53 protein-coding genes (1 of these 53 running past the window's edge) are annotated in these 56291 nt (G+C 72.5%); 17 read left to right on the forward strand and 36 right to left on the reverse strand.

Going from position 1 to position 56291, the window contains the following annotated elements; all coding sequences use genetic code 11:
* Positions 1-84: 84 nt before the first annotated feature.
* Complete coding sequence (locus ACIGDI_RS23720; protein WP_399899885.1) at positions 85-708, reverse strand: GTP-binding protein; 624 nt, start codon at positions 706-708, stop codon at positions 85-87.
* Between the two features lie 129 nt (positions 709-837).
* A complete protein-coding gene (locus tag ACIGDI_RS23725; protein ID WP_399899887.1) occupies positions 838-1989 on the reverse strand; it encodes a DUF5685 family protein in 1152 nt (383 codons plus the stop codon).
* 300 nt (positions 1990-2289) lie between these two features.
* On the opposite strand from ACIGDI_RS23725, the gene ACIGDI_RS23730 reads away from it, so the two are divergent.
* A complete protein-coding gene (locus tag ACIGDI_RS23730; protein WP_200699766.1) occupies positions 2290-2730 on the forward strand; it encodes a cell division protein SepF in 441 nt (146 codons plus the stop codon).
* Between the two features lie 37 nt (positions 2731-2767).
* Here ACIGDI_RS23730 and ACIGDI_RS23735 read toward each other — a convergent pair whose 3' ends face one another.
* Both ACIGDI_RS23735 and ACIGDI_RS23740 read right to left on the reverse strand, forming a co-directional pair.
* On the reverse strand, positions 2768-3958 hold the full coding sequence (locus ACIGDI_RS23735) for an acyl-CoA dehydrogenase family protein (protein ID WP_399899890.1): 1191 nt from the start codon (positions 3956-3958) through the stop codon (positions 2768-2770).
* Between the two features lie 167 nt (positions 3959-4125).
* A complete protein-coding gene (locus ACIGDI_RS23740) occupies positions 4126-5733 on the reverse strand; it encodes an MFS transporter (protein ID WP_399899893.1) in 1608 nt (535 codons plus the stop codon).
* Positions 5734-5994: 261 nt separating this feature from the next.
* On the opposite strand from ACIGDI_RS23740, the gene ACIGDI_RS23745 reads away from it, so the two are divergent.
* Positions 5995-7254, forward strand: coding sequence for a glycosyltransferase family 39 protein (locus ACIGDI_RS23745; protein WP_399899896.1), 1260 nt, complete (start codon positions 5995-5997; stop codon positions 7252-7254).
* Between the two features lie 238 nt (positions 7255-7492).
* Entirely contained in the window at positions 7493-8521 is a 1029-nt protein-coding gene (locus tag ACIGDI_RS23750; protein ID WP_399899899.1) for a phosphatase PAP2 family protein, read from the forward strand.
* A gap of 90 nt (positions 8522-8611) precedes the next feature.
* On the opposite strand, the gene ACIGDI_RS23755 is transcribed toward ACIGDI_RS23750, so the two are convergent.
* The 4 genes from ACIGDI_RS23755 to ACIGDI_RS23770 form a co-directional block, all read right to left on the reverse strand.
* On the reverse strand, positions 8612-8827 hold the full coding sequence (locus ACIGDI_RS23755) for an I78 family peptidase inhibitor (protein ID WP_399899902.1): 216 nt from the start codon (positions 8825-8827) through the stop codon (positions 8612-8614).
* A 387-nt stretch (positions 8828-9214) separates the two neighbouring features.
* Positions 9215-10240 carry a helix-turn-helix transcriptional regulator gene (locus tag ACIGDI_RS23760; protein ID WP_399899904.1) on the reverse strand — a complete coding sequence of 342 codons (1026 nt, stop codon included), beginning with the start codon at positions 10238-10240 and terminating at the stop codon, positions 9215-9217.
* 14 nt (positions 10241-10254) lie between these two features.
* Positions 10255-11550, reverse strand: coding sequence for an ABC transporter substrate-binding protein (locus tag ACIGDI_RS23765; protein WP_399899907.1), 1296 nt, complete (start codon positions 11548-11550; stop codon positions 10255-10257).
* A complete protein-coding gene (locus ACIGDI_RS23770; protein WP_390628097.1) occupies positions 11519-12094 on the reverse strand; it encodes a hypothetical protein in 576 nt (191 codons plus the stop codon). The genes ACIGDI_RS23765 and ACIGDI_RS23770 overlap by 32 nt, the downstream gene beginning before the upstream one ends.
* A gap of 134 nt (positions 12095-12228) precedes the next feature.
* Between ACIGDI_RS23770 and ACIGDI_RS23775 the strand changes: the two genes are divergently transcribed.
* The 3 genes from ACIGDI_RS23775 to ACIGDI_RS23785 are packed head-to-tail and all read left to right on the forward strand — an operon-like array spanning position 12229 to position 16825.
* Entirely contained in the window at positions 12229-12702 is a 474-nt protein-coding gene (locus ACIGDI_RS23775; protein ID WP_200699757.1) for a hypothetical protein, read from the forward strand.
* Positions 12702-16136 carry a branched-chain amino acid ABC transporter permease/ATP-binding protein gene (locus ACIGDI_RS23780; RefSeq protein ID WP_399899911.1) on the forward strand — a complete coding sequence of 1145 codons (3435 nt, stop codon included), beginning with the start codon at positions 12702-12704 and terminating at the stop codon, positions 16134-16136. Before ACIGDI_RS23775 ends, ACIGDI_RS23780 begins: the two co-directional genes overlap by 1 nt.
* Positions 16133-16825 carry an ATP-binding cassette domain-containing protein gene (locus tag ACIGDI_RS23785; RefSeq protein ID WP_399899914.1) on the forward strand — a complete coding sequence of 231 codons (693 nt, stop codon included), beginning with the start codon at positions 16133-16135 and terminating at the stop codon, positions 16823-16825. Before ACIGDI_RS23780 ends, ACIGDI_RS23785 begins: the two co-directional genes overlap by 4 nt.
* Before the next feature lie 59 nt (positions 16826-16884).
* Here the strand turns inward: ACIGDI_RS23785 and ACIGDI_RS23790 are convergent, their stop codons facing one another.
* Positions 16885-17535, reverse strand: coding sequence for a transglycosylase family protein (locus ACIGDI_RS23790; RefSeq protein WP_399899917.1), 651 nt, complete (start codon positions 17533-17535; stop codon positions 16885-16887).
* A 511-nt stretch (positions 17536-18046) separates the two neighbouring features.
* Between ACIGDI_RS23790 and ACIGDI_RS23795 the strand changes: the two genes are divergently transcribed.
* Positions 18047-18829: a hypothetical protein gene (locus tag ACIGDI_RS23795; protein WP_200702023.1), complete on the forward strand. Its 783-nt coding sequence runs from the start codon at positions 18047-18049 to the stop codon at positions 18827-18829.
* A 55-nt stretch (positions 18830-18884) separates the two neighbouring features.
* The gene (locus tag ACIGDI_RS23800; protein ID WP_399899920.1) at positions 18885-19277 is read left to right on the forward strand and encodes a hypothetical protein; all 393 of its coding nucleotides are present in this window, start codon (positions 18885-18887) and stop codon (positions 19275-19277) included.
* Between the two features lie 56 nt (positions 19278-19333).
* On the opposite strand, the gene der is transcribed toward ACIGDI_RS23800, so the two are convergent.
* The 5 genes from der to aroH all read right to left on the reverse strand — a co-directional run bounded on the left by der (position 19334) and on the right by aroH (position 23897).
* The gene (gene der, locus ACIGDI_RS23805; protein ID WP_200702025.1) at positions 19334-20815 is read right to left on the reverse strand and encodes a ribosome biogenesis GTPase Der; all 1482 of its coding nucleotides are present in this window, start codon (positions 20813-20815) and stop codon (positions 19334-19336) included.
* Positions 20816-20999: 184 nt separating this feature from the next.
* Positions 21000-21653: a lysophospholipid acyltransferase family protein gene (locus ACIGDI_RS23810; protein ID WP_399899923.1), complete on the reverse strand. Its 654-nt coding sequence runs from the start codon at positions 21651-21653 to the stop codon at positions 21000-21002.
* On the reverse strand, positions 21650-22336 hold the full coding sequence (gene cmk, locus ACIGDI_RS23815) for a (d)CMP kinase (protein WP_200702027.1): 687 nt from the start codon (positions 22334-22336) through the stop codon (positions 21650-21652). Before cmk ends, ACIGDI_RS23810 begins: the two co-directional genes overlap by 4 nt.
* A gap of 110 nt (positions 22337-22446) precedes the next feature.
* A complete protein-coding gene (locus ACIGDI_RS23820) occupies positions 22447-23532 on the reverse strand; it encodes a prephenate dehydrogenase (RefSeq protein WP_399899927.1) in 1086 nt (361 codons plus the stop codon).
* Positions 23529-23897, reverse strand: coding sequence for a chorismate mutase (gene aroH / locus ACIGDI_RS23825; protein ID WP_399899930.1), 369 nt, complete (start codon positions 23895-23897; stop codon positions 23529-23531). The genes ACIGDI_RS23820 and aroH overlap by 4 nt, the downstream gene beginning before the upstream one ends.
* A 226-nt stretch (positions 23898-24123) precedes the next feature.
* Between aroH and ACIGDI_RS23830 the strand changes: the two genes are divergently transcribed.
* From ACIGDI_RS23830 to ACIGDI_RS23845, 4 genes are read left to right on the forward strand one after another with little or no spacing between them, the layout of a single operon-like run.
* Positions 24124-24780 (forward strand): hypothetical protein, encoded by a 657-nt coding sequence (locus ACIGDI_RS23830; RefSeq protein ID WP_399899933.1) that lies wholly within the window; start codon positions 24124-24126, stop codon positions 24778-24780.
* A 34-nt stretch (positions 24781-24814) separates the two neighbouring features.
* Positions 24815-25399, forward strand: coding sequence for a DUF6529 family protein (locus ACIGDI_RS23835; RefSeq protein ID WP_200702031.1), 585 nt, complete (start codon positions 24815-24817; stop codon positions 25397-25399).
* Entirely contained in the window at positions 25396-25806 is a 411-nt protein-coding gene (locus ACIGDI_RS23840; protein WP_399899936.1) for a Rieske (2Fe-2S) protein, read from the forward strand. Before ACIGDI_RS23835 ends, ACIGDI_RS23840 begins: the two co-directional genes overlap by 4 nt.
* Positions 25807-25828: 22 nt before the next feature.
* Positions 25829-26566, forward strand: a complete 738-nt coding sequence (locus ACIGDI_RS23845; protein ID WP_399899939.1) for a DNA polymerase beta superfamily protein — start codon at positions 25829-25831, stop codon at positions 26564-26566.
* Here ACIGDI_RS23845 and ACIGDI_RS23850 read toward each other — a convergent pair.
* From ACIGDI_RS23850 to ACIGDI_RS23860, 3 genes are read right to left on the reverse strand one after another with little or no spacing between them, the layout of a single operon-like run.
* Positions 26498-27247, reverse strand: coding sequence for a DNA polymerase beta superfamily protein (locus ACIGDI_RS23850; RefSeq protein ID WP_399899942.1), 750 nt, complete (start codon positions 27245-27247; stop codon positions 26498-26500). The two genes, ACIGDI_RS23845 and ACIGDI_RS23850, sit on opposite strands and share 69 nt — an antisense overlap.
* Before the next feature lie 3 nt (positions 27248-27250).
* Positions 27251-28273, reverse strand: a complete 1023-nt coding sequence (locus tag ACIGDI_RS23855; RefSeq protein WP_399899945.1) for an ADP-ribosylglycohydrolase family protein — start codon at positions 28271-28273, stop codon at positions 27251-27253.
* Entirely contained in the window at positions 28270-28986 is a 717-nt protein-coding gene (locus ACIGDI_RS23860) for an NUDIX hydrolase (RefSeq protein ID WP_399899948.1), read from the reverse strand. The genes ACIGDI_RS23855 and ACIGDI_RS23860 overlap by 4 nt, the downstream gene beginning before the upstream one ends.
* Positions 28987-29068: 82 nt before the next feature.
* Here ACIGDI_RS23860 and ACIGDI_RS23865 point away from each other — a divergent pair, with 82 nt between their 5' ends.
* A complete protein-coding gene (locus tag ACIGDI_RS23865) occupies positions 29069-29944 on the forward strand; it encodes a DUF72 domain-containing protein (RefSeq protein WP_399899951.1) in 876 nt (291 codons plus the stop codon).
* Here the strand turns inward: ACIGDI_RS23865 and ACIGDI_RS23870 are convergent, their stop codons facing one another.
* The 10 genes from ACIGDI_RS23870 to ACIGDI_RS23915 form a co-directional block, all read right to left on the reverse strand.
* Positions 29945-30502 carry a TIGR03086 family metal-binding protein gene (locus ACIGDI_RS23870; RefSeq protein WP_399899954.1) on the reverse strand — a complete coding sequence of 186 codons (558 nt, stop codon included), beginning with the start codon at positions 30500-30502 and terminating at the stop codon, positions 29945-29947. It lies immediately after the preceding gene.
* A 96-nt stretch (positions 30503-30598) separates the two neighbouring features.
* On the reverse strand, positions 30599-31723 hold the full coding sequence (locus ACIGDI_RS23875; protein WP_200702039.1) for a pseudouridine synthase: 1125 nt from the start codon (positions 31721-31723) through the stop codon (positions 30599-30601).
* A complete protein-coding gene (gene scpB, locus ACIGDI_RS23880; protein ID WP_399899958.1) occupies positions 31723-32376 on the reverse strand; it encodes an SMC-Scp complex subunit ScpB in 654 nt (217 codons plus the stop codon). The genes ACIGDI_RS23875 and scpB overlap by 1 nt, the downstream gene beginning before the upstream one ends.
* The gene (locus ACIGDI_RS23885; protein WP_399899961.1) at positions 32373-33458 is read right to left on the reverse strand and encodes a segregation and condensation protein A; all 1086 of its coding nucleotides are present in this window, start codon (positions 33456-33458) and stop codon (positions 32373-32375) included. Before ACIGDI_RS23885 ends, scpB begins: the two co-directional genes overlap by 4 nt.
* Positions 33459-33477: 19 nt before the next feature.
* Entirely contained in the window at positions 33478-34044 is a 567-nt protein-coding gene (locus tag ACIGDI_RS23890; protein WP_399899964.1) for a hypothetical protein, read from the reverse strand.
* Entirely contained in the window at positions 34029-35204 is a 1176-nt protein-coding gene (locus ACIGDI_RS23895) for a ParA family protein (protein ID WP_399899967.1), read from the reverse strand. The genes ACIGDI_RS23890 and ACIGDI_RS23895 overlap by 16 nt, the downstream gene beginning before the upstream one ends.
* Before the next feature lie 381 nt (positions 35205-35585).
* The gene (gene ald, locus ACIGDI_RS23900) at positions 35586-36701 is read right to left on the reverse strand and encodes an alanine dehydrogenase (RefSeq protein WP_200702049.1); all 1116 of its coding nucleotides are present in this window, start codon (positions 36699-36701) and stop codon (positions 35586-35588) included.
* 144 nt (positions 36702-36845) lie between these two features.
* Entirely contained in the window at positions 36846-38909 is a 2064-nt protein-coding gene (locus ACIGDI_RS23905; protein ID WP_399899969.1) for a tetratricopeptide repeat protein, read from the reverse strand.
* A gap of 169 nt (positions 38910-39078) precedes the next feature.
* A complete protein-coding gene (locus ACIGDI_RS23910) occupies positions 39079-39705 on the reverse strand; it encodes an NUDIX hydrolase (RefSeq protein WP_200702045.1) in 627 nt (208 codons plus the stop codon).
* A gap of 87 nt (positions 39706-39792) precedes the next feature.
* On the reverse strand, positions 39793-41463 hold the full coding sequence (locus ACIGDI_RS23915) for a CTP synthase (protein WP_200702046.1): 1671 nt from the start codon (positions 41461-41463) through the stop codon (positions 39793-39795).
* Between the two features lie 463 nt (positions 41464-41926).
* Between ACIGDI_RS23915 and ACIGDI_RS23920 the strand changes: the two genes are divergently transcribed.
* Together ACIGDI_RS23920 and ACIGDI_RS23925 are read left to right on the forward strand one after the other, a co-directional pair.
* On the forward strand, positions 41927-43729 hold the full coding sequence (locus ACIGDI_RS23920) for a glycoside hydrolase family 15 protein (protein ID WP_200702050.1): 1803 nt from the start codon (positions 41927-41929) through the stop codon (positions 43727-43729).
* A gap of 98 nt (positions 43730-43827) precedes the next feature.
* On the forward strand, positions 43828-45471 hold the full coding sequence (locus tag ACIGDI_RS23925; RefSeq protein WP_399899974.1) for a PucR family transcriptional regulator: 1644 nt from the start codon (positions 43828-43830) through the stop codon (positions 45469-45471).
* A gap of 21 nt (positions 45472-45492) precedes the next feature.
* Here the strand turns inward: ACIGDI_RS23925 and ACIGDI_RS23930 are convergent, their stop codons facing one another.
* The 5 genes from ACIGDI_RS23930 to ACIGDI_RS23950 all read right to left on the reverse strand — a co-directional run bounded on the left by ACIGDI_RS23930 (position 45493) and on the right by ACIGDI_RS23950 (position 50803).
* Complete coding sequence (locus tag ACIGDI_RS23930) at positions 45493-46629, reverse strand: glycosyltransferase family 4 protein (protein WP_399899977.1); 1137 nt, start codon at positions 46627-46629, stop codon at positions 45493-45495.
* A gap of 263 nt (positions 46630-46892) precedes the next feature.
* Positions 46893-48611: a DNA repair protein RecN gene (gene recN / locus ACIGDI_RS23935; RefSeq protein ID WP_272175912.1), complete on the reverse strand. Its 1719-nt coding sequence runs from the start codon at positions 48609-48611 to the stop codon at positions 46893-46895.
* Positions 48612-48766: 155 nt separating this feature from the next.
* Positions 48767-49672 carry an NAD kinase gene (locus tag ACIGDI_RS23940; protein WP_058926191.1) on the reverse strand — a complete coding sequence of 302 codons (906 nt, stop codon included), beginning with the start codon at positions 49670-49672 and terminating at the stop codon, positions 48767-48769.
* Positions 49669-50484, reverse strand: a complete 816-nt coding sequence (locus tag ACIGDI_RS23945) for a TlyA family RNA methyltransferase (RefSeq protein ID WP_200705977.1) — start codon at positions 50482-50484, stop codon at positions 49669-49671. The genes ACIGDI_RS23940 and ACIGDI_RS23945 overlap by 4 nt, the downstream gene beginning before the upstream one ends.
* 7 nt (positions 50485-50491) lie before the next feature.
* Positions 50492-50803, reverse strand: coding sequence for a hypothetical protein (locus ACIGDI_RS23950; RefSeq protein WP_399899982.1), 312 nt, complete (start codon positions 50801-50803; stop codon positions 50492-50494).
* Between the two features lie 42 nt (positions 50804-50845).
* Between ACIGDI_RS23950 and ACIGDI_RS23955 the strand changes: the two genes are divergently transcribed.
* Positions 50846-51193: an SCP2 sterol-binding domain-containing protein gene (locus ACIGDI_RS23955; RefSeq protein WP_399899985.1), complete on the forward strand. Its 348-nt coding sequence runs from the start codon at positions 50846-50848 to the stop codon at positions 51191-51193.
* Here ACIGDI_RS23955 and ACIGDI_RS23960 read toward each other — a convergent pair.
* Genes ACIGDI_RS23960 through ACIGDI_RS23975 form a run of 4 tightly spaced genes read right to left on the reverse strand, consistent with a single transcriptional unit; the run spans position 51177 to position 55177 of the window.
* A complete protein-coding gene (locus ACIGDI_RS23960; RefSeq protein WP_399899988.1) occupies positions 51177-52028 on the reverse strand; it encodes an ABC transporter ATP-binding protein in 852 nt (283 codons plus the stop codon). The two genes, ACIGDI_RS23955 and ACIGDI_RS23960, sit on opposite strands and share 17 nt — an antisense overlap.
* Complete coding sequence (locus ACIGDI_RS23965) at positions 52025-53062, reverse strand: FecCD family ABC transporter permease (protein WP_399899991.1); 1038 nt, start codon at positions 53060-53062, stop codon at positions 52025-52027. The genes ACIGDI_RS23960 and ACIGDI_RS23965 overlap by 4 nt, the downstream gene beginning before the upstream one ends.
* Positions 53059-54102, reverse strand: coding sequence for a FecCD family ABC transporter permease (locus ACIGDI_RS23970; protein ID WP_399899993.1), 1044 nt, complete (start codon positions 54100-54102; stop codon positions 53059-53061). Before ACIGDI_RS23970 ends, ACIGDI_RS23965 begins: the two co-directional genes overlap by 4 nt.
* Before the next feature lie 46 nt (positions 54103-54148).
* Positions 54149-55177: an HAD-IIA family hydrolase gene (locus ACIGDI_RS23975; protein WP_399899996.1), complete on the reverse strand. Its 1029-nt coding sequence runs from the start codon at positions 55175-55177 to the stop codon at positions 54149-54151.
* Between the two features lie 72 nt (positions 55178-55249).
* Between ACIGDI_RS23975 and ACIGDI_RS23980 the strand changes: the two genes are divergently transcribed.
* Positions 55250-56291, forward strand: partial view of a DUF1015 domain-containing protein gene (locus ACIGDI_RS23980; protein ID WP_399899999.1) — the 5' portion only. The gene runs 251 nt beyond the window's last position; only the first 1042 of its 1293 coding nucleotides appear in the window; its start codon is at positions 55250-55252; its stop codon lies off the right edge, out of view.

A 56291-nucleotide genomic window follows, 5' to 3' on the forward strand; every position in this document is an offset into this window, starting at 1 on the left:
GGCACGTCGGCGCCGTGGGCGGTCCAGGCACCCGAGGATGTCCGGAATTCGCCCGTCCGGATCCGCTTTCCGGTTCGCCGCGTCTCACCCGGCCGTCACGGCACGCGGTCCGCCCCGCGTGGCCGTCCGCCGTCCGGAAGTCGCGGCCCGGTCGCCGACCACCTCGTCCATCAACGCCCCGAGCACATTGCGCACCGACGCTCGTTCCCGCGCGTCGCACTCGAGGACCGGAACCTCGACGTGCAGGCCCAGCGCCTCCCGTACGTCCTCCAGTTCGAACCGCTCGGCGCCGTCGAAGCGGTTCACCGCCAGCACGAAGGGCGTGCCGTGGGTCTCGAAGTAATCGACCGCCGGGAAGCTCTCCTCGATCCGGCGGGGGTCGGCGAGGACGACGGTCCCGAGCGCGCCCTCCACCAGGTCGTCCCACAGGAAGGAGAACCGGCCCTGCCCGGGCGTCCCGAACAGATACAGCGCGATGGTCGGATCGAGGGTGATGCGGCCGAAGTCCAGGGCGACGGTCGTGGTGGTCTTGGACTCGACCCCGTCGAGGGAGTCGACGCCCACCGAGACCTCGGTGATCGCCGCCTCCGAGTCCACCGTCTCAAGCTCCGAGATCGCCCCGATGAACGTGGACTTCCCGGCCCCGAGCCCTCCGCTGACCACGATCTTCACGGCAAGCGGCACGACCCTGTCACAGCGCCCGGACATGATCCCTGATCCTCCATGTGCCGCCGTTCGAGCGTCAGCGTCGCCCCGCCTACGACGAGTTGTACGTCCGCAGGCGCGCCGCCGTTCACCGCGGACGTACAGGACTCGGCGGTCTCGTCCGTCGAGGACTCAGCAGTCGCAGCCGCAGTCGCAGCAGTCGCACCCGTCGCAGCAGTCGCAGTCGCAGCAGTCACAACAGTCGCCGCAGTCGGTGCCGTTGCACAGACCGTCCTTGCGCTCGCGGCTCCACGGGTCCTCGTACTGGCCGCAGCACAACTGGCACGTGCAGGCCAGGCCCGCCCACACCGCGCACCCGGCGAGCAGCCCGCGCCGGTCACGCCGGGGCGGCCCGGACGGCGGCCCGCCCGGATGACCGGGCGGCGCGTACGGTCCGGCGAGCGAGGGTGCCGCGCCGTGTGCGCAGGAGGTGGTCCCGAAGGCCCGGTCGACGGAGGCGCGCAGTTCGTGCACGAGCAGCCGGTGTGCCAGCCTGCCGTCGGTGAACTCCGCCTCCCGCAGGGCGAGCCTTATCCCGTGCAGCGCGTCGTCGGCCAGCCGCCGGGCCTCGGTGAGCGGGGTCCCCGTCGCGGTGAGCGGGTTCCAGGCACCTGACGCGGCGTCGGCCTCCCGGTCCTCCACGGCGTCCAGCAGATGCGCGAGCCGTCCGAAGAGCCGTCCGGCCTCGGCGAGCGGCACGGCGTTCACCGGGCGCCCGGCCAGCACCGCCGTGTGCGCGAAGGCGGCGGCGGTCGCGGTCTCGGTCGGCTCGGTGACCGTCAGGACCGGCGTTCCGGGCCCGGCGAGGGCCTCGATGCCCGCCTGCCGGTCCACGGCATCGGTCAGCACCGTCGTGTCGAAGCCGACGCCGGATCCGCTGCGGATCCCCGCGGCATCCCAGTTCGCGGCCACCCGGCGCGCGGCGAACGCCACCGGCCCGCGGGCCAGCAGCCCGTCGCCGTCGGCGACATGGTCACGCACCTTGGCCGAGGCGAGCACCAGCGAGACGGCGGCCGCGAGCCGCGCGCCCTCACCCTGAGCGACGGAGGCGGTGCGCATTCCGCGCAACGGACAGGGTCCCGCAGTCCGCCGCCGATTGCCCATCCGCTCGGCCTGAGCTTCCGTCAGAACCGATATCAGCAGCCCGTCGTAGTTCGTCACGAGCCGCGCGAACTGTCCGTGATCCTTGCGCAGGGCGAGACACAGCCCGCACAAATGCGCTGTCCACTGGGTTTTGAGGCTCTCCCCGAGCCGATGGATACAGGGCCTGACGATTCCGAACACGACGTTCCCCCCGTGGCGCGTGTGCCATCCGATATGCGGTGAGCTGCCGCATCGTATCGGCCGCTCGTTCACCCGTACGCACCGCTCATCACCCGTACGCCGCGAAGAATCATATTTCACTCACAGTCAGCAGCCGTTTACCGCAGGACCCTTGGGGCACCCGGGCTCTCGACGTATTCGCTGTGCACCAGTACCGTCACAAACCCCCCGCGCGGCGTCTATCCACTTGGCGCGGCATCCGCATCATGGATGACGATAGGGATGCGGAAGCAAGAAAGACCGCTGTGAGAGGAGGCGTCCATGGGATCGGTACGCAAGGCGAGCGCCTGGCTTGGCCTCGTCGACGACAACGATGACGAGCGTTACTACGACGACGACTACTCCGAGGGGACCGAGCAGCCCGGGGATGCCTGGGTCACCGACCCGCGGGTCAAGGTGGCCTCGGACGTCGCCGAGGAGAAGGGCCGCCGCATCGGCACGGTGACCCCGGACAGCTTCCGGGACGCGCGCGCCATCGGCGAGCTGTTCCGTGAGGGCGTGCCGGTCATCGTGAACCTCACGGCCATGGAGGCCGCCGACGCCAAGCGCGTGGTGGACTTCGCGGCCGGGCTGACCTTCGGCCTGCGCGGCACCATCGAGCGGGTCGCGACCCGTGTGTTCCTGCTGACCCCTGCCAACACCGAGATCGTCAGCGGTGAGCCGGCCGGGCGCCGCGAGGACGGTTTCTTCAACCAGAGCTGAGGCAGGGCCGCTCACCGGCCCTGCCCCCGCGCAGGGTTCACCGGAAGGCGTCGAGCCCGGTGAGCGCCTTGCCCAGCACGAGCTGGTGCATCTCGACGGTCCCCTCGTACGTCAGCACCGACTCGAGGTTGGTCGCGTGCCGCATGACGGGGTATTCGAGGGAGATCCCGTTGGCCCCGAGGATCGTCCGGGCCGTCCGGCAGATCTCGATGGCCTCCCGTACGTTGTTGAGCTTGCCGAAGCTGACCTGCTCGGGACGCAGGCGGCCGGCGTCCATGCGCCGCCCCAGGTGGTGGGCGAGCAGAATCCCCTTGTGCAGTTCGACGGCCATGTCGGCGAGCTTGGCCTGGGTGAGCTGGAAGCCGCCGATGGGCCGGCCGAACTGCTCGCGTGCCTTCGCGTAGTCGACGGCGGTCTCGAAACAGGACCGGGCGGCTCCCATCGCCCCCCACACGATGCCGTAGCGCGCGTGGGAAAGGCAGCTCAGCGGCCCCTTGAGCCCCACGACCTCCGGCAGCACGGCGTCGGCGGGCAACCGTACGTCGTCGAGCACGAGTTCACTGGTCACGCTCGCCCGCAGGGACCACTTGTGCTTGATCTCGGGGGCGGAGAACCCGGGAGTGTCCGTGGGCACCACGAACCCCCGGACGCCCTCCTCGGTCTGCGCCCACACCACGGCGACCCCGGCGACGGAGCCGTTGGTGATCCACATCTTGCGCCCGTCGAGCACCCAGTCGGAGCCGTCGCGCTTGGCGTAGGTCCGCATGGAGGCGGGGTCGGAGCCGTGGTCGGGCTCGGTCAGGCCGAAGCATCCGATGACCTCACCGGCGGCCATCCGGGGAAGCCACGTCTGCTTCTGCTCCTCGCTGCCGAACCGGTGGATCGCGTACATGGCGAGGGAGCCCTGCACGGACACCAGGGACCGGATCCCGGAGTCGGCGGCCTCCAGCTCCAGGCAGGCGAGCCCGTACTGCACGGCGCTCGCGCCCGCGCAGCCGTACCCGTCGAGCGACATCCCGAGCGCTCCGATCCCCCCGAGCTCCTTGGCCAGCTCGCGGATGACCGGCAGTTCGCCCTTCTCGTACCAGTCGGCGACATGGGGCAGCACACGGTCCGCGGCCCAGGCCCGCACGGTGTCCCGTACGGCCAGGTCCTCCGGTTCCAGCAGGTCGTCGATGCCGAGGGGATCGGCGGGATCGAACGGGGGCAACTTCGAGGACGCGGACATCAGAACACCCTCCGGCACACGAAAAACTAGCAGCGCTAGTCACGACTCTGGGGCCGACGTTACGACGCAGTGTCCCGCACGTCCAGTGACCCGGGGCCCGTCGTACGGATCGCCTCGGCGTCGCGGGCCTAGTGCCCGTCGTTTGGATCGGCTCGGCGTCGCGGGCCCTAGGCCGAGACCCGGGACTCGGCGACCTCCCGTGGCGCGGGCAGCTCCACCGGTGCCGCGAGCTCCGCGCACTGCATGGTCCGCGGCAGCCGCAGCGCCATCAGCGCGCCCAGCAGCAGCAGGCCCGCGCTGACCAGCAGGGTCACGTGGAGTCCGTGCACGAAGGAGTTCATGGCCGCCCGGCGCAGGGCCACGCCGACGGGCCCGCCCAGCCGCCCGGCGACGTCGTACGCCTCGCCCAGCGAGTGGGCCGCCGAGGCGGACGCCGACGCCGGTACACCGGGGACGGACGACAGCCCGGGCGCGTAGGCCGCGTTCATGACGCTGCCGAGGAGCGCGATGCCGATCCCCGCGCCCAGCTGGTACGACGTCTCCCCGATGGCCGCCGCCCCGCCGGCCTGCGCCGGCGGAGCCTCGCTGAGCATCGACTCGTAGGCGCCGAAGAGCGTGGTCTCCAGACCGAAGCCCAGCAGCAGGAACCCGGACACCAGCAGCCCCGCGTTGTCCGTCCCGCCCATCAGCGTCAGCAGCAGCACCGCGCCGGCCGTCAGGCAGAACCCGAAGGACACCATGCGGCGCGGCCCGAAGCGGCGCAGCATGCGGGCGCCCGCGAGTCCCGCCGCCATCGCCGCGAAGGTCAGCGGCAGCAGCCGCAGGCCCGTCTCCAGCGGGGACAGCCCCAGCACCAGCTGCAGATACTGGGCCGCGATCAGTTCGAGGCCCACCAGCGCGAGCATCGCCAGCACGATGCAGCCGACCGAGGTGCTGAACGCGGGCCGGGCGAACATGCCGAGGTCCACCAGCGGATGCGTACGCCGCCGCTGCCGCCGTACGAAGAGGACCATCAGCACCGCGCCGACCGCCAGCGGCAGCAGCGTGAAGACGCTGAGCGGCGGCTCCCCGCCGCCCAGGCGCTTGACGCCCAGCACCACACCGAACAGCCCGGCCGCCGCCATCAGCGCGCCGACCACGTCCCAGGGGCCGTCGGCCGCGCCCCGCGACTCGGGCAGGAGCAGCCGGCCGACCGGCAGGCTGATCAGCATCAGCGGGATGTTGACGAGGAAGACCGAGCCCCACCAGAAGTGCTCCAGCAGGAAGCCGCCCAGCAGGGGCCCCACCGCGGCGCCGACCGCGGCGACGGCGCTCCAGACGCCGATGGCGAGGGCCCTCTCCCGCCGGTCCGGGAAGACCTGGCGCAGGATCGACAGCGTGGCGGGCATGATCATCGCGCCGCCGACGCCGAGCAGGGCGCGGGCGAGGATCAGGACCTGCGGGTCGTGGGCGAGGGCCGCCACGCCGGAGGCGAGGCCGAAAAGGGCGTAGCCGAGGAGCAGGATCCGTCTGCGGCCGACGCGGTCGCCCAGCGTGCCGAAGAGGATCAGCAGCGAGGCGCAGACGAGGGGGTAGACGTCGACGATCCAGAGCAGTTCTATCGCGCCGGGCCTGAGGTCCTCGGTGACGGCGGGGACCGCCACGTGCAGCACGGTCGCGTCGAGCGCGACCAGCAGCAGGCTCATGCAGAGGACGAAGAGGACGACCCAGCGGTTGGCACCGGCCCCGGTCGCCCGACGGCGCAGCGCGAGGGCGGCCGTGGTCGTCCCGGACATGTACGTACCTCCCAGATGCTTCCTCGCGTTCGGCGGGCACATGGGGTGGGGACTCCCCATGATCTCGGCCGGAGAGGAGCGGCTGTCTCCGGCCCGCGCAAACGAAGGCGAGTGACTCGTCAGCGTACGCGAGTTCGCGCCACGGTCACGTGGCGGACATCTCAGACGCGCGAAAACTCGTGTGGCGTGCGCCACTCTCCCTCCCGGGCGATCACGCGCCGCCCGCCCGCCCGGTTGCGGTGGCCGTCGATAATCGAGCCCGTGACCGACCTAGTGACGCGCGTTGCGCCGCCCCGTGCCCCGGCCCTGCGCCGTGCGGCCCCCGCCCTGCTCGGGTACGTGGCCGTGCGCGCCCTGGGCCTGGTGGTCCTGGCGGTGTGGACCGCCGCGCGCGGCAAGAGCGCGTACACACTGCTGACGGCCCGCTGGGACGCGCTGTGGTACACGAGGGTGGCCGAGCTGGGATACGGCTACGAGGTGCGGCTGCCGAACGGCGACGTCCACTCCAACCTGGCGTTCTTCCCGCTGCTGCCCTGGCTCGAGCGGCTGCTGCACGCGGTCACGCCGCTGTCGTACGCGGGCGCGGGCTTCGGTGTGAGTCTCGTCGCCTCGCTCGCCGCGGCCTGGGGGATCTTCGCGGTCGCGGAGCGGGTGTACGGCCGCGGGACGGCGGTGTACGCCGTGCTGCTGTGGGCCGTGCTGCCCGTCGGGATCGTGCAGTCCATGGCGTACAGCGAGTCTCTGTTCACCGCGCTCGCCGCCTGGGCGCTGTACGCGGTGCTGACCGGCCGCTGGCCGGCGGCGGGGGCGCTGGCCGCGCTGGCGGGGCTGACCCGGCCGGTGGGGATCGCGGTCGTCGCCGCCGTGTGGGTGGCCGGGATCATCTCTTTCGTGCGCAGGCGAAGCTCGCCGGACCCGCACGGCGCCCGTGCGGGCGAACACGCCCCCGCGCCGGCCCGGGACGCCCGCGCGCAGCGCGTCGGGGCACCCGACGGCGCACCGGACACGCCCCGCGCCCCCGCGGTCCTCCCGGTCGCCCTGGGGATGTTCCTCGCCCCGCTGGGCGCCGCCGGCTACGTCCTGTGGGTGGGCCGGCGCACCGGCAAGGGCCCCCTGGGCTATCTCGACGTCCAGGCGGGCTGGCGCAACGGTTTCGACGGCGGCGCCGCCTTCGCCCGCTTCGTCGCCGACAGGTTCCAGTCGGTTCCGGGGGCCTTCGCGGGCGCCGCGATCATCGCCGGGGTCGCGCTGGTGCTCTGGCTGTACGCGGTCTGTGTCCGACAGCGTCAGCCGCTTCCGCTCCTGGTGTACGCCGGTGTCGTCACCGCGCTCGCCCTGTGCGCCTCGAGCTACTTCGGCTCGAAACCGCGTTTGCTGCTGCCGGCGTTCCCGCTGCTGCTGCCGCTCGCCCGGGCGCTCGCCCGCTCGCGGACGTCCAGAACGGTGCTGGTGGTGGCCGGTGTCGCCGTGCTGTCGGCCGCTTACGGAGCGTTCTGGCTGAACGGCACCGGGCCGCCATGATCGACTCGCGGGACCCGGTGAGCCCCAGGACAAATCCGGCCCAGCATTCGGTGAACGAATTCAAAAGTGCAACAAAACTGGTTCGCAGAATGATCAATGGAATTGAAGGAGGTGACCGGTCGGCATTGCGGATTCCTCGGAATTCAGGCCCCTCCTGAGAGGAATCCCACATCACATCGTCATCACAAAGACGCGGTATCGAGGGAGAACCGACCTCACTCGCTGTAACGTCGATTGGGTGCGTACCGAACGAAAGCTCACCCGTCTGGACCGGGTGTTCGCCAGACTCGACAGGGAGCCGGAACGACCGGCCCACCTCGATGTGCCCAGGATGAGCCGGCACCGGGTGGCGCTGCTCACCGGCACCCTGGCGTTCTATCTGGCGATCGTGTGGGCCGTGGTGACCACCTCGTGGCTGGTCCGGCTGGACTGGCAGGTCATGTTCTTCCGCCCGTACCAGCAGTGGTCGGGCATCCACTGGTTCGTCGACTACTACGTCGTTCTGGGCCAGCGCGGCCCGACCGCGGTGATGGTCGCCGCCTGGCTGGGCTGGCGCTCCTGGCGGCAGCACACGCTGCGCCCGCTGCTGACGCTGGGCGTCGCGCTGCTGCTGCTGAACATCACGGTCGGCGCCGCCAAGTACGGCATGGGCCGTCTCGGGCCGCACTACGCCACCACCATCGGCTCTAACGAAATGGGCCTGGGCGGCGATATATTCCCCAGCGGCCACACCGCCAATGCCGTCGTGACCTGGGGAATCCTGGCCTATCTGGCCTCCACCCCGAGAGCCCGCCGCTGGCTGTCGGCGCTGTCCGCGGTGACCTCGCTGGGCGTGGGCATGGCCACCGTCTACCTCGGTACGCACTGGCTGAGCGACGTCCTGCTCGGCTGGGCCGCAGGTCTGCTGATCCTGCTGGCCCTGCCCTGGTGCGAGCCGCTGATCGCCCGGGCCGAGGCCCGCATCCTCGATCTGCGCGACCGCCGACGCGCCCGTGGCGGCGTCCCGGCGCCCGCACCCGCGCCCGCGCCCGCCCCCGTCGGGTCACCGGTACTGCTCAATCCGCGCGCGAGCGCCCAGGAGGAGGCCGCGGCGCGCGAGCCCGCGGCCCGTTCCCCGCGGGCGGCGCCCGCCTACCTGGCTCCCGGCCCGCACACGGTCCGCTCGGAGCGCACGCCGGTCACCCCGATCGGCAGCCGCCGGCCACCGCACTCCGACCGCGTCCCGCGCGGCACGCCGACACCGGCCCGCCCCCTGACGGGTGGCTGACCGGCAGAGGACATCGGGGTCCGGTACGCACAGCCGACCCCGCACGACGAAGGCCCCGGTTCCCCGCGGAACCGGGGCCTTCGTGCCGTGTCAGCCCTTCCAGGCCCGTGCCACGCGGCCGTCCCGCACCTCGAAGTTCAGCCGGCCCGCCCGGTACTCCATGGTGATGATCGCCCCCGGCGGCAGCGGGCGCACCGTGGTCCACCCGCGCTCGCGCGCGCGCCGCTCGGCGTCCGCCGCGTCGAGGCCGACGTACGCATCCGGACTGTCCTGGGGCTCCGCCTGCGGAGCGGGATTCGGTGCCATACGGCCACGCTAGGCGCTGCCCCCCGGCCGGGGAAGGCCGGGCCGGTCCCAGGAGTCACAGATCCCCCCGCGGTCACACTTCTGTCACAGGATCACGACACGCGTTTCGACCGCGCTGCGTCACACGTACGAGCGGTTCCCCACGTCTTGCGCAGGCATTCGACCGTAATTCCCGCATGTCACGAGGCCTTGTCGAATAGCCCCGCGGAAAGCGCCGGGAGAACCGTCCCCGGACGCCCCGGCATTCGAATCCGGCCCGATTCCGGACCCCGGCCGCGGAAGCCGACACCGCATGGGAAATGCATGGATCCGACACAGAACCCCCGCACACCCCCTGCCCTGGGCACGCCGTGGCGGACCCGGGCCGCGCGGTCCCGTGGCGCAGCGTCACGAACCCGTCGTGGACCTCTCGGCCCCGCGGAGAAGCGCGCGGGACAGCCGGTCCCGAGCGGTCCTGATCGACTCGGTCAGCTCGGCCGGCTCCAGCACCTCGAACTCGAAGCCCGTCATCATCACGTGGATGACCATGACGTCGAGGCTCGCGGCCCCGGTGCGCAGGACGCAGGCGTCGGGGCCGTCCGCCTCCAGTCGCCCGGCACTCGGCGAGATCCGCTCGGCGGCCTCCTCGACGGGCACCAGCAGCCGTACGGCGGCGTGCGCGGCGTACGCGCGCGTGGAGACGCCCTCCGACACGTACGCGGCGAGGTCGTCGGCCGGCGGGGTGCGCGGGGCGAAGCGCGGCCCGTGCGGCGGCTTCGGGGTGACGCGGTCGACGCGGAACGTACGCCAGTCCTCGCGGTCCACATCCCAGGCGACCAGGTACCAACGGCGCTCGCTGCACACCAGACGGTGGGGTTCGACGGTACGGCGGGAGGCGGAGCCGATGGGGGTCCCCCCGCTCGAGCTTGTTCGAGAGTGGGGGCGGTCGCTGTACTCGAAGCGCAGGCGCTCCGAGTCTCGGCAGAGGTTGGCCAGTTCGGTGAGGACGGCCGGGTCCACGGCACCCGGCTGCGGGCCCCGGAGCATCGGCACGGTGAAGGCGTTCAGGGCGCCCACCCGGCGGCGGAGCCTGCTCGGCAGCACCTGCTCCAGCTTGGCGAGCGCCCGCACGGACGTCTCGCCGATGCCTTCGATGCCCTGCCCGGCGGCCGTGCGCAGGCCGACGGCCACGGCGACCGCCTCGTCGTCGTCCAGCAGCAGCGGCGGAAGCTCGGCGCCCGCGCCCAGCTGGTAACCGCCGCCGGTCCCGGGGCTGGCGTTGACGGGGTAGCCCAGCTCGCGCAGCCGGTCCACGTCCCGGCGCACGGTGCGCGAAGTGACGCCGAGCCGGTCGGCGAGCTCGGCGCCGGACCATGCGCGGTGCGCCTGGAGCAGCGAGAGCAGGCGCAGGAGTCGAGCCGAGGTCTCCAGCATGGGCACAGTCTGTATCAGGGTTCGTAGGGCAGTTGCGGCACCTCGAAACACGTGCTGTTCATGTCTCCTTGGGCCACCCATCCCCTGCCGTCCTGCCAGCGCGCCACCGACAGGCAGGTTCTGCGCGTCTTAGACGGCTTCGGCAGGGGCTCGAAGGAGACGGGGAGGAGGAGGCCGTCGGCGGTGTAGTCCCGGCTGCGGTCCACGAAGGCGTCGACGCACGCACGCGTGATGCCCGAGCGGGCACAGGACCTGGCGGCGTCGGTGAACCACATGGCCGCCGCCCAGCCCTCCAACTGCCACTGGGAGTGCGTCTTCAGGGCTTTGGTGGCGTCCCGGAACTCCCGTACCGCCGCGTTGCGGGTGTCGTCGTAGTCGCGGCTGGAGCCGGTCGCCCACAGGGCGTTGCGGCAGCGCGGGGAGTCCTTGTAGTCCTCGGGGACGGTGGACGTCCAGTTCTGCACGTTGGTCACCTTGGCGACGACCTTCGCGCCGACCTCGTCCATCGCCCTGCACAGCTGGGCGTTGCCGTGGCCGTCGATGGCGTCGAAGACCAGGTCGGCGCCCTGCTCCTTCAGATCGGCCGCGGCGGCGCGGAAGTTGGGCAGCGCGAAGTCGACCTGTTCGGTGACCACCTTGTAGCCCTCGGCCCGCAGGCCGCGTTGCACGAGCCGTGCGTAGGCGGCGGAGGCGGCCTGGTTGTAGGAGACGACCGCGGCCGTACGGGCGCCCTTGACGCGCTCGAAGTAGCGGTAGACCTCCGTGCCGCCGTACAGCTTCCCGTCCCAGCCGGGGGTGCCGTTGCGGGGCGCCGAGCTGCCGTAGATGCCGTACAGGTGCGGCCAGGTGTCGTAGGCGGCGCCGATGGGCTGGCCGCCGATGTCGGGCACGCGCGCGTGGGAGACGCGGGGGGCGCCCGCGTAGTCCAGGGCGGTGGTGGCGACGAGGGCGACCACCTTGTCCTCGTCGATCAGTCTGTGCACGCACGTGTTGTCGCCGACACCGCTGCCGCCGTCGTCGCACTCGTGCACCTCGACGCGGCGGCCGTCGATGCCGCCGCGCGCGTTGAGGCGGTCGAAATACGCCTTGGCTCCCTGGCCCGGCCCCGTGAAGGTGTCGCCGCCGACGGGGCTGGTGGCGCTGGTGACCATGCCGACGGGGATCGGCGCGCCGCCGCGGGGGGCGGGGGTGCGGGAACCGTGTTCGAAGTCGCTCTCGGGCAGCCGGCTGCCGCAGGCGGTGGCGACGACGAGCAGGAGCGCCGCGGCGGCCGCGCGCTCAGCAGCCCGGCGCCGGCGAGCCGGACGCATCGCCGCTCAGCTTGACCAGCGCGCACAGCGTGTTGACGGACACCTTCCAGGTGCCGCCCTGCAGGACGGCCGTACCGGAGGCGTTCGGCAGGGCGGTGGCGCCGTTCAGGGTCAGCGCGTACGTCACCGTCGCCCCGCTGGGCGACGTGAACTCGATCTTCTGCACCTTGGCCTGCACCTGGCCACCGCGCTTGTCACCGCTGAAGGCCTTCAGCACCGGGGCCATCCTGGTGCCGTTCTCCAGGACCTTCTGCTTCTCGGCCAGGGAGGTCTTGGGGTCGAAGAACTTCTGCCAGTTGGCGCTGATCCGCTGCTTGGCCGCGGCGGGGTCGGCCGGCGCGGTGGCCGGCGCGCTCGTCGTCCTCTGCACGGACGGCGTGGGGGGCGGGCTGGAGCTGCCTCCGCCGCTCTTGTCGCTGCACGCCGCGAGGACCGGGGCGAAGATGAGAACGAGGGCGGCGAGCGCCGCCGTACCCCGTCCCGCCGCCCGTGGGCCGTGCCCTCTCGCCGCGTTCCCCCGCCTGAGGTCGCTCCCGAGAACCATCTGGCTCACCACCGGGTGTCCATCCGGGCAAGGTGCGCCCGGTGCTTTCAGGGTCAGCTTCCAGAAGGCATAGTGCAAGCCATTGGCTGACATGGACAGACACACGACGTGTGTGAACGGACGAGGAGCCAAAGATGCGGACAGCGCGACTGCGGACCGTGCACCCCGTCCTGTGGGCCGGCTGGGCCGCGCTGGCGGCGGGCGCGGTGCTGTGCGTCATCGGCTGGTACGGCGTCTCCGGCGAGCGGTACGCCGAACGGCAACTCCCCTACCTGGCCTCCTGCACGATCCCCGGCGCCGCGCTGATCGTCGCCGGGGCGGTGCTGCTCGCCCACGGGCGGGGCGCCCTCGCCGCCGCGCGCGTGGAGGAGCTCTACGGCCTCCTCGTCACCGAGCCCGTCGAGGAGGGCGGGTCCGGGCAGGCGGTCACCGCGCCGCTCGCGGTCAGCGGGGAGCTGCTGATGGTGCCGGGCGGCACGCTGTGGCACCGCGCCGACTGCCCGCTGGTCGCCGGGAAGGCGGAGGCGGTCCCGGTGGACGCCAAGGTCCTGGCGGGCGGCGAGCTGGGCCCGTGTCCCATCTGTGAGCCGTCCGAAGAAACAGACTGATGTCCTCGCTCACGTACGACCTGACGCTGGCCGGACTGTCGGTCGGCAGCGCCGCCGCGCTCACCGGGATCGGCCTGATCGTGACGTACCGGGCGACCGGTGTGCTCAACTTCGCGCACGGGGCGATCGCCATGGTGTGCGCCTACGTGCTGCGGCAGTGCGTGGTCGAGTGGGGCTGGCCGCTGTGGCCGGCGGCGGCGCTGACACTCGTCTTCCTGGCCCCCGCGATCGGTGTGGCGCTGGAGCGCTTCGTCTTCCGTCCGCTCGCCGTCCTGGGCGGCGACCCGGCGCAGACCCTCGTCGCGTCCATCGGGGTGTTCGTGCTGCTGGTCGGCGGGGCGGCGCTGCTGTGGGGGCAGGGGGCGCGGGACGACGCCCCGGAGCTGGTGTCGGCCGACCCGTGGGGGCAGCTGGCGGTCGTGCTGGTCCTGGCCGCGGGGGTCGGCGCGGTGATCCGCTGGACGCGGTTCGGGCGGGAGCTGCGGGCCGTCGTGGACGACCGGCGGCTGGCGGTGCTGGGCGGGATCGACGCGGACCGGGTGGCGGCGGCCGGGTGGGCGTTCGGGGCCTTCACGGCGGGCCTGACCGGCGTGCTGCTCGCGCCTTACGTCCGGCTCGACCCGTACGGTCTGCCGCTGCTGGTCATGGAGGTCGTGGCGGTGGCGGTCGCGGCACGCATGCGCAGTCTGCCGGTCGCGGTGCTGGTCGCGCTGGGCGCCGGGGTCGCGCAGAGTCAGCTGACGCGGCTGCATCCCGCGGGCTGGGGCGGGCCGTTGCTGCAGACCGCGGGCGCGAACCTGTTCGTGGTGGCGCTGCTGGTCGCGGCCCTGGCGCTGCCGCGCGTGGGCACGCGCGACGCCCTGCCGCGCACGGCCACCGCGCGCGTGCCGACGCCGCCGGGCGCGTGGATCGTGGCGGTCGTCCTGTTCCTGCTGCCGCTGGGCTTCGCGGGCTCGGACCTGCACACGTCGGTGCAGGTGCCGGCGCTGGGCGTGGTCCTGCTGTCCCTGGTGGTGGTCACCGGCCGGGGCGGCCAGATCTCCCTCGGCCAGGCGGCGTACGCGGGCCTGGGCGCCCTGTTCACCGCCCTGCTGGCGGCGGGCCGCTTCCCCGGCCTGCCCCGCCTGCCGGAACTGGCCGCACTCGCCGTCTCGGTCGTCCTGGTCGCTCCCCTGGGCCTGCTGACCGGCTGGCCGGCGATCAGCCGCAGGGGGCTCGCCCTGGCGCTGGCGACCTTCGCGGTGGGCGTCGGGGTGAGCCGCTTCGTCTTCGCCCAGCCGTACGCCACCTCGGACCTGGGCCTGGGCCGCCCGGCGGGCTTCGACGGCGACCGCGCCTACTACGTCCTCGAACTCGTCCTGCTGTTCGCCGCGTTGCTGGCGACCCGGGCGCTGCGCGGCGGCCGCACGGGCCGTGCCCTGGCCGCCATGCGCGACCACGAGGCCGGGGCGTCGGCGGCGGGCGTGCCGGTCCCGTCCCTGAAGCTCCAGGCCTTCGTCGCGGGCGCCGCGCTGGCCGCGCTCGGCGGCGGCATGCTCGGCATGGGCCTGCGCGCGTTCGACCCCGGCGCCTACGACCCCGTACGCGGCCTGCTGTGGTTCGCCGCGGTGGTCGTCCTCGGCGCGGACAGCACCCTGGGCGCCCTGGCCGCGGCAGCCCTGCTGGTGGGCCTGGACGCAGGCGCCCGGGGCGGCGTCGCGGCAGCCCTGATCGGCGTCCTGGCCGTACTGATCGGCCGCTTCCCCGGAGGCCCCTACGAGGCCTGGCGAACAGCCACCCGGCGCCTACGTCCGCGTCACGCGACGCAACTGACCCAGACGGGGGCAGCGGTACGGACGAGGCTACGACCAGCACTGACGCCGACGGCCCGTCGCGTGATGCCGATGGGCCCGACGCCGACGACACCCGGGCCCGGCACGGGGCAGGGGGCCACGGCGGGCGGGCGTACGGCACCGGCCGAGGGGGACGCTGCGGCGTCGGTTGCGGGGGTTGATGCGGCGGCGGTTGCGGGGGATGCTGCGGCCCGGGTCGCGAGGGCTGACGCGGCACCGGTTGCAGGGGACGCTGCGGCCCCGGTCGCGGGAGATGCTGCGGCGTCCGTCGCAGGGGCTGATGCAGCCCCGGCCGCGGGCGCTGATGCGGCCCCAGCCGCGAAGAACCTCGCGGCTCGGCCCGGCGAGCGCCTCGCAGCCCGACCTAGCGAGCAACTTGCGGCCCCAGCCGCAGATGAGTTCGCGGCCCCGACCGGAGAGAAACCTGCGGCCCTGCCCAGCGAGGAACTTGCCGCCCCTTCCGGCAAACACCTGGCGGCCCCAGCCGCAGGCGACTTTGCGGCCCAGGCCCCAGAGAAACCTGCAGCCCCGCCCGGCAAGCCCCCTGCCACCCCACCCGGCGAACCCCCAGCGGCCCAGGCCGCGGAAAGCCTCGCAACGCAGCACGCCGAGCACCGCGCGGAGCCAGCCGCAGAGAAGCCTGCAGCCCCGCCCGGCGAGCACATTCCCACCCCGCCCAGCGAGCACCTTACGGTGGTCCCGGGCGCGGAGGGCCTCGCACCGCAGCCCGGCGAGCAACTTGCAGCCCCAGCCGCGGAGAAGCCCGCCGTCCCGCCCGGCGAGAAACCCACGGCCCCCGGCCGACGGCGCGCGGCCCCCGACGGCGCTCGGGCCGCGTCCTCGCAGGGGCCGCCGAACGCCGGCTCCGTCGATGGAGGCGGGGTGGGCGGGAGCCTCGCGGTGCTTCGGCGGTCGGCTCCCGTTGTTCTCGCGGTTCGTGGGCTTCAGGCCCGGTACGGGGGGTTCACCGCTCTCGACGGTGTCGGGCTCGACGTTCACCGGGGGCAGGTCGCCGCCGTCATCGGGCCCAACGGCGCCGGTAAGAGCACCCTGTTCGACTGTCTGGCCGGCACCCTGCGCCCCGCGCGCGGGCAGGTTCTTCTCGCGGGCCGGGACATCACGCGTCTGCCGGCCCACACCCGCACCCGCCTCGGGATCGCCCGTACCTTCCAGCAACTGGCCGTCTTCCCGTCCCTGACCGTGGCCGAGAACGTCCGGGTGGGCGCCGAGCAGGGACGGGTCGCCGACCCCGGCGCCGTGGAGCGCGCCCTGCGCCTGTTCGACCTCGACGGCCCGCTCAGCACGCTCCCCGCCGCAGGCCTGCCGACCGGCACCCTTCGCCGGGTCGAACTGGCGCGGGCCCTCGCCGGCAGCCCGCGCGTCCTGCTCCTCGACGAACCCGCCGCCGGTCTCGACAGCGCCGAGGTCGCCGCGATGGCCCGCGTCCTGAAGGCCTTGGCCGCCGACGGCACCGCCCTGCTGGTCGTCGAGCACGACCTGGACCTGGTCGCCGACCTCGCCGACGTCGTGCACGTCATGACCTCGGGCCGCATCGTCGCCTCCGGCCCGCCCGACCGCGTCCTGGACGAGGTCGGACCGTGAGCGCCGGCATCTCGCTGCGCCACGCGCGCGTGCGCTACGGCCCCTTGGAGGCCCTGCACGGCGTCACCCTCGCCGCCCCCGGCCCCGGCCTCACCGTCCTGCTGGGCCGCAACGGTTCCGGCCGTACGACCGCCCTGCGCGCGCTGGCCGGAGCCGTGCCGCTGTCCGGCGGGACGGTGGTGTGGGACGGCACCGACGTGACCCGGATGCCGGCGTACGAACGGGCCCGGCGCGGCCTGTGCCTGGTGCCCGAGCGGCAGGCGGTGTTCGGCTCCCTCACCGTGCGCGAGAACCTCGAACTGGCGGCGCGGGACTTCGCCTTCGCCCTGGAGGCCTATCCCCCGCTGGAGAATCTGCTGCCGCGCCGCGCCGGCACCCTCTCCGGCGGCGAGCAGCGCATGCTCGCCCTCTCCAGGGCCCTGCTGGCACGCGCGCGTGTGGTGCTCGTCGACGAACCCGCGCAGGGCATGTCACCGCAGGTCGCCGCCCGCACGTACGAGCTGCTGGGCGCACTCGACGCGTGCGTGGTCGTCGCCGAGCAGCGGCTGCCGCCGACGCTGGAGGGTCGTGACGCCGTCTTCGTTTACGAACTGCGGCGCGGTTCGGTGGTGTTCGGCGGTCAGGCCGGCGAGCTGGGGCGACGGACACCGCGCGGGCCGTCGCGGGGGCTGCGGGACCTCCCCGGATGACGCGGGGCCCCGCCCGGTCGGACGACCGGGCGGGGCCCCAGGGCGTGGCCGGGAGCGTCTCAGACGACGAGCCGCTGCCCGGGCAGGATCACGTCGGGATCACCGCCGATGACGGCCTTGTTGGCGGCGTACAGGCGCTGCCAGGTGGTCCCGTGCCGGGCGGCGATCTTGCTCAGGGTGTCGCCCTCACGGACGGTGTAGTCGCCGCGGGAGGCGCTGCGGTTGGTGTGCCCCGAAGAACGCGTCGGCGCCTTCTTCGACGGGGCCGCCTTGGTGGACTTGGTGGTCTCGGCGGACTTCGTCGTCGCCGAGGCGGAGGAGGCCGGGGCGCTTCCGGACGCGCCGGCCCGTCCCGAACAGACCGGCCAGGCGCCCCAGCCCTGCGCGTGCTGGACCTTGGTGGCCACGGCGATCTGCGCTTCCCTGGAGGCCTTGTCGGCGGTCGGGGCGTAGGCCGAGCCGCCGTACGCGCGCCAGGTGCCGGCGGAGAACTGGAGCCCGCCGTAGTAGCCGTTGCCGGTGTTGATGTGCCAGTTGCCGCCGCTCTCGCACTGGGCGATGCGGTCCCAGACTCCGCCGTCGGCCGCGGCAGCGTTGCCGGACGCGGCCAGCAGTCCCAGCGGGGCGGCGAGCAGGGCGGCCCCGGCGAGGGCCACCGTCGTACGCGTCTTGCGACCGTTGTGGCGGTTGGTATCGGCACACTCGGACATGTAATTCCCTCTCCCGACACCCGGGGTCCCCCAGGACGGGGCGCGCTCGCGGCACTTGGGCCGGTCGCCACGCTCCGCCCCGTCCACCGTGTTCGTACCGGCCTTGCTTGGCCGGCCGGTGCGATCGGCGGACGTTCCCGAGCGGTGCTCGTTGCACACGGCCGAGGAATCTAAAGAGCCTGTCGAGGCGTCAGCAACCAACTCCTCGTCATTCCAGGCCAGTTAACTGTTACCGCGGGTATCGGCGAATTCCGGTCACCCACTTCATTCGCTGATTTCAGGATTTGTCGACCAGCGACTCCTTTGATCTGTGACTCACTTCACGCAACCAACTCTCTTGTACTTCCGAGCATTTGACCATGAGTGACCAATTCCGCACGAGTGGTGACCATGCGCGTCGGACGGATTGATTCCCTTCGCCCTGGAGCGTGACTCTCGCCACAGATCGCCCGTTGTCTTCTTCATGAGCCCGGGACCCGCCCGGTTCACAACTTCCCGAGGGGAGCCACCCGTGCCGCGCATGCTCGATGTCAGCGACGAGGTACGCGCCGAGATCGGCGACGAAGAGGCCGACCGGCTGCTCGCCGGCGAGAACGCCCCCGGCAGTTACGACTGCACGTCCTGCCGCACCCCGGGCGACTCCGAACAGGAGCGCACCAGCACCGTCCTGTTCATCGGCGACGAGACCGCGGTCCTTGCCTTCGCCCACGCCACCTGCCTGCCCTCGCAGGTCGTCCAGGTCACCGAGGAGCAGCTCCAGGGCGCCGTGAGGTCCATCTCCGGCGACACGGTCGACCTGGACCCCGACAAGGTCGCACCCGAGCAGGCCGTCCTCGGCGTGACCAGCGGACTCGTGCTGATCGCCGGGGAGTTGCACCCGGCGCTGGTGGTCGAGCCGACGGGGCCCATCGTCCGTCCGGGCGCGACCGGGCTCGGGGACGACTTCCTGCCGCTGCTGATCGAGCAGGGGTTCATGCCGCTGACGCAGATCACCGAGGTGCCCCCCGTGCTGCACGGCTGGTCGGTGCTGCTCGCCGTGGGCCAGCTGCACGCCGTACTGCAGCCGAACGCCAACGGCGGTCAGCCGGTGGCCTGGTGGCAGGCGCACCAGCCGCTGCAGGTCACGGAGAGCTGGCGGGCCGCCGCGAACAAGCACCAGCAGGTGCTGATGTTCGCCGCGCCGGTGGGGTCGATCGGGCGGCAGCCCCGCGAGGACCTGCTCCGGGACGCGCTGGACAAGGCGGCGGCGAACGGGAAGCTGGTCGCCGCGGCCATGCCGCTCGCGGGCACCTGAGCGCGCCCGCCCGGGGAGACCGCATCCCAAGTGGCCTGAGGTCGTTTGGACATACGTGCACACCTACGACGTTCCTCGCCGCTCGTCCCACCAGCCGCTCCCGCCCACGCGGTGGTCGGCTCCGGACTTCCCGGGCGGCCCCTCGGCCACGCCGATCTACGACGCGCTCTACGCGGAGTACGTCAAGTCCTTCCGCACACTGCCGGGTGACCGCAGCGGCGAGGAGGAGCTGGGCTTCACCGCCTTCGGGAACATCCCGCACAGCTCCGGGGGGTACACCGCGCACCGCCCGGGGTCGTTCAGCAGCTCGTACGGCGCGTACAGCGCGGGGGCCCACAGTGCCCGGCAGCAGTCGCAGTGGCAGCGGGTCGGGCACATCGGCCAGCAGGGCACGGGGATGCACCATGTGCCGGCGGCCCTGCCACCGGGCCCGCTGAGAAGAAGCTGAGGAACACGGAAAGGGCGGCCCCGGTCGGGGCCGCCCTTTCCGCTTGCCGGTCGGCGCTATTTCTTCTTGTTGCCGCGCTTCTCGCGCACGCGCACCGAGATATGGATCGGCGTTCCCTCGAAGCCGAACTCCTCGCGCAGCCGGCGCTCGATGAAGCGCCGGTAGCCCGCCTCGATGAAGCCGGAGGCGAAGAGCACGAACCGCGGGGGCTTGGTGCCGGCCTGGGTGCCGAAGAGGATGCGGGGCTGCTTGCCGCCGCGGATCGGGTGCGGGTGGGCGGCGACCAGCTCGCCGAGGAAGGCGTTGAGCCGGCCCGTCGGGACCCGGGTCTCCCAGCCCGCCAGGGCGGTCTCGATCGCCGGGACCAGCTTCTCCATGTGCCGCCCGGTGCGCGCCGAGACGTTCACCCGCGGCGCCCATGCGACCTGGCCGAACTCGGTCTCGATCTCCCGCTCCAGGTAGTAGCGGCGCTCCTCGTCGAGGGTGTCCCACTTGTTGTAGGCGATGACCATCGCGCGGCCCGCCTCGACGGCCATGGTCACGATCCGCTGGTCCTGCACCGAGATGGACTCGGAGGCATCGATCAGGATGACCGCCACCTCGGCCTTCTCGACGGCGGCCGCGGTGCGCAGCGAGGCGTAGTAGTCGGCGCCCTGCTGCAGGTGGACGCGCTTGCGGATGCCCGCCGTGTCGACGAACTTCCAGGTGACGCCGCCGAGTTCGATGAGCTCGTCGACCGGGTCGCGGGTGGTGCCCGCGATTTCGTTGACGACGACGCGCTCCTCGCCCGCCACCTTGTTCAGCAGGGAGGACTTGCCGACGTTCGGGCGGCCGATGAGCGCGATGCGCCGCGGTCCGCCGATCCCCGTGCCGCCGAAGGTCTGCTCGGGCGCCTCCGGCAGGGCCTCGAGGACGGCGTCCAGCATGTCGCCCGTGCCGCGGCCGTGCAGGGCCGAGACGGGGTGCGGCTCGCCGAGGCCGAGGGACCACAGGTACGCGGCGTCCGCCTCGCCGCTGGGCCCGTCCACCTTGTTGGCGCACAGCACCACGGGCTTGCCGGCCTTGCGCAGCAGCCGTACGACCGCCTCGTCGGTGTCGGTGGCGCCGACCTTGGCGTCGACGACGAAGACGACGGCGTCCGCCGCCTCGATGGCGTACTCGGCCTGGGCGGCCACGGAGGCGTCGATGCCGAGGACGTCCTGTTCCCAGCCGCCGGTGTCGACGACCTTGAAGCGGCGGCCCGCCCACTCGGCCTCGTAGGTGACGCGGTCGCGGGTGACGCCCGGCTTGTCCTCGACGACGGCCTCGCGGCGGCCGATGATGCGGTTGACCAGAGTCGACTTGCCGACGTTCGGTCGGCCGACGACGGCGAGCACCGGCAGCGGGCCGTGACCGGCCGCCTCGATGGCCCCCTCGACATCCTCGAGGTCGAAGCCCTCTTCCGCGGCGAGCTCCATGAACTCCGCGTACTCGGCGTCGCCAAGCTCTCCGTGGTCGTGCTCTTCGGCAGAGCCCTCGGAGTGGATGTGGTCGTTCATGAAGTCCGTACCTCGTTCATCGTGGTGATCGGTGGACCGCCCGGTTGTGCCCGGTTTGATCCACTACTAAGTGTCGTCCACCGCCTACCCGGCGGATCAGGCCGGCGTCGCGGGGCCTGACACGCCGCTCGGCTCGGCCCAGAAGCACCGTACCTTGCGGCCGGCCTGCTCCGCCGGACAGGCGCTAGCGCCCGGTCAGGCGCCTGGCGTTTTCCAGGTGGGCGGTGAGCTGCTTCTGGATGCGTTCGGTCGCCTCGTCGAGCGCCTTGCGGGTGCGTCGTCCGGAGCCGTCGCCCGCCTCGAAGGGGTCGCCGAAGACGACGTCGATACGGCTGCGCAGCGGAGGCAGCCCCTTTATCAACCGTCCGCCGCGCCCGGAACTTCCCAGCACCGCGACCGGCACCACCGGGGCGCCGCTGCGGACGGCGAAGTAGGCGAGCCCGGCGCGCAGGGAGGCGAAGTCGCCCTCGCCGCGGGTGCCCTCGGGGAAGATGCCGAGGACCCCGCCGGCCGACAGCACGTCCAGCGCCTGCGTGATCGCCCCGCGGTCGGCGACCGAGCGGTCGACCTTCAGCTGGCCGATCCCGGTCAGGAAGGGGTCCAGCGGCCCGATGAACGCCTCCTTCTTGATCAGGAAGTGCGTCGGCCGGGGCGCCACGCCCATGACCATCGGGCCGTCGATGTTGTGCGAGTGGTTCACGGCGAGGATCGCCGGGCCGCTGGCGGGCACCCTCCAGGCGCCCAGCACGCGCGGCCTCCACAGCCCGTACATCAGGCCGACGCCGATCCGGCGCCCGACCTCGGCGCCGCGCTCGGAGGCGACGGGGACGGCGGTCACTTTCCGGCCCGCTTCTCCTCGACGAGGGTCACGACGCACTCGATGACCTGCTGGAGGGTGAGCTCGGTGGTGTCGACCTCGACCGCGTCGTCCGCCTTGGCGAGCGGCGAGGTCTTGCGGGAGGAGTCGGCCGCGTCCCGCTTGATCAGGGCCTCGCGGGTGGCGTGCACGTCGGCGCCCTTGAGCTCGCCGCTGCGGCGGGCCGCGCGGGCCTCCGGGGATGCGGTGAGGAAGATCTTCAGGTCGGCGTCCGGCAGCACGGTCGTACCGATGTCCCGGCCCTCGACGACGATGCCGTACTCGGCGGCGGCGGCCACCGAGCGCTGCAGCTCGGTGATCCGGGCGCGCACCTCGGGCACCGCGCTGACCGCGCTGACCTGGGAGGTGATCTCCTGGGTGCGGATCGGGGCGGCCACGTCGGTGCCGTCGACCGTGATCGTGGGGTGGGCCGGGTCGGTGCCGGAGACGATCTCGGGCTTGCCCGCCACGGCGGCGATCGCGGAGGGGTCGTCGATGTCGATCCCGTTGGTGACCATCCACCAGGTGATCGCCCGGTACTGGGCGCCGGTGTCCAGGTAGCTCAGGCCGAGCTGTGCGGCGACGGCCTTCGACGTGCTCGACTTGCCCGTGCCGGAGGGACCGTCGATGGCGACGATCACGGGCTTGGCGGCGCCGTTTTCCACAGGGGGACACCTTCCTGGTGCGTGTGGCGGGTGGTGTTCGGGCGCGAGCGCGCCCCGCACAAGGTTACCGGCCTCCCGGGTCCCCTCTTACAGGCGGATGATCGGGAAGATCACTGCCGGATGGCCCAGCCCCGCTCCCGCAGCGCCGCCGTCAGCACGGGCGCCGCCTGCGGCTCGACCATCAGCTGCACCAGACCGGCCTGCTGCCCGGTGGCGTGCTCGATGCGTACGTCCTCGATGTTGACGCCGGCCCGTCCGGCGTCGGCGAAGATGCGGGCCAGCTGGCCCGGCTGGTCGTCGATGAGGACCGCCACGACCTCGTACGCGCGCGGGGCCGAGCCGTGCTTGCCCGGGACCCGGACCTGCCCGGCGTTCCCGCGCCGCAGGATGTCCTCGATGCCGGACGTGCCCTCCTGCCGCTTGTCCTCGTCGGAGGACTGCAGGGCACGCAGCGCCCGCACGGTCTCGTCGAGGTCCGCGGCGACGTCCGAGAGGAGGTCGGCGACCGGCCCGGGGTTGGCGGAGAGGATGTCGATCCACATGCCGGGCTCGGAGGCGGCGATCCGGGTCACGTCCCGGATTCCCTGCCCGCACAGCCGTACGGCGGCCTCCTCGGCGTTCTGCAGGCGCGCGGCGACCATGCTGGAGACCAGGTGGGGCATGTGGGAGACGAGCGCCACGGCACGGTCGTGGGCGTCGGCGTCCATGACCACCGGCACGGCGCGGCAGTGCGAGACCAGTTCCAGGGCGAGGTTGAGCACCTCGGTGTCGGTGTCCCGGGTGGGCGTGAGCACCCAGGGGCGGCCCTCGAAGAGGTCGCCGGTGGCGGCGAGCGGGCCGGACTTCTCACGGCCGGACATGGGGTGCGTGCCGATGTAGGACGCCAGGTCCAGGCCCAGCGCCTCCAGCTCCCTGCGCGGGCCGCCCTTGACGCTGGCCACGTCGATGTAACCGCGGGCCACGCCCCGGCGCATGGCGTCGGCCAGCACCGTCGCCACGTGCGCGGGAGGGGCGGCGACGATCGCGAGGTCGACCGGCCCGTCGGGCGCCTCGTCGGTGCCGGCGCCGAGCGCGGCGGCGGTGCGGGCCTGCTCGGGGTCGTGGTCGGCGAGGTGGACGACGACGCCCCGCTGGGACAGGGCGAGCGCGGCGGAGGTGCCGATGAGGCCGGTGCCGATGACGAGTGCGGTTCTCACTGGGCGATGTCCTTGCGCAGGGCGGCCGCGGCGCCGAGGTAGACGTGGTTGATCTCGGCGCGGGGCTTGTCGGTCTCGATGTGCGCGAGTATGCGGACGACCCGGGGCAGGGCGCCCTGGATGTCGAGTTCCTGGGCGCACAGCAGCGGTACGTCGCCGAGGCCGATGCCGAGCTTGCGGGCCGCGGCCGCGGGGAAGTCGCTGTGCAGGTCGGGCGTGGCCGTGAACCAGATGCTGATCAGGTCCTCGGCGGTCAGGCCGTTCCGTTCCAGGAGGGCCGTGAGCAGGGCGCCGACCTGCTCGTCCATGTGTCCGGCCTCGTCCCGTTCCAGTTGGACGGCTCCCCGGACCGCTCGTACCGCCACGGCGCTGCTCCTTGCTCACGTATCGGCTCTACGACCGTCCAGCCTAGTCAGCCCCCGCCGTGGTGGCCCTCGCCGCCCGCCCGCTGAGACGGCCCGGCGATCCACGGCGATGTCACCCGATTGTCTCTGTTCTGCCACTTCGGGCGTGAACACCCCGTGCGCCTCTTTACGCCGCACCCGCCGGTCCGCTCTGATGACAGGAAACTCGCCTCGGGGGAGGCCCGTCATGAAGCGTCCTGGACCACTGCTGACCTTGCTCGCGGGAGTGCTGCTCGCCGCTTTCATCCTCACGCTCGACTCGACGACCGGCACGAAGAGCGCCTCGTCCACGTACGAGAAGTCGTCGCCCCGGAAGCCGTCACCGTCCGCGGCTCCCACGACGGCCGGGCCGTCGCCGTCCCCGAAGCGGTCCGCCGCGCCGGCCGGCGTCTACACCGGTCGTACCGACGACGACTCCTCCGCCGTCGCCGTCTCGCTGCGCGGCGGCAAGGCGATCGCGTACTTCTGCGACGGCCACAACATCGAGTCGTGGCTCAAGGGCGAGGTAGGAGGTGCCGGCGGCATGCGGCTGACCGGCGCGAACGGCGCCCGGCTGAACGGCACCCTCAAGGGCGCCGGGAAGCTGACCGGCACGGCCGACGTCGGCGGCGGGCACTACACCTTCACCCTCGCCAGGGCGAAGAAGCCGTCCGGGCTCTACCGGGCGAACAGCCAGGTGGCCGGCGCCAGGATCGTCGGCGGCTGGATCGTCCTGCCGAGCGGCCGGCAGGTCGGTCTGGTCACCCGCGACGGAAAGCCCTCGGCCGCCCCCGCCATCGATCCGCTCACCGGTGCGGTGACGGTCGACGGACAGCAGCTCACGGCCCGTCCCGTAACGCCCTGATCCTCCGCCCGCCTCTCCTGCCATGGGAGCCGACATGACCGTCGACCCGAACGCCGCCACCCAGAGCTTCCCGCCGCCGGAGCCGGCCCGCCGCGCCCCGGGCCCGGCCCGCTACCTCGTCCCGGCCCTGGTCGCGGCCGCGGTGGCGGTCGCCCTCGGGGTGTACGGCAGGACCCACGACCCGAGCGGCATCGCCTTCAACCTGGCCGGGTTCAGCAGCACGGGCGCGGTGAAGTCCTGGCTGGCCTCGACGGCGTTCTTCTTCGCGCTCGTCCAGCTGGTCAGCGCCTTCATGGTGTACGGGAAGCTGCCCGGACCGCGCTGGTCGGCGACGCTGCACCGCTGGTCGGGGCGGATCGCGTTCCTGGTGGCCGTCCCGGTCGCCGTGCACTGCCTCTACGCGCTGGGCTACCAGACGTACTCGACACGCGTGATGTGGCACTCCCTCCTGGGTTGCTTCTTCTTCGGTGCCTTCAGTGCCAAGATGCTGCTGCTCCGCTCGGAGCGGCTGCCCGCCCCGCTCCTGCCGCTCGTCGGCGGCCTGGTCTTCACCGCCCTCACCCTCATCTGGCTGACGTCCGCCTTCTGGTTCTTCCGCACGTTCGGAGTGACGACATGACCCACCGCTCGACTCGGCGCACGGTGATCCTCGCGACGGGCGCGGCGGCGCTCGCCGCGGGCTGCAGCAAGTACGGCGACGGCAGCGGCTCCGGGTCGTCGTCGGCGAAGGCCTCCGCCGGCCAGGAGCTGGCGAAGACCTCCGACATCCCGGTCGGCGGCGGGAAGATCTTCGACCAGCAGAAGGTCGTGGTCACCCAGCCGAAGAAGGACGAGTTCAAGGCCTTCTCGGCGATCTGCACCCATCTCGGCTGCACGGTCAGCGCGGTGGCGGACGGCACGATCAACTGCCCCTGCCACGGCAGCAAGTACCGCATCGCCGACGGCTCGGTGGCCGGCGGTCCCGCGCCAAAGCCGCTGCCCGCCGAGCAGATCGAGGTGAAGGGAAATTCGATCCGGCTGGCGTGAGGTGCCGCGTACGCTCCCGTCCATGCACCCCGAGACCCTGGTACGCGACCACACGATCTACGCCTGCGTGATGGGTTCGCGCGCCTTCGGTCTGGCGACGGACGGAAGCGACACCGACCGCCGGGGCGTGTTCCTCGCCCCCACTCCCCTGTTCTGGCGCTTCGAGAAACCGCCGACGCACGTCGAGGGGCCCGCGGAGGAGCAGTTCAGCTGGGAACTGGAGCGCTTCTGCGAACTCGCCCTGCGCGCCAACCCGAACATCCTGGAGTGCCTGCACTCCCCGCTCGTCGAGTACGCCGACGACACCGGCCGCGAACTCCTCGCCCTGCGCGGGGCGTTCCTCTCCCGCCGCACCCACGAGACGTTCGCCCGCTACGCGCTGGGCCAGCGCAAGAAGCTGGAGGCGGACGTCCGCGCCCACGGCGCCCCGCGCTGGAAGCACGCCATGCACCTGCTGCGCCTGCTGACGAGCTCCCGCGACCTGCTGCGCACGGGCACCCTGACCATCGACGTCGGCGACCTGCGTGAGCCCCTGCTGGCCGTCAAGCGCGGCGAGGTCCCCTGGGCCGAGGTGGAGTCCTGGATGGGCCGCCTGGCGGACGAGGCGGACGCGGCGGCCCTGCGCAGCCCGCTGCCGGAGGAGCCGGACCGGCGGCGGGTGGAGGACTTCCTCGTCCGCGTCCGCCGTGCCTCAGCCCTCCAGCCGGATCCGTACGACGAAGTCGTGCAGGGCGTCGTACGCGGTCGGGGCGTCGGGTAGCGACGTGGCCCGCTGCGCCTCGTCCAGCACGGCGTGCAGCCGCTCCACATCGGCCCGTACGCGCGCGTGGTCGACGTCGGCGTCCCCGTGCTCCCGCTGCGCCTTCGCCTCGATCAGCTCCGGCAGGTAGGCGGGGGCGTCCACCTCGCCGAGCAGGGTGGGCAGATGGGCCTGCACCTCGCCGCTGCGCATCAGGTGCACGCCGGTCAGCAGCACCCGGAACGTGTAGAGCAGCGGCTTGAGTTCGCCGGTCTTCTCGAACAGCCGCCACTGCGTGGTGGCGAATCCCCGGTAGTGGTGGGCGTGATGGCCGGTGAGCACGCCCGGCGCGAGCGCGGCCAGCTCCCGGTGCGCGTCGCCGGTGTGGACGACCAGCGGCGACAGCAGCTGCTCCAGCACATAGCCGTTGCGCCGGAGCATCAGCCGGACGAACTTGCGCAGGTCGTGGGTGACGAGGTCCATCTCGACACCGTCCCGGTCCCACATCCTGGACCGGGTCTCCGCCGGCTCCCGCAGCCCCACCAGCGCCGCCGTGGGCAGCAGGTGCACACCGCGCAGGTCCACGTCCGAGTCACGGGAGGGGAAGCCGTACAGGTGCGCGCCGGAGACGGTGGCGAACAGCACGGGGTCGGGCTGCTCGGCCACCACCGGCGTCAGGTCGATGTCCAGGGTGTCGATCACCGCTCAAGCGTCCCAGAGGGCGCCGAGGGTCATCAGGTCGCCCCGGTACTCGATGCGGTCCGCCCACTCCGTCGGCCAGGCGCCGGCGCCCAGGTACGCGCCGGCGAAGGCGCCCGTGAGGCAGGCGATGGAGTCCGAGTCGCCGGAGGTGCAGGCGGCCCGCCGTATCGCCGTCACCGGCTCGTCGACGAACAGCAGGAAGCACAACAGGCCGGTGGCGAGGGCCTCTTCGGCGATCCAGCCGGCGCCGGTGGCCAGGCACGGGTCGGTCTCCGGCGAGACGGTGCGCACGGCGTCCTGGAGGCGGCCGAGGGCTTCCAGGCACTCGTCCCAGCCGCGGGCGATGAACTCCTCGGGGCTCGCGTCCTGCCCGCGCCGCCACAGGTCGCCGAGCCAGCGCTGGTGGTAGCGGCCGCGGTTCTCCAGCGCGTACGACCGCAGCAGTCCGACGAGTCCGGTGGGCTCGGCGCCCTGGGCGAGCAGGCGTACGGCACGGGCGGTGAGGTCGGAGGCGGCGAGCGCCGTCGGATGCCCGTGGGTGAGCGCGGACTGCAACTGAGCCGCGCCCGCGCGCTGTTCGTCGCTCAGGTTGGGCACCAGTCCGATCGGCGCGACCCGCATGTTGGCGCCGCAGCCCTTGGAGCCGATCTGGCTGGCGTCCTGCCAGGCGCGGTTCTCGTCCTTGAGCAGGTTGCAGGCCCGCAGACAGGTGTTGCCGGGTGCCCGGTTGTTCTCCGGCGACTGGTACCAGTTAACGAACTCCTCGCGCAGCGGCCGCTCCAGCAGCTTCGGCGCGAGCACTCCGCGGTCCATGGCCGTCCGCAGGGCCCGCCCGAGCGCCAGCGTCATCTGCGTGTCGTCGGTGACGATCGCGGGCGTCGGCAGCGGCATCGACCGCCACGGCCCGCACTTGGCGAGGATCGCCGGGACGTCGTTGAACTCGGTGGGAAAGCCGAGCGCGTCGCCGAGGGCGAGCCCGGTCAACGCCCCGGTGGCGGCGCGCTTGTCGACGATGGTTGCGGTCATGCGGGGCGTCCTTCCCGGGACGGTCGGAGGAGGGGCGGAGAGAGGCTGGTGGCCGGTCCCCCGCGGTAGAGGGCGGCGGGTTTGCCGCGCCCTCCGGTCAGGCGCGCGGCGCCCGGGACGGGCTCGACGAAGCCCGGTGTGGCGAGCACCTTGCGGCGGAAGTTGGCCCGGTCGAGTTCGGTGCCCCAGACCGTCTCGTAGACCTGCCGCAGCTCGCCCAGGGTGAACTCGGGCGGGCAGAAGGCGGTGGCGAGGCAGGTGTACTCGAGTTTGGCGCCGACGCGGTCGCGGGCGTCGGCGAGGATGCGGTCGTGGTCGAAGGCGAGCGGCAGTGCCATGTCACATTCCACCCACCGCGCGTCCGCCGCGTCGCTGCCCCCGTGCGGCTCCGGCGCGTTCGGCAGCAGCGCCGTGAAGGCGACGGACACGACCCGCATACGGGGATCGCGGTCGGGCTCGCTGTAGGTCCGCAGCTGCTCCAGGTGCAGTCCGGTGACGTCCTGCAGGCCGGTCTCCTCGGCGAGTTCGCGCCCGGCGGCCGTCTCGGCGGACTCGTCCGGCTCGACGAAGCCTCCGGGCAGCGCCCAGTGGCCGGCGAACGGGTCCTGTCCGCGCTCGACGAGCAGGACGTGCAGGGCGCCGTCGCGGATGGTCAGAACGGCGAGGTCGACGGTGACGGCGAAGGGTTCGTAGGCGTACTTGTCGTACTCCATGCCCCCACCCCCTTAATAGTCACTTCGACTATAAACACGGGGGCGGGGCTTTCACAAGCCCTCCCGGGGTAACCGGCACGTCATGGGCGAGATCCTGGTGGGCACTTGTTCGTGGACGGACCGCGCGCTGGTGGGCAGCGGCTGGTATCCGACGGGGCGCAGGGACCCGGAGGGGCGGCTGCGGTACTACGCCGAGCGGTTCCCGGTCGTCGAGGTCGACTCGACGTACTACGGACTGCCGAGCGCCCGCAACAGCCGGCTGTGGGCCGAACGGACCCCGGACGGCTTCGTCTTCGACGTGAAGGCCTTCTCACTGCTCACCGGGCACCCGGCCCGTGAATCGGCCATGCCGGACGGGATTCCCGCGAGACCGCACGACGCGAAGGTGCTCGACGAGGTGTGGGCACGCTTCACCGAGGGGATCGAGCCGCTGCGGGAGGCCGGGCGGCTGGGCAGCGTGCTGTTCCAGCTGCCGCCGTGGTTCCGGCCCGGCCGGCGGGCGGGGCAGTTCCTGGAGGAGTGCGCCGAGCGGACCGCCGGGTGGCCGCTCGCCGTGGAGTTCCGGCACCCCGGATGGTGGCGCGAGGAGTGGGCGGAGGCGACCTGCGCCCTGCTCGCCCGCTACGGCATGACGGCGGTGGCCGTCGACATGAACCGGACGCTGCCGTCGTCCGTTCCGCCGGTCACCCCGGTGACCTCGCCGCGGCTGTCCGTCGTCCGGTTCCACGGGCGCAGTCCCGCGTGGGGTTCGGGCAGCAAGGAGGACCGCTTCCGGCACGACTACGACGAGGACGAACTCACCGAGTGGCTCCCGCGGTTACGCGACCTCGCCGCCCGCGTCGACCGGCTCCACGTCCTGTTCAACAACTGCTGCGGCACCGCGTCCGTCCGGGCCGCCGAGCTGATGCGGCGCCTGCTCGACGGCGCGGACCGGGCGGGATCGGACAGCGGCGGCTGATCAGCGGCCGCGCCCCAGAAAGGCCAGCAGCCGGTCGCCGGGCTCCGCGTGCGGGGGCACGGCGACCGGCGCGGCGAACCGGACACCGCGGTCCTCGGCCGCGACCACGCACCGCGCCAGGGGCAGCAGTTCGGCCGCCAGCGCACCCGGCACGGGCCGGGGCAGCCCGCAGGACCGCGCCACGTCCCACCCGTGCACGGTGATCTCGACGGCGCCCACCGCGGCCATCACCCGCACGTCCAGCGGCACTTCGCCCACCAGCACCCGCTCCCCCGGCCCGGCCGCCCAGGCGCCCAGCACGGCACACGCGCGCGTGCGGAACGCGCACGCGAGATCACCGGCCGCCGGCGCCGCGGGCGACAGCCCGATCCGGCCGCCCGTCAGCCCTTCGTACAGCGCGTCCAGTGAGTCGTCGAGATGCCCGAGCAGCTCCCCGAGTGCCCACTCGGCGCACGGCGTGGCCCGCTCCAGGCTCCCGGGCGGCACCGCGGCGACGCTCCCCAGCGCGTAGGCGAGCGAACGCTCCAGCAGTGCACCGCAGTCCGTCGTCATGGTCATGGCGCTCCCTCCGTCTCCCTACAGACCGGCGGGGGCGCCAAAACGAATCGGCCGGCCCGGACGAATCCGGAACCGGCCGAGACCCGCGGGGCGGGATCAGAGATCGACTTCCTTCATCAGCATGCCGACCTCGGTGTTGGACAGCCGGCGCAGCCAGCCCGACTTCTGGTCGCCCAGGGTGATCGGACCGAAGGAGGTGCGCACCAGCTTCTCGACCGGGAAGCCGGCCTCGGCGAGCATGCGGCGCACGATGTGCTTGCGGCCCTCGTGCAGGGTCACCTCGACCAGGTAGTTCTTGCCGGTCTGCTCGACGACCCGGAAGTGGTCCGCGCGCGCGTAGCCGTCCTCCAGCTGGATGCCGTCCTTGAGCTTCTTGCCCAGGTCACGCGGGATCGGGCCCACGATGGCGGCGAGATAGGTCTTCTTCACGCCGTACTTGGGGTGGGTCAGCCGGTGCGCCAGCTCGCCGTGGTTGGTGAGCAGGATGACGCCCTCGGTCTCGGTGTCGAGCCGCCCCACGTGGAACAGCCGGGTCTCCCGGTTGGTGACGTAGTCCCCGAGGCACTGGCGGCCCTCCGGGTCCTCCATCGTGGAGACGACGCCGGCGGGCTTGTTCAGCGAGAAGAACTGGTACGACTGCGTCGCGACCGTCAGGCCGTCGACCTTGACCTCGTCCTTCTCGGGGTCGACCCGCTTGCCCTGCTCCAGGACGATCTCGCCGTTGACCTCGACGCGCGCCTGCTCGATCAGCTCCTCACAGGCACGCCGGGAACCGTAGCCCGCGCGCGCGAGGACCTTCTGCAGCCGCTCGCCCTCCTGCTCGGCGCCCGGGAAGGTCTTGGGCAGCTTCACGTCCTTCTTGCCGGCGTACCGCTCCCGGTTGCGCTCCTCGGCGCGCGCCTCGTACTCGCGGGAGCTGCCCGGGGCCGTACGGCCGCGCCCGCCCTGCTGGGACTGCCTGGGGCCGCCCTTGGCGCCGCCGCGGGCCGAACCGCCGCGACCCGACTTCGGGCCGTCCTGGGTGGCGCCGGGGCCCACGTCGTAGCGCCGCTCCTCCGGGCGCGGCTTCTTCGGCCGGCCGGCCCCCTGCTTGTCGTCACGGGAGTTGCCGGCGCCGCGGTAGTTACCGCGGCCACCGCTGCTCCCGCCGCGGCCGCCGCTGTTGCCACCACGGCTCCCGCCGTTGTTTCCGCTGCTGTTCCTGCCGCTGCTGCTTCGCATCAAAGTTCCGTCTTGTCGTCTGCGTCCTCGGAATCCGGAGCGTCCGGATCGAACGACGGGACCCCTTCCAGCGTCTCGGCCTCGATCGCCTCCGCCTCCGGGAGGAAGGGCGCGAGTTCCGGGAGCTCGTCCAGACCGCGCAGGCCCATCCGCTCCAGGAAGTAGTTCGTCGTCCTGTACAGGATCGCACCTGTTTCGGGTTCCGTGCCCGCCTCCTCGACCAGACCCCGCTGCAGCAGCGTGCGCATGACCCCGTCGCAGTTGACCCCGCGCACGGCCGAGACGCGGCTGCGGCTCACCGGCTGGCGGTAGGCGACGACGGCGAGGGTCTCGAGGGCCGCCTGGGTCAGGCGTGCCGTCTGGCCGTCCAGGACGAGGCGCTCGACGGCCGCCGCGTACTCGGGGCGGGTGTAGAAGCGCCAGCCGCCGGCGACGAACCGCAGCTCGAAGCCGCGGCCCTGCACGGTGTAGTCGTCGGCCAGCTCCCGCAGGGCGCTCGCGATCTGCCGCCTGGGCCGCTCCAGGATCTTCGCCAGGTGCTCCTCGGTCGCGGGCTCGTCCACGACCATCAGAACGGCCTCCAGGGCGGGCTTGAGGTCGAGGTCGGCGACGGAACGCAGCCCGGCCGGGAGTCCGGTGGTGTCCTCGCTCACGTCTTGTCCTCCTTGGGCGGCTCGGGCGGTCGGTCGAACTCGTCGGTCACCATCGGCTGGGTCTCCCCCTCGCCGCCGGTCCACCGCACGAGCAGCTCCCCGAGGGCCGTCTCCTGCTCCAGGGCCACGGCCTTCTCCCGGTACAGCTCCAGCAGCGCCAGGAACCTCGCCACGACGGTGAGCGTGTCGTCGGTGTCCTCGACCAGGGCCCGGAAGCTGGCCTCGCCGAGTTCCCGCAGCCGCGCCACCACGATCCCGGCCTGCTCCTGCACGCTGACCAGCGGCGCGTGGATGTGGTCGACGTACACCTGCGGCTTGGGCCTGGGCTGCATCGCCTTGACCGCGAGTCTGGCGAAGCCCTCCGGGCCGATGCTGATGACGACCTCGGGCAGCAGCTCGGCGTGCTGCGGTTCGAGGCCGACGGTACGGGGGTAGCGCCGGGCCTCGTCGTCCAGCCGGGCGCTGAAGATGTCGGCGATCTGCTTGTACGCCCGGTACTGCAGCAGCCGCGCGAACAGCAGGTCCCGCGCCTCCAGCAGCGCCAGGTCGGCCTCGTCCTCCACCTCTGCGGACGGCAGCAGCCGGGCGGCCTTGAGGTCGAGCAGGGTCGCGGCGACGACCAGGAACTCGGTCGTCTCGTCCAGGCTCCAGTCCGGCCCCATGGCCCGGATGTGCGCCATGAACTCGTCGGTGACCTTGGACAGCGCGACCTCGGTGACATCCAGCTTGTGCTTGGAGATCAGCTGGAGCAGCAGGTCGAAGGGCCCCTCGAAGTTGGCGAGCCGCACCTTGAAGACACCGTCGCCGGGTTCCTGGGGTTCGGCGGGCTCGGAGTGCGCCTCCGGCTCCGCTTCCGGCTCCGCCACCGCCAGCTCGACGACGGGCGGCTCCTCGACAGCCGGTGCCTCGCTCAGCGGCTCCTCGACAGCCGATTCCATGCCGGCCGGTGCCTCGCTCGGCGGCTCCACGACCGCCGGCTCCACGACCGCCGGTGGCTCCGCGGGTGCGGCCCCCGGTCCCCGCCCCAGCGCACGCCGACGGCCGGCGCCGGCGCCGGGGCTGGGAACGTCGTTCGAGGTCATGGCCCCCGCAGGCTACCGCCTACCGCCCGCGCAGCCGACGTACCAGAATGCTCGCGTCCCCGCGGGACTCCAGATCGGCCAGCACCACGGCGACCGCCTCGCGGACGATCCGTCCGCGGTCGACCGCCAGCCCGTGCTCGCCGCGCAGGACGAGACGGGCGTGCTCCAGGTCCATCAGCTCCTCGGCGGAGACGTACACCGTGATCTTCTCGTCGTGCCGCTCCCGCCCGCTGGGGCGCCGGTTGGCCGCCCGTCCGCGCTTGCGGGACTGTGCGGCGGCCGCCGGCCCGGCAGAACCTTCCTGCGCCGTCTGACGCCGCGCGGGACGGCTGCGGGACTCGCCCGCGTCGATCGACTGCTCCGGCTCCGTCGCCACGTGCTCGGCGCCCTCGCCGTCACCGCCCTGCGCGGGCACCGACTGCGGCGCGTCCTCGGACGGCACCACGGCCGGGTCGCTCTCGCCGGCGGGCGCGGGCACCCGGGCCTCACCGTTGGCCCCACGCCGCGGCGTGGACGGCTGGAGCGCCATTCCCCCTGTCGTACGGAAGAGTTCGTCGGCCCCCGGCAGACTCACTCGGCGTGACACCGGGCGAGCACCTCCCTGGCGAGCTGGCGGTAGGCGGCGGCGCCGACGGAGTTGGAGGCGTACGTGGTGATCGGCTCACCGGCGACCGTGGTCTCCGGGAAGCGGACCGTGCGCCCGATGACCGTGTGGTAGACGTGGTCGTCGAACGCCTCGACGACACGCGCGAGCACCTCACGGCTGTGCACGGTGCGCGAGTCGTACATCGTGGCGAGGATCCCGTCGAGCTCCAGCTCGGGGTTGAGCCGCTCCTGGACCTTCTCGATCGTCTCCGTCAGCAGCGCGACACCACGCAGGGCGAAGAACTCGCACTCCAGAGGCACTATCACCTTGTGCGCGGCCGTCAGCGCGTTCACCGTCAGCAGACCCAGCGAGGGCTGACAGTCGATCACGATGTAGTCGTAGTCGGCCATGAGCGGCTTCAGCGCACGCTGCAGCGTCGACTCGCGCGCGACCTCGGAGACCAGCTGGACCTCGGCCGCCGACAGGTCGATGTTGCTCGGGAGCAGGTCCATGTTCGGGACCGCGGTCTTCAGGAGCACCTCGTCGGCCGCCATGCCCCGCTCCATGAGCAGGTTGTAGACGGTGAGGTCGAGCTCCATCGGGTTGACGCCGAGACCCACCGACAGCGCGCCCTGCGGGTCGAAGTCCACGAGCAGCACGCGCCGTCCGTACTCCGCGAGCGCGGCACCCAGGTTGATGGTCGACGTGGTCTTGCCGACGCCGCCCTTCTGGTTGCACATCGCGATGATCTTCGCGGGGCCGTGGTCGGTCAGCGGCCCCGGGATCGGGAAGTACGGCAGCGGGCGCCCGGTCGGGCCGACGCGCTCACGGCGCTGCCGGGCAGCGTCGGGCGCGAGCGTGGCCGCGTACTCGGGATCGGGCTCGTACTCGGCGTCCGGGTCGTAGAAGTGCCCGTCGGGCAGTTCGTCGTAGTCGGCGAAGTGGTTGTGGGGCGCGCCACTTCCGTCGCCGGCCATGGCGTTCACGTGATGGCCATCCATGCTCTGGTGTGCTGTCCCGGCGAATTGCGGACCGGGGCTCTGGTGGGCTGCGAAGGTGCGCACAGCAACGGAGCCGACAGCCTCGAACCCCGCGGGGCCCTGGCCCCGTACAGGCGTTCCTGGTTGACCACCCCCGGGAGAAAATGTCGACTCATTCACAAGTCGTCTTACCTCCTTGGTGACCAGGAAACTTCTAGACAGGTCAGCGTGGCACCATGCCGACGGTTGGCGACTCTATGGCGTGTCGGGTGTTCGCAGCAACACAATCCGCCGGACCCGGCTCGATGTGTCGACAATGAAACATCCCACTGTCAAGGGCGTACGGCCGTCGCACGGCAGGTTTCACCGGTGTGCGAATCGACCGAAGAGTTACGTTCGAGGCGAGTTGACCGAGAGTCGCAAAGTGACCATACACACATCCGGCCGGACCTTGTGGGGCAAGGTCCGGCCGCGTGCGCAGGGTTGACGCGTCTTGTTGACGTATCGCCTTTACGAAAAGGTGACTTAGTTCTCCGGTGACCGAACGGCCCGCGGGGGGACTCAGCCGAGGAGCGACTCGAGCTCCACGTGCTCCAGGCCGTGCGCCTCCGCGACCTCGCGGTAAACGACCTTGCCGTCATGGGTGTTGAGGCCCTTGGCGAGCGCGGGGTCACGGCGCAGCGCCTCGACCCAGCCGCGGTTCGCCAGCTCGACGATGTACGGCAGCGTGGCGTTGGTGAGCGCGTAGGTGGAGGTGTTGGGCACCGCGCCGGGCATGTTGGCGACGCAGTAGAAGACCGAGTCGTGCACCTGGAAGGTCGGCTCGGCGTGCGTGGTCGGGTGGGAGTCCTCGAAGCAGCCGCCCTGGTCGATCGCGATGTCGACAAGGACACTTCCGGGCTTCATCCGCGCCACGAGCTCGTTGGTGACCAGCTTCGGGGCCTTGGCGCCCGGGATGAGGACCGCGCCGATGACGAGGTCGGCGTCCAGGACGGCCTTCTCCAGCTCGAGGGAGTTGGACATGATCGCGCGGACCTTGGTGCCGAAGACCTTGTCGGCCTCGCGGAGCTTGTTGATGTCGCGGTCGAGCAGGGTGACGTGGAAGCCCATGCCGACGGCGATCTGCGTGGCGTTCCAGCCGGAGACACCGCCGCCGATGACGACGGCCCGCGCGGGCTGGGTGCCGGGGACGCCGCCGGGCAGCACACCGCGGCCGCCGACCGAGCGCATCAGGTGGTAGGCGCCGACCTGCGGGGCGAGCCGGCCCGCGACCTCGGACATCGGGGCGAGCAGCGGGAGCGCGCGGGAGGGCAGCTCGACGGTCTCGTAGGCGATCGCGGTCGTGCCGGACTCGATGAGCGCGTCGGTGCACTCCTTGGAGGCGGCCAGGTGCAGGTAGGTGAAGAGCGTCTGGTCCTTGCGGAGGCGGTGGTACTCCTCCGCGATGGGCTCCTTGACCTTCAGCAGCAGGTCCGCGGCGGCCCACACCTCGTCGGCGGTGCCGAGGATCTGCGCGCCCGCGGCGACGTACTCCTCGTCCGGGATCGACGAGCCGGCACCGGCGCCCTGCTCGATGACGACCTGGTGGCCGTTGCGCACCAGCTCGTGCACGCCGGACGGGGTGATGGCCACCCGGAACTCGTTGTTCTTGACCTCGCGGGGGATGCCGACCTTCACGTCGATCACGGTCCTTGGCTCAGTGGATGTGGGGCAATACAACACATACCCAGGCATGCATGAGCACACCGGGAGACACCGCAGGAGAAGGTGCGGCAGAGCCAGTCTAATGAAGGCGTTCCCGCTGTCTAGCCTTTCATTGCATCAATCTTCAGCGGGTGTACTACGGATTTCGCAGGCGTCAGCGCCTTGTTTCGTTTCATCGATCTCTTCCGGCAGGTCCGGCTCCTCGCCCAGCAGCCGTTCGGCGGCGCCCCGGTGCAGCCGCGCGGCGGCGGGATCGCCGAGGCGGTCCATCGTGTCGGCGAGCCGCAGCTGCAGCGCCGCCTGGAGCCGTACGTCGTCGGCGCGGCGCGCGAGGTCCAGCGCCTCGTGGCAGGTGCGCAGCGACTCCTCCGGGCGTCCTGCGTACTCCTGGACCCGCGCCGTCTCGCTCAACGCCCGCGCCTGAGCGGCCACATCGCCGTTCTTGCGGTGTCCGGCGGCCGCCGAGCGCCAGTTGCGCAGCGCCTCGCCGTAGCGGCCCGCGTAGGTGTGCGCGGCGGCGATACGGCCGTACATCCGGGCGGCCTCGGCGCGCTCGTCGCGGGCCAGGCGCTGGGCGAGGGCCCGGCCGAACCAGTCGGCGGCCCGGTCGTAGTCCCCGAGCTCCAGATGCGCGCCGCCTACGGATTCCATCGCGCGGCCGGTCGCATACGGGTCGTTCGCCTCGCGTCCGGCGTCCAGCGCGGCCCGATAGCGCACCAGGGCGTCCGCCGTACGCCCCGTCTGCGCGTCCAGGTCCCCCAGGTTCAGCAGGGCCGCCGCCGCCTCCCGGGGCAGCTTCCGGCGCTCGGCGACGTCCAGCACCAGCCCGTGGATGCCGTACAGGTCCGGCGCGGCGGCCTGCATGCCGAAGTGCGCGACCATCGTCCGGACCAGCTGGGACATCAGGCGGCGGGCCAGCGTGTCCAGCTCCCCGTCGGCCACCGCGGCCCGGGCGGCGGCCAGCAGGGCCGGCCGGCGCTGGCTCAGCCAGTCCTCGGCGGCCCGCGGGTGGGGGAAGCGCAGGGAGCGGGGCATGCCCTGGAGCTTCTCGCGGGCCTCGGCGCTGTCGGTCTCGGTGATCGCCCGGCACGACTGCAGCAGCCGCACCGTCCGCTCCAGCATCCGGGCGCGGGCCAGCTGCAGCTCGGCGGGGCGCTCCTGGGTCTCGGCGAGGGTCTTGAGCAGGGGGTGCAGACAGCCCGGGACCTCGTACTCCGGCAGCGGTGAGTCCACGGAGCGCAGCAGGCCGAGGGCGACGAAGTCGTCCAGCGTGGTGCGGGCGCCGCCCACCGAGCAGCCGGCCAGCGCGGACGCGGTGTGCGGGTCGACGAGGCCGCCCGGGGCGAGGGAGAGCAGTCGCAGTATCCGGGCGGCCGTGGAGGGCAGCGAGGCGTAGGAGAGCCGGAAGACGCGGCCGAGCGGGGTGCCCTCCTGGCCGTCGGCCCGCAGCTGCTTGGCGAGGTCGGCGACGGCGGCCTTGGGGCGCGCGGCGAGCCAGCCGCCGGCCAGCTCCAGCGCGGCCGGCTGGCCCTGGCACTCCTCGACCAGGCCCTCGGCGGCCCGCGGGTCGACGGTGATGCGGACGGAGCCGGTGTACGCGGTCAGCAGCTCGATGGCGGACTTGGTGTCGAGGCCGCCGAGGGTGCAGGGGCGGACGTCGGAGATGCCGGTGAGGGGGCCGTCGGAGACGGCGACGACCAGGCAGTCCGGGCTGTCCGGCAGCAGGGCGTCGACCTGCTCGGGGTCGGCCGCGTCGTCGAGCAGGATCAGCGTCCGGCGGTCGGCGAGGGCCGTGCGCAGCGCCTCCGACAGCTCGTCCGCGGCGGCTCCGGCCGGGGTCGGCCGGTCCAGCGCGGCCAGCAGTTCGCGAGCGGTGCGCTCGGTGGGGACGGGGGTGCCGTCGGGCTCGCTGAGCCGCGCCCGCAGCACCCCGTCGTCGTAACGGTCCGCGACCTGCCGGACGAGTTCCTCGGCGAGGGCCGTGCGTCCGGAGCCGGGCCGGCCCGCGATGAGCAGCACACGCGCGCGTGGAGGTTTCTTTCCGGACAGGGTGTCCAGGCCCGCGCGCTCGATGTCGGCGCGCAGTTCCTTCAACTCCCTTGTGCGGCCGAGGAACTGACGCTCCGCAGCACCGCGCTCCGACAGCCGTACGCCGCCTGGGTCCACCGCCTGATCCGTCACGGGCACACTCCCGTCCCACCACACGCAAAAGCCCGCCGGGACTCCGGTCCGGGCGGTAACAGAGCCTAGTTCACGCTCTGCAACGGTCCAGGTGGAGCGCGGCGGGCAGGTCCCCCGATCGGATCAGCAGATGGTCACACCGGAAGTGGTCCTGATGGCCCTGCCGGCTTCAGGCCTCGAACGGACGCGCGGGCCACGGCGCCTCCGCCGGGCGCAGCGCGTCCAGCCCCTCCCCGTTCTGCGCGGCGACGAGCGAAAGGACGCCCACCACGAGGCAGTTGTTGTGCAGTTCGCCCGCGAGGACGCCGCGCACGAGCTCGTCGACCGGCACGCGCTCGTACTCCAGGTCGATCTCCTCGTGCTCGACCTCGAAGCGTTCGCCGTCCGCCTCGGACAGATCGCGGGCCAGGAAGATGCGCACGGCCTCGTCGCAGCCGCCGGGCGTGGTGTAGACGTCGGTCAGCACCCGCCAGTCCTCGGCCTTGACGTGGGCCTCCTCGTACAGCTCGCGCTGGGCGGCGTGCAGCGGATTCTCACCGGGGACGTCGAGCAGACCGGCCGGGATCTCCCACAGCTTCTGCCGGACGGGGTGACGGTACTGGCGGATGACCAGGACGCGCCCGGTGTCGTCGAGGGCGAGGACGGCGACCGAGCCGGGGTGGACCTGGTAGTCGCGGCGGACGACCGAGCCGTCGGGCATGACGACCTCGTCCGTGCGGACGGAGGTCTTGTTGCCCGTGAACGGGGTCTCCGTCGCCCGGATCTCCCACTCCTCGGGGGTGTCCTTGATGGTCATGCCCTGTCCTTCCCCATGTGCAAAAAGAAGCGGCCGGGACGCCCACCTTTTGAATGCGGGCGCCCCGGCCACCGTACAACTCTTGTGTCAGTCCGAATTCTCCTGCGCGCCCTCGGCCCGCTGGCGCTCGACGGCCGCCTTCACCAGGCCCGCGAAGAGCGGGTGCGGGCGGGTCGGACGCGAGCGGAGCTCGGGGTGCGCCTGGGTGGCGACCAGGTAGGGGTGCACCTCGCGGGGGTACTCCACGTACTCCACGAGCTTGCCGTCCGGCGAGGTGCCGGAGAACAGGATGCCCGCCTTCTTCTCCAGCTCCGCGCGGTAGGCGTTGTTGACCTCGTAGCGGTGGCGGTGCCGCTCCTCGACGTACTCCTTGCCGTCGTACACCTCGCGCACGATGGAGCCCTCGGCCAGCTTGGCCGGGTACATGCCCAGGCGCATCGTTCCGCCCATGTCGCCCTCGCCGGCCACGATGTCCAGCTGCTCGGCCATGGTGGAGATGACCGGGTGGGCGGTGGCCGAGTCGAACTCGGTGGAGTTGGCGTCCGGGATGTCGGCCAGGTGGCGGGCGGCCTCGATCACGATGCACTGCAGGCCCAGGCAGAGCCCGAGCAGCGGGATCCGGTTCTCGCGGGCGTACTTGATCGCGCCGACCTTGCCGAGCACACCGCGGTCGCCGAAGCCGCCGGGGATGCAGATGCCGTCCACGTCCTCCAGCTGCGCCTTGGCACCGGCCGGGGTCTTGCAGTCGTCCGAGGTGACCCACTTGATCTTGACGCGGGCCCGGTTGGCGAAGCCGCCGGCGCGCAGCGCCTCGGTCACCGAGAGGTAGGCGTCGGGCAGGTCGATGTACTTGCCGACCAGGGCCAGGGTGATCTCGTGGTCGGGGTTGTGGACGCGGTCGAGCAGGTCGTCCCAGGTCGTCCAGTCCACGTCGCGGAACGGCAGGTCCAGCTTGCGGACGACATAGGCGTCCAGGCCCTCGCCGTGCACGGTCTTCGGGATGTCGTAGATGGAACGCGCGTCGGGGCAGGCGACCACCGCTGCCTCGTCGACGTCGCACATCAGCGAGATCTTGCGCTTGATCGCGGTGGGCACCTCGCGGTCGCAGCGCAGCACGATCGCGTCCGGCTGGATACCGATGTTGCGAAGGGCCGCAACCGAGTGCTGGGTCGGCTTCGTCTTCAGCTCTCCCGACGGGCCGATGTAGGGCAGGAGGGAGATGTGGACGACGAAGACGTTGTCACGGCCGACCTCGTGGCGCACCTGACGGACGGTCTCCAGGAACGGCAGCGACTCGATGTCGCCGACCGTGCCGCCGACCTCGGTGATCACGACGTCGACCTCGTCCGTCGCCATGCGGCGGATGCGGTGCTTGATCTCGTTGGTGATGTGCGGGATGACCTGCACGGTGTCGCCCAGGTACTCGCCGCGCCGCTCCTTGGCGATCACCGTCGAGTACACCTGGCCGGTGGTGACGTTGGCCGAGCCGTCCAGGTCGCGGTCGAGGAAGCGCTCGTAGTGGCCGATGTCCAGGTCGGTCTCGGCGCCGTCGTTGGTGACGAAAACCTCACCGTGCTGGAAGGGGTTCATCGTGCCGGGGTCCACGTTCAGGTACGGGTCGAGCTTCTGCATGACCACGCGCAGGCCCCGGGCCTTGAGCAGCATGCCCAGGCTGGAGGCGGTGAGGCCCTTGCCGAGCGAGGAGGCGACACCCCCGGTGACGAAGATGTGCTTGGTCGTCGAAGATTTGGGCGGCATGGCCAAGAGGGGGCTCCCGTGGTCGCGGTTTGGGGTGCGGTTCCGGGGTTCTCTCGCCCACCGGTCCACGGGCTACCAGGGTATCAGCGAAGGCAGCCGATGGCTTCCGGGCACGCTCCGCACACGGGTCGCCACGGACGCACACGCTTTCAACTGTTTCCCCCTCGTTGCTCACCCGTTCGGCCGACGTGGGTTGCCCGGAGCGGCACACAGATCATCTACGTGCGTCGTATCCTGCTCGGACACTCGCTGCCGAGCCCGGCCGGGTACACGGCACCACCCCCGCCTGTAATCACCGGAACAACGAGAGCTCGTCAGATCGTTGAGCATCAATTGTCGTTTTGCCACACGGCAGGCACGACTGCTTTGCTTCACCGCTCAACGACGCATTACAACGACCCCTTGACCGCAATAGCGACAGCCCCCTGCTGGGGGTGACGTGGCCGTTCGACTGGAGTTGCACGTGGCCGGGCGCATCGAAGACTACGCACTCATCGGAGACATGCAGACCGCCGCCTTGGTCTGCCGGGACGGCACGGTGGACTGGCTGTGCCTGCCCCGCTTCGACTCGCATGCCATCTTCGCCGGCCTGCTGGGCACCGAGGAACACGGATTCTGGCGTCTGGGCCCCGCCCACGCCTCCGACGCCGAGCCCCCCACGGCGGCCCGGCGAAGCTACCGCGGCGACTCGCTGATCCTGGAATCCGAGTGGGACACCCCGCGCGGCACGGTCCGAGTGACGGATTTCATGCCGCCCCGTGACGGCGCCCCCCAGCTGATCCGCATCGTCGAGGGCGTCTCGGGCCGCGTGCCCATGCGCTCGGCCCTGCGCATGCGCTTCTCCTACGGCCGGGTCGTGCCGTGGGTGCACAAGCACGACGGCCGCACGGTCGCCGTGGCCGGCCCGGACTCGGTCTGGTACGACACCGAGTGCGAGACCTACGGCAAGTCGCTGACCACGTACTCGGACTTCACCGTCGCCCCCGGTGACCGCATCGCCTTCACGATCTCCTGGCAGCCCTCGCACAAGGAGCCCCCGCCGCTGCCGGAGCCGGAGACCTCGCTGGAGGCGACGGAGGACTTCTGGCGGGAGTGGGTCGAGCACTGCACGTACCACGGCCCGTACCGCGAGGCGGTCGTCCGCTCCCTCATCACGCTGAAGGCTCTTACGTACGCGCCGACGGGCGGCATCGTCGCCGCGCCGACGACCTCCCTCCCGGAGGACATCGGCGGCGTCCGCAACTGGGACTACCGCTACACCTGGCTGCGCGACGCGGCCATCACCCTGTCCTCGCTGCTGCGCACCGGCTACCGCGAGGAGGCCCGCGCCTGGCGCGAGTGGCTGCTGCGCGCGGTCGCCGGCGACCCGGAGAACCTGCAGATCATGTACGGCATCGCGGGCGAGCGCGAGCTCGGCGAGGCGGAGCTGGACTGGCTGCCCGGCTACGAGAACTCGGCGCCGGTGCGCGTCGGCAACGGCGCCGCCCACCAGCTCCAGCTCGACGTCTACGGCGAGGTCACCGAGGCCCTGCACCTGGGCCACATGACGGGCCTGGCCCGCAGCGACTACGCCTCCCTGCTCCAGCTGAAGCTGATCCGCTACCTGGAGCAGCACTGGGACGAGCCGGACGAGGGCATCTGGGAGGTGCGCGGCCCGCGCCGCCACTTCGTGCACTCCAAGGTCATGGCGTGGGTCGCCGTCGACCGCACCATCAAGCTCATCGAGTCCGGCGACGCCGACGGCCCGCTGGAGCGGTGGAAGGAACTGCGCGACGAGATCCACCGGGACGTGTGCGAGAAGGGTTACGACAAGGAGCGCAACACCTTCACGCAGTCGTACGGCTCGAAGGAGCTGGACGCGTCGCTGCTGCTCATCCCGCAGATGGGCTTCCTGCCGCCCGACGACAAGCGGGTGATCGGCACGATCGAGGCGATCCAGCGCGAGCTGTCCACCCCGGACGGCTTCATCCTGCGCTACCCCACCGAGGGCGACAGCGAGGGCGTCGACGGCCTGCCCGGCGACGAGGGCGCCTTCCTGGCCTGCTCGTTCTGGATGGCGGACGACCTCGCGATGATCGGCCGGGTGGACGAGGCGCGCAAGCTCTTCGAGAAGCTCCTGTCGCTGCGCAACGACCTCGGCCTGCTCGCCGAGGAGTGGGACCCGCGTCTCAAGCGCCAGGTCGGCAACTTCCCGCAGGCCTTCAGCCACGTCCCGCTCATCGACACGGCACTGCGCCTGACGGCCTCGGGAGCCTACGGCGGCTGACCGCGCGCGGAGGTACGGCGGCGGGGCTCGTCCAGGGCCGCGCCGCCAGCACCGGCCGGAAGTGTCCCCGGGGCGTCCGCGCAGGTAGCGTCCGGTCCATGGACAGCGGCATGGACAGCGGATTCGACACCCAGGGCGGCGGGATCACCGTGCAGCGGGCGCTGGAGCTGCCCGGACTGCGCAGCGGTCTGCCCGAGGTCCTGGCGGGCGCCGACCGGCTAAGGCGGACCGTGCGCTGGGTGCACGCCGGCGAGGTCCCCAACATCGCCTCGCTGCTGAAGGGCGGCGAGCTGCTGCTGACCACGGGCTACGGGCTCGGCACCCGCCCGGCCGACCAGCGGGCGTTCGTGCGCACCCTGGCCGAGCGGGGCATCGCGGCCCTCGTGGTGGAACTCGGCCCCCGGTTCACCAGGCTGCCCGCCACGCTCGTCGACACGGCACGCGCGATGGGGCTGCCGCTGGTGCAGCTGCACCGTGAGGTGCCCTTCGTCGCGGTGACGGAGGAGATCCACACCGAGATCGTCAACGGCCACTACGCGCTGCTGCAGCGGGCCGAGGAAGTGCACCGCCGCTGCACCGAGGCGCTCCTGGGCGGCGGAGGGGTGCCCCAGGTGCTGGGCATCCTGGCCGACTTCGGCGGCAACCCGGTCTTCCTGGAGACGCCGGACGGCCAGCTGCTGTACGCCGCCGGGGAGGGCCCCGAGGGCGCGGACCCGCTGCAGGTCTGGGAGGGGCTGCGCGGCCAGCACAAGGACGCCCCGCCGCCGTCGGGCTCGGTGCTCGTGGACGTGCCCGGGGGCGGCCCGGGGACGGGTTCGGTACGGGCCCGGCTGGTGCTGCTTCCGGTGCGGGCGCCGCTGGCGGCGGTGCACAGGATGGCGGCGGAGCGGGCGGCGGGCATCCTGGCGGTCGTGCTGATGCAGGCACGCCAGGAGGAGGAGCTCGCGGCGCGCGGCCGCGGCGACTTCCTGACCGACCTCGCCGAGGGCCGTATCACCGCCGAGGACGCGCCCGCGCAGGCGCGCGTGCTGGGATTCAAGCCGGGCAACACTCCGCTGCTGCCGGTCGTGATGCGGCTGGGCGACGCGCTGTCGCCGGGCGGGGGCTGGGCGGTGCTGGCGCGCGCGGTGTCCGAGGAGCTGGCCTCGGTCGGGGTGCCGGTGCTGCTGGGCGTACGGCCCGTCGAGGGCCGTGTCCTGGTGCTGCTGGGCCTGCGGTCGGAGTCGGAGCGGTCGGCGGTGGCGGACCGGGTGGCCGCGGCGCTGCGGGCGGGCGTGGAGCGCGCGGGCATGCGGCGGCCGGGGGCGCAGCCGCCGGTGGTGGTCGTCGGCGTCGCGGGCGGCTGGGCGGCGGCCTCGGCGGGGCTGCGGCACGCGGCGGAGACGGCCACGGCGGCGCAGGGGCTGACGGACCGGCCCTGGTACGACGCCCGCCGCCTCGACATCGACCTGCTGCTGTGGCGGCTGCGCGACCATCCCGACCTGGCGGCGTTCGTGGACCGTGCCATCGGCCCGCTGCGCGACCACGACAACCGTTCCAAGCCGCCCCTGCTGCCCACCCTGCAGACGTACCTGGCGCACGCCGGCCGCAAGGCGGAGACGGCCCGTGAACTCCACCTCAACCGCCAGACCCTCTACAACCGCCTCGCCAGGATCGGCGAGTTGCTCGGCACCGATCTCGACGACCCGCAGACGGTACTGGCATTGAGCCTGGCCCTGCGGGCCCGACGGCACGTGTCCTGAGGACGGCCCCCGAACAGGCGCCTAGAGAAGCGGCCGGGGCTGGGTCAACTCGTCGTAGACGCTGAGCACTTGGGCGACCGTCTCGTCCTCGGTCGGCCAGGTGGCCGCCTGCCGGGTGCCGTTGTCCTTGAGCAGCTCGCACCGCTCGGGGTCGGCGAGGAGGGCGGTCACGGCGTCGGCGAGGGCCTTCGCGTCGCCGTACGGGACGAGTTCGGCCGCTTCGCCGACGAGTTCGGGGATGCCGCCCACGCGGGTCGCGACGAGCGGCACGCGCGCGTGCAGGGCCGCCTGGGCGAACACGGACCGCGACTCCCAGCTGCTGGGCAGCAGCGCGAGGTCGGCCGCGGCGAGGAGGTCGCCCACGTCGTCGCGGCGCCCGATGAGCCGCACGGGCAGCTCCTCGTCCTCGATGCGGCGCTGCAGGACGCCGCGCAGCGGGCCCTCTCCGGCGATCACGACGAGCGGGACGGGGTCCAGCCGCCGCCACGCGTGCACGGCGTCCAGGAGGGTGCGGTAGCCGCGGTGCCGCTCCAGCGAGCCGACGGCCATCAGCAACGGCCGTCCGGTCGCGCCGAGTTCGGCCCGGAGCTTGGAGCCGGCCCGCTCGGGGTCGTCCTGCTCCGCCGGCCGGGGCGGCGGCGGCAGGGCGACGGCGGCCAGACGCGCGTCCCGGGCACCGGAGCCGCGGGCCCGGTCGACGAGGTCGGAGGTGGTTCCCAGAACCACCGTGGCGGCCTTCACGACGCGCCGCTCCAGCAGGCGCAGCAGATGGGCCCGGGCGCCTTCGGCGTGCGCCCGGTTGTGCCACGTGACGACGAGCGGGGTACGCCGGCCGCCGAGCGCGAGCACCGCGCGGAAGGAGGCGTGCAGCCCGTGCGCGTGCACCAGGTCGGCGTCGCGGCAGGCCTCCCGCAGCGCGGCCACGGACGCCGGATCGCTGCTGCGCGGCACGTGCACGTGCTCGGCGCCCGCGCCGGTGAAGTCGTAGAGGCGGTCGGCCTCGGCGGGGGCGCACACCGTCACCCGTACGCCCCTGGCGACGAGCCCGGAGGCCAGCGAACGCACATGCGCGCTGCTGCCGGCGTTGCCGCCGCCCAGCACCTGCACGGTGCGCAGCGACGACTGGCCGTGCGGCGGATGGGTGCTGACGGGGCTCACGCGGCCGGGGCTCCTGGTTCGGCGTCGGGCGGTCACGAAGAAGGTACAGAAGGACCGGGCGGAGGGGGTGGACCGCGCGGTTTCCTCCACGCTCTACGCCAAGGATGCCAGCACGTACGGGTGTTCCGGCAACGCGAAAATGCCTGACAACGGGCGGAAACCGGGACGGGGTCACCCACACGAGTGAGGACGGGGTGATTCCGGGTGGGCCGGTGAGGGAACCGCGGAGGTGACGGGCCGTCCCGTCACCTCCGCGTCGTCCGCTAGACGTCGGCGCGGGCCGTGGCCAGCAGCTCCTCGGCGTGCGCCCGGGCCGTCTCCGAGTCCTCCTGACCGGCCAGCATCCGGGACAACTCCCGTACGCGGTCCTCCCCTTCGAGGACCTTCACGCCGGACCGCGTCACGGAACCGTCGTTCGTCTTCTCCACCAGCAACTGCCGGTCGGCGAAGGCGGCGACCTGCGGCAGGTGGGTCACGACCACGACCTGCGCGCTCTTCGCCAGCCGGGCCAGGCGCCGCCCGATCTCGACGGCCGCCTTGCCGCCGACACCGGCGTCGACCTCGTCGAAGAGGTACGTCGGCACGGGATCGGTCCCCGCGAACACGACCTCGACGGCGAGCATCACGCGCGAGAGCTCACCGCCGGAGGCGCCCTTGGCGATGGGCCGCGGCGGCGCCCCCGGGTGCGGGGCGAGCAGCAGCTCGACCTCGTCGACGCCGGACGGCCCGTAGGCGACGGTGCGCCCGCCGACCTCCACGCCCTCCGGGTCCTCGGTCTGCCGCAGTTCGAAGGACACGCGCGCGTGCGGCATCGCGAGCGAGGCCAGCTCGGCCGTCACGGCGGCCGCGAACCGTTCGGCGGCCTCCGCCCGCGCGTCGGTCAACGCCTGGGCGAGCCCGCCCAGTTCGGCCCGCAGCGCGTCCCGCTCGGCGGTCAGTTCGCCGATCCGCTCGTCGTCGCCGTCCAGCTCGGTCAGCCGCGCGGCGCTGCGCTCGGCCCACGCCAGAACGGAGTTGACGTCCTCGCCGTACTTCCGGGTCAGCGCGGTGAGCGCGGCCCGCCGTTCCTCGACGGCCGCCAGCCGCAGCGGATCGGCGTCCAGGTCGTCGGCGTACCCCGCCAGTTCGCCCGCCACGTCGCCCAGCAGGATGCCGATCTCCCCGATCCGGTCGGCGAGCGCGGACAGCGCGGGGTCGTGCGACCGGACGGCGTCCAGCGCCCGCTGGGCGCCCGCGACGAGGGTCGCGGCGTCGATGCCCTCGGGGTCCTCCGGATTCCCGGCGAGGGCGGCATGAGCGGCCGTGGCGGCCGACGACAGCGCCTCGGCGTGCCCGAGCCGCTCCGCCTCCTCGGACAGCTCGACGTCCTCCCCGGCCCGCGGCTCGACCCCGGCGATCTCGTCGAGCCCGTAGCGCAGCATGTCGGCCTCCTGGGCCCGCTCACGCGCGCGTGTGACGATCTCCTCCAGCTCGACCGACACGGCCCGCAGCCGCCGGTAGGCCTCGCCGTACTTGGCGAGCGGCCCGGCGACCGCGTCGCCCGCGTACCGGTCCAGCGCCTGCCGCTGCCGGGACAGCTTCAGCAGCCCCTGCTGATCGGTCTGCCCGTGCACGGCCACGAGGTCGTCGGCGAGGTCGGCGAGCAACCCGACCGGCACGCTCCGCCCGCCCACATGGGCCCGCGACCGCCCCTCGGCCGAGACGGTGCGGCTGATCAGCAGCGCCCCGTCGTCCAGCTCGGCCCCGGCCTCCTCGGCCCGCACGACGGCCGCGGCACCCGCGGCCACCGAGATCCGCCCCTCGACCACGGCCTTGTCGGCCCCGATCCGCACGAGCGCCGCGTCGGCACGCCCGCCCAGGAGAAGCCCGAGGCTGGTGACGACCATGGTCTTGCCCGCACCCGTCTCACCGGTGACAGCGGTGAAGCCGGGCGACAGCTCGACGACCGCGTCATCAATGACGCCGAGCGACCGTATCCGCATCTCTTCCAGCACGATGAAGACCTTACGAGGTCGGGGCGGGCGAGTGCGAGGTGCCCTTGTCACCCGGGGGAGTGTCACGCCCCGAGGGGCGCGGGGAACTGCGCGAGCAAGCACAAACCACCCGCACCCGCCGACGATCGGTCACCGCCCGGGTTCTAGTGCGGAGCCCCCCGCCACCCCGAGACCGGCAGCGCGAACTTCGCCACGAGCCGGTCCGTGAACGACGCGTGGTGCAACCGGGCCAGCCGCACCGGCACGGCCCCCCGCCGCACCTCCACCCTCGCTCCGGGTGGCAACTCCACCGTCCGTCGCCCGTCGCACCACAGCACCCCCGGCGGGATGTGCGGCAGCACCTCCACCGCCAGCACCGAGTCCGGCGAGGTCACCAGGGGCTTGGCGAACAGGGCGTGCGCGCTGATCGGCACCATGAGCAGCGCCTCCACCTCGGGCCACACCACGGGCCCGCCCGCGGAGAAGGCGTAGGCGGTCGAGCCGGTCGGGGTGGACAGCACGATCCCGTCGCACCCGAACCCGGTGACGGGCCGCCCGTCGATCTCCAGCACGACTTCCAGGAGCTTCTCGGCGCCGGCCTTCTGCACGGCCGCCTCGTTCAGCGCCCAGTCGGTGTGCACGATGTCCCCGTTCTGGTGAACGACGACGTCGACGGTCATCCGCTCCTCGACCTCGTAGGCCTTGGTCACGACCCGGTCGACGACCTTGTCGAGGTCGTCACGCTCGGCCTCGGCGAGGAAGCCGACCCGCCCGAGGTTGACGCCGAGCATCGGCACGCCGGACGCGCGGGCGAACTCGGCGCCGCGCAGCAGCGTGCCGTCTCCGCCGAGCACGATCAGCAACTCGCACCCGTCGAGGCACTGCGGAGTCGCCTCCTTGACCAGCTGCACCTCGTCCGGCAGCGGCAGGTCGGCGGCCTCGTACTCCAGCACCCGCACGCCGATGCCCTCGCGCAGCAGGCCCTTCACCACCAGCTCGGCACTGCGGATGGCCGCCGGCCGGCCCGTATGGGCGAGGAGGAAAACAGTACGAGCTCGGTTCTGACTCAACGCGGCCCCTCCGCCACTGCTCGGTCGACATCGGCCGGGTCCAGTTCGGCTGCTCCGGCCCGCAGCCACAGAAAGTACTCGACATTCCCGGACGGTCCGGGCAGCGGACTGGCGGTGACACCCCGCACCCCGAGCCCGAGTTCCCACGCCTTGTGGGCCACGCCCCGCACGGCCTCCGCCCGCAGTTGCGGACTCCGCACGACTCCCCCGCTGCCCAGCCGTTCCTTGCCCACCTCGAACTGCGGCTTGACCATCATCACCAGGTCGGCGTCCGGCTTCACACACCGCACGAGGGCCGGCAGCACCAGCCCCAGCGGGATGAAGGACAGATCGCCCACGACAAGATCCACAGGTTCCCCATCGATCGCTTCAAGCGTCAACTCGCGTACGTTCGTACGGTCCTTGACGGTGACGCGTTCATCGCTCTGCAGAGTCCACGCGAGTTGGCCGTAACCGACGTCCACGGCGACGACGTGCGCGGCGCCCGAGCGCAGCAGCACGTCCGTGAACCCGCCGGTGGAGGCGCCGGCGTCCAGCGCGCGCCGCCCCTTCACCACGAGCCCCTGCGGTACGAACGCCTGCAGGGCACCCGCAAGCTTGTGCCCGCCCCGGGAGACGTAGTCGGGATCGCCGTCGTCGTCCGAGACGACGATCGCCGCCGCGGTCTCCACCTGCGTGGCCGGCTTGGTCGCGACGGTCTTGCCGACGGTGACCCGCCCGGCCGCGATCAGCTGACTCGCGTGCTCACGCGAGCGCGCGAGCTTACGGCGGACCAGCTCCGCGTCCAGACGGCGACGTGCGACTCCTGCCACGTTCGGTTCAGCTCCTGTTGCCATACGAGGGTGAAGGCGCCCTCGTGTCGTACGACGGCGAGGGCGCCGGGGGTCCCGGGCGCGCGTCGAGCGCGGTGAGCGTGTCGCGCAGCCCCCGGTGTACATCCTCGTACACCTCGACGTGCCCGTCGGTGGCGAGGTGGTCGGCGTCGCCGAGCCGCTCCAGCTGGGCGTCGACCTCGGCGTTGCCGGTGGGGGTGCGGGGCACGGCCAGCGGGGCGGGGGCGGCGGGGTCGTACTCCGGTTCGGCCTCGGGCCGCTCCTGCTCCGGTACGGCCTCGGGCACAGAGTCGCTCATGCCCAGACGCTACATCGAAGCGCTGGGGTACCGTCGATCGCGATGGCAACGATCGAGGAGTGCCGTACCGCACTCGAGAAGCTCTCGGACAACATGCGGGGCGCCGAGGGCGACGTCCGCGCGGCCGCCGCCCTGGACCGCTCGGTGAGCTGCCGGATCACCGACCTGGACGTGACCTTCGTCGGCCGGATGACGGAGGGCCGCATCCGCGTCGACGAGGTGCTGCAGGGGCCGCCGCGGGAGAAGGCCCAGATCAGGCTCTCGATGGCCGGCGACGACCTGGTGGCCCTGGTGGACGGCGAGCTGAACTTCGCGCGCGCCTGGGGCTCGGGCCGGGTGAAGCTGGAGGCGAGCCTGGTCGACCTGTTCCGTCTCAGGAAGCTTCTGTAGCCACCGCCGCGCGTGCCTTCCGCGCCGCCGGCACGACCAGCGGGGTCCCGGTCTCCGGGTCGTCGATGACCTGGCAGCGCAGCCCGAAGACCTCCTCGACCAGCTCGGCCGTGACGATGTCGTTCGGCGCGCCCTCGGCGACGACCCGGCCGCTGTTGAGCGCGATCAGATGGGTGGCGTAGCGGGCGGCGTGGTTGAGGTCGTGGAGCACGGCGACCAGCGTCCGCCCGTGTTCCTCGTGCAGTTCGGCGCACAGGTCGAGGACGTCGATCTGGTGCTGGATGTCGAGGTAGGTGGTGGGCTCGTCGAGCAGCAGCAGCGGTGTCTGCTGGGCGAGCGCCATGGCGATCCACACGCGCTGCCGCTGACCGCCGGACAGCTCGTCCACGAACCGGTCGGCGAGTTCGGCGACGCCCGTGCGCGCCATGGACTCCCGTACGACCCGCTCGTCCTCGGCCGACCACTGGCGCAGCAGGCCCTGGTGCGGGTACCGGCCGCGGCCGACGAGGTCGCCGACGGTGATCCCGTCGGGCGCGACCGACGACTGCGGCAGCAGGCCCAGGGTCCGCGCGACCTTCTTGGCGGGCATCGACTGGATGACGTGGCCGTCGAGCAGCACCCGGCCCCGGCTCGGCCTCAGCATCCGCGACAGGGCCCGCAGCAGGGTGGACTTGCCGCACGCGTTCGGTCCGACGATCACGGTGAAGGAGTTGTCGGGGATCTCCACCGAGAGCTGCTCGGCGATGACCCGCTGGTCGTAGGCGAGGGTGACGTCCTCGGCGGACAGGCGGTTCACTGTGCTCCTTGGGGTGTACGTGTTCTGCGGGCCGCTCATATCCGGCCCGCCCTGCGCTCCGCGACCAGCAGCCACAGCAGGTAGACGCCGCCGAGGACACCGGTGACCACGCCGACGGGCAGCTGGTCGGCGCCGAAGGCCCGCTGGGAGGCCCAGTCGGCGGTGACCAGCAGGGCGGCGCCCATGCACAGGGACGGCAGCAGGTTCGGGCCGGGCGAGCGGGTCAGGCGGCGGGCGAGCTGCGGGGCGGTGAGCGAGACGAAGCCGACCGGTCCGGCCGCCGCCGTCGCCGTGGCGACGAGCAGGACGGCGGCCACCAGCAGCAGCGCCCGCACGCGCTCCACGCGCACCCCGAGGGCGTTGGAGACGTCGTCGCCCATCTCCAGCATCCGCAGGCCGCGTCCGTTGGCGAGGACGAGCGGCACGAGCACGGCGCACAGCGCGAGCAGGGGCCAGACCTGGTCCCAGTCACGGCCGTTGAGGGATCCGGTCATCCAGACGAGCGCGCGGGCCGCGTCGACGATGTCGGAGACGGTGAGCAGATAGCCGTTGACCGCGGTGACGATCGCGGAGACGCCGATTCCGACCAGGACCAGTCGGTAGCCGTGCACTCCCCGCTTCCAGGCCAGCAGGTAGATGGCGAGGCCGGTCGCCAGTCCGCCCACGAGCGCGCCGAGGGTGACCTGGGCCGCGCTGCCGGAGAACAGCACGATCATCACCAGCGCCCCGGCGGTCGCGCCCTGTCCGAGGCCGAGCACGTCCGGACTGCCCAGCGGATTGCGGGTGACGGCCTGGAACAGCGCCCCGCCGAGCCCGAGCGAGGCGCCGACCAGCAGTCCGACCAGGACCCGGGGCAGCCGCAGCTCGTTGACGATGAACTCCTGGCCCGCGTTGCCGTCGCCGAGCAGCGTCCGCACCACGTCGCCGGCCGGGATCGGGAAGTCGCCGGTGCCGATCAGTACGACGCTCGCGGCGAGCGCGGCGAGCAGCAGCAGGACGACGACGGTGGCGGCGCGGACGTCCAGGCGCAGGGAGAGCCCACCCGGGGCCCGGAGCACACGGTGGGTCTTCACAGCTGGGCCGTCCTCCGCCGTCGTACCAGAAAGATGAAGACCGGCCCGCCGACGAGCGCGGTGATGATGCCGACCTGAAGCTCCGCGGGGCGGGCGACGACCCGGCCGACGACATCGGCGCCGAGCAGCAGCACGGGCGACAGGACCGTCGCGTACGGCAGGATCCAGCGCAGGTCGGGGCCGGTGAAGGACCGTACGGCGTGCGGGACCATCAGCCCGACGAACGCGATCGGCCCGCACGCGGCCGTCGCCGCCCCGCACAGCACGGTCGCCGCCAGCATGGACAGCGCCCGCGTGCGGTTGAGGTCGGCGCCGAGGGCCCTGGCGGTGTCGTCGCCCATGGCCACGGCGTTCAGCGGCCGGGCGAGGCCAAGGGCGAGCAGCGTGCCGGCCACGAAGAACGGCAGCACCTGCGTGATCGTCGAGTCGGTCGCCGAGGACAGCGAACCGACCGTCCAGAAACGCATCTTGCTCAGCGCCGCCTGGTCCGTGATCATCACGGCCTGCAAATAGCCGTAGAGCGCGGCGCTGATCGCGGTGCCGGCGAGCGCGAGCCGCACCGGTGTGGCGCCCCGGCTGCCGCCCAGGAACCACACGAGGGCCCCGACCGCGGCGGCCCCGAGGAACGCGAACCACACATAGCCGCTGAGGCTGGTGACACCGAGGTAGGTGATCGCCGTGACGACCGCGGCCGACGCGCCGGCGTTGATGCCGAGCAGCCCGGGGTCGGCCAGCGGATTGCGGGTGAGCGCCTGCAGCACGGCCCCGGACAGGCCGAGCGCGGCACCGGCGAGCAGTCCGAGGACGGTGCGCGAGAGCCGCTCGTCGACGACCACGTCCCCGTAGGTCCCCGTGTCCTGGAACAGGCCGTGCCAGACCTGCCCCGCGGACAGCCCTTTCGCCCCGATCGCGATGCTCGCCAAGGCGACGAGCACCAGGACCAGGACGGCGACCAGGAGCCCAAAGGCACGTATCGCCCGGCGGGTTGGGGGCGCGGGGGCGGTCTCCGCGCGCTGTTCGGGAGGACTGTCGACCAACACGAGGTTAGGTTAGCCTACCCTCGCATCGTCGATCGATTCCCGGTGCTCAGAACCCCAGCCGGGCCAGCGCCTTCCCCGAGTCCAGTTCGCACACACCGTCCCCGGCCGCCGTCCAGGCCGCCGCGCACAGCGCCCGCAGTCCGTCCAGCGCCTCGCCCTCTCCGTCCAGTTCGAGCCGCTCCGCACCGGCGACGGCCGTCCAACCCCCGCACCGGAAGCCGCCGTCCGCCTCCTTGACCTCCGGCTGGCCCGTCAGCAGCCCGCGCAGATCGGCGTCGACGAACGTCGGCCGGTGCTGCGGCGGCGCGGCCAGCAGCTGGGCGCCGTCGGTGACGCCGGTCAGGACGAGCAGCGAGTCGACCTCGCCGTTGAACGCCCCCTCGATGTCCGTGTCCAGCCGGTCCCCCACCACCAGCGGCCGCTCGGCACCGGTCCGCAGGATGGTCTCCCGGTGCATGGGGGGCAACGGCTTGCCGGCCACCTGCGGTTCGGCGCCGGTCGCGATGCGCACGACCTCCACCGCCGCGCCGTTGCCCGGCGCGATCCCACGGGCGCTCGGAATCGTCAGATCGGTGTTGGAGGCGTACCAGGGCACTCCGCGCGCGACGGCGTAGGCCGCCTCGGCGAACCGCGCCCACGGCATCTCGGGGCCGCCGTACCCCTGCACGACCGCCGCCGGATCGTCGTCCGCCGACTCGACCGGCTCCAGCCCGCGCTCCCGCAACGCGACCCGCAGGCCCTCGCCGCCGATCACCAGCACCCGCGCGCCCGCGGGCATCTGCTCGCTGATCAGCCGCGCCACCGCCTGCGCGGAGGTGATGACGTCGTCGGCGCCCGTCGGTATCCCCAGCTCGGTCAGGTGGGCGGCCACCGAGTCCGGGGTCCGCAGTGCGTTGTTGGTGACGTAGGCGAGATGCATCCCGCCCTCGCGAGCGGTCGCCAGCGACTCGACCGCGTGCGCGATGGCGTTGCCACCCGCGTACACCACACCGTCCAGGTCGAGCAGCGCCGTGTCGTACGCCTCGCTCAGGGCCCGCTCACTGCCCGCGGGACTCGTCCTGACGCTCTGGCTCATTCCGCATCGCTCCTCGTTCGACGGCTTTCCCCCGATCATCCCTCATGCCACCGACACACGTACGATGCCGGGATGAACACAGCAGGTCACTCGGAAGCAACGGCGCGCCGAGGCCTGGAACTCACCCCGTTCCGAGGCCTTCGCTACGACCCCGACCGGGTCGGCAGCCTCTCCGCGGTGACGTCCCCGCCGTACGACGTCGTCGTACGACCCGACGGCCTGCACCACCTCCAGGACTCCGACCCGTACAACATCGTCCGCCTGATCCTCCCGCAGGCCCCCACCCCCACCGACCGCAACGAGCAGGCGTCGGACACCCTGCGCCGCTGGCAGGCCGAGGGCGTCCTGACCACCGACCCCGAACCGGGCCTGTACGTCTACGAGCAGCGGCACGCCGACGGCATGCTGCAGCGCGGCATCATCGGCGCCCTGCGCGTCTCGGATCCCGCGGAGGGCGTGGTCCTGCCGCACGAGGACGTCATGCCGCACGTGGTCGCCGACCGCGCGGCCCTGATGCGCGCCACCTCCGCGAACCTGGAACCCCTGCTCCTGACCTACCGCGGCAACGGCTCGACGGCCACCACGGCCGAGGTGGTGGAACGTCTCGCCGACAAGCCCCCGCTGCTCTCCACCACCACCGAGGACGGCTACAACCACCGCCTGTGGTCGGTCACCGACCCGTCCGACGTGACCCGCATCCAGTCCGAACTGGCCCGGCACCAGGCCCTGATCGCCGACGGCCACCACCGCTGGGCGACCTACCGCCGTCTACGCGCGGAGCACCCCTCCCCCAGCCCCTGGGACTACGGCCTGGTACTCCTGGTCGACACGGCCCGCTACCCGCTGCGCGTCCGCGCCATCCACCGCCTCCTGCACGCCCTCCCGGTCGCGGACGCGCTGACCGCCGTGGAGGGCCTGTTCCGGGTACGACGGCTCGACATACCGCTGGCCGGGGCGCTGGAGGTCCTCGCCGACGCCGCCTGCGCGAGCAACGCCTTCCTCCTGGCCGGCGACGGCGCCTTCCACCTGCTGGACCGCCCGGACCCGGACCTCCTGGCCCGCACGATCCCCGCCGACCGCCCAGCGGCCTGGCGCACGCTGGACGCCACGGTCC

It is taken from the genome of Streptomyces sp. NPDC085900 (genome assembly GCF_044540925.1).
GTDB classification, from domain to species: domain Bacteria; phylum Actinomycetota; class Actinomycetes; order Streptomycetales; family Streptomycetaceae; genus Streptomyces; species Streptomyces gilvifuscus.

What these genes read in the sequence shown, in the direction of transcription:
- ACIGDI_RS23720 (WP_399899885.1), bottom strand. Translation starts at nt 708, where the DNA reads ATGTCCGGGCGCTGTGACAGGGTCGTGCCGCTTGCCGTGAAGATCGTG.
- ACIGDI_RS23730 (WP_200699766.1), top strand. Translation starts at nt 2,290, where the DNA reads ATGGGATCGGTACGCAAGGCGAGCGCCTGGCTTGGCCTCGTCGACGAC.
- ACIGDI_RS23735 (WP_399899890.1), bottom strand. Translation starts at nt 3,958, where the DNA reads ATGTCCGCGTCCTCGAAGTTGCCCCCGTTCGATCCCGCCGATCCCCTC.
- ACIGDI_RS23740 (WP_399899893.1), bottom strand. Translation starts at nt 5,733, where the DNA reads ATGTCCGGGACGACCACGGCCGCCCTCGCGCTGCGCCGTCGGGCGACC.
- ACIGDI_RS23755 (WP_399899902.1), bottom strand. Translation starts at nt 8,827, where the DNA reads ATGGCACCGAATCCCGCTCCGCAGGCGGAGCCCCAGGACAGTCCGGAT.
- ACIGDI_RS23760 (WP_399899904.1), bottom strand. Translation starts at nt 10,240, where the DNA reads ATGCTGGAGACCTCGGCTCGACTCCTGCGCCTGCTCTCGCTGCTCCAG.
- ACIGDI_RS23765 (WP_399899907.1), bottom strand. Translation starts at nt 11,550, where the DNA reads ATGCGTCCGGCTCGCCGGCGCCGGGCTGCTGAGCGCGCGGCCGCCGCG.
- ACIGDI_RS23770 (WP_390628097.1), bottom strand. Translation starts at nt 12,094, where the DNA reads ATGGTTCTCGGGAGCGACCTCAGGCGGGGGAACGCGGCGAGAGGGCAC.
- ACIGDI_RS23775 (WP_200699757.1), top strand. Translation starts at nt 12,229, where the DNA reads ATGCGGACAGCGCGACTGCGGACCGTGCACCCCGTCCTGTGGGCCGGC.
- ACIGDI_RS23780 (WP_399899911.1), top strand. Translation starts at nt 12,702, where the DNA reads ATGTCCTCGCTCACGTACGACCTGACGCTGGCCGGACTGTCGGTCGGC.
- ACIGDI_RS23790 (WP_399899917.1), bottom strand. Translation starts at nt 17,535, where the DNA reads ATGTCCGAGTGTGCCGATACCAACCGCCACAACGGTCGCAAGACGCGT.
- der (WP_200702025.1), bottom strand. Translation starts at nt 20,815, where the DNA reads ATGAACGACCACATCCACTCCGAGGGCTCTGCCGAAGAGCACGACCAC.
- ACIGDI_RS23830 (WP_399899933.1), top strand. Translation starts at nt 24,124, where the DNA reads ATGAAGCGTCCTGGACCACTGCTGACCTTGCTCGCGGGAGTGCTGCTC.
- ACIGDI_RS23835 (WP_200702031.1), top strand. Translation starts at nt 24,815, where the DNA reads ATGACCGTCGACCCGAACGCCGCCACCCAGAGCTTCCCGCCGCCGGAG.
- ACIGDI_RS23840 (WP_399899936.1), top strand. Translation starts at nt 25,396, where the DNA reads ATGACCCACCGCTCGACTCGGCGCACGGTGATCCTCGCGACGGGCGCG.
- ACIGDI_RS23845 (WP_399899939.1), top strand. Translation starts at nt 25,829, where the DNA reads ATGCACCCCGAGACCCTGGTACGCGACCACACGATCTACGCCTGCGTG.
- ACIGDI_RS23855 (WP_399899945.1), bottom strand. Translation starts at nt 28,273, where the DNA reads ATGACCGCAACCATCGTCGACAAGCGCGCCGCCACCGGGGCGTTGACC.
- ACIGDI_RS23860 (WP_399899948.1), bottom strand. Translation starts at nt 28,986, where the DNA reads ATGGAGTACGACAAGTACGCCTACGAACCCTTCGCCGTCACCGTCGAC.
- ACIGDI_RS23865 (WP_399899951.1), top strand. Translation starts at nt 29,069, where the DNA reads ATGGGCGAGATCCTGGTGGGCACTTGTTCGTGGACGGACCGCGCGCTG.
- ACIGDI_RS23870 (WP_399899954.1), bottom strand. Translation starts at nt 30,502, where the DNA reads ATGACCATGACGACGGACTGCGGTGCACTGCTGGAGCGTTCGCTCGCC.
- ACIGDI_RS23875 (WP_200702039.1), bottom strand. Translation starts at nt 31,723, where the DNA reads ATGCGAAGCAGCAGCGGCAGGAACAGCAGCGGAAACAACGGCGGGAGC.
- ACIGDI_RS23885 (WP_399899961.1), bottom strand. Translation starts at nt 33,458, where the DNA reads ATGACCTCGAACGACGTTCCCAGCCCCGGCGCCGGCGCCGGCCGTCGG.
- ACIGDI_RS23910 (WP_200702045.1), bottom strand. Translation starts at nt 39,705, where the DNA reads ATGACCATCAAGGACACCCCCGAGGAGTGGGAGATCCGGGCGACGGAG.
- ACIGDI_RS23915 (WP_200702046.1), bottom strand. Translation starts at nt 41,463, where the DNA reads ATGCCGCCCAAATCTTCGACGACCAAGCACATCTTCGTCACCGGGGGT.
- ACIGDI_RS23925 (WP_399899974.1), top strand. Translation starts at nt 43,828, where the DNA reads ATGGACAGCGGCATGGACAGCGGATTCGACACCCAGGGCGGCGGGATC.
- recN (WP_272175912.1), bottom strand. Translation starts at nt 48,611, where the DNA reads ATGCGGATACGGTCGCTCGGCGTCATTGATGACGCGGTCGTCGAGCTG.
- ACIGDI_RS23950 (WP_399899982.1), bottom strand. Translation starts at nt 50,803, where the DNA reads ATGAGCGACTCTGTGCCCGAGGCCGTACCGGAGCAGGAGCGGCCCGAG.
- ACIGDI_RS23955 (WP_399899985.1), top strand. Translation starts at nt 50,846, where the DNA reads ATGGCAACGATCGAGGAGTGCCGTACCGCACTCGAGAAGCTCTCGGAC.
- ACIGDI_RS23960 (WP_399899988.1), bottom strand. Translation starts at nt 52,028, where the DNA reads ATGAGCGGCCCGCAGAACACGTACACCCCAAGGAGCACAGTGAACCGC.
- ACIGDI_RS23975 (WP_399899996.1), bottom strand. Translation starts at nt 55,177, where the DNA reads ATGAGCCAGAGCGTCAGGACGAGTCCCGCGGGCAGTGAGCGGGCCCTG.